Below are 40550 nucleotides of genomic sequence, written 5' to 3' on the forward strand. Positions count from 1 at the left end.
CCGACACCCGACACCGACGCGGCGGCGGTACCGGTGTTGGACACCGTGACCGTCTGCGCGCTGCTCGCGGTGTTCAGCGCCTGCGTGGCGAAGCTCAGCGAGGACGGCGCCACCGACAGCGTCGCCGCCGGCGTCGTGCCGCCGCCGGCGGCGAAGGCCAGGCTGTTGAGGTTCCAGCCGCCCGTGTCCTGGTTGACGGTCAGGACCTGCTGGCCGGCCGGCAGCGTGACGTGCGCGGTGACCGTGGTCCAGGCCTGGAAGTCGCCGGTGGCCGGGAGGGCGACGGCCCCGCTGAGGTTCGTGCCCGACGCGTTGGAGATGTGCAGCGCGCCGCTCACCGCGCTGGGCGCCGCCACCCGCAGGCTCACCGTGTACGGTCCGGCCGAGGCCGCGTTGACGGTGTACCGAAACCACTGCCCGCCCGTGGTCCAGCCGAGGTCGTAGCCGCCGCCGGTGTCCGAGGTCGCCTCCAGGTCGACGCCGTCGGCGCGGTAGCCGTTGCCGCTTCCGTTGACCGAGGTCACGTTGTAGGCGAGACCCTGGCCGCCGGTGTCGTAGTTCTCGGCCTGGACGGTGCCGGGAACCGCGGCCGGCGTTCCGCCGAAGGGCGCCTCGACCGGGCCGGTGCCCCCCTGCCAGCTGTTGTTGCTCAACGTCGCGGTGAAGCCACTGGAGTTGTTGGCGAAGGCGGTGGCGCCGGCCTTCAGTCCGGAGACGGTGTTGCCGGTGATGGTGGCCGACCCGGTCGGCGCCGGGTAGAACGGCGGTGCGATCACGATGCCGTTGCGGCCGGGGTTGGTGATGGTGTTGTTCTGCAGCAGCGTGTTGGTCGAGGTGGAGAAGCCGACCGCGTCGTAGAGGGAGTTGGCGACGGTGTTGCCGGTCACCGTGACGTGGTCGACGACGCCGGTGTTCTGGCCGTCGCCGCCGTTGCCGATGTGCAGCGCGGGCTGGCCCTGGCTGTAGGCGTTGCCGCCGGACCGGACGACGGTGTTGCCGGTCACCGTCGCGGACAGCAGGTCGCTGCCGTTGACGCCGAAGCGGCCGGCGCCCAGGCCGATGTACCGGGCGGTGTCGCTGATGTAGTTGTCACTGACCAGGTGGCCGCTGCCGCCGTAGATGCCGATGCCCTTGCCGCCCCAGGGGGCGATCGTGGTGTTGTTGGTCATCGTGATGTCGGTCATCGGGTTGTAGTAGGTCGTGCTGCTGCCGTTGGTGTTGTAGTTGACCGAGTTGATCGCCATCGCGTCGTCACCGGTGCCGCGCACGAAGTTGTTGGTGGCGGTCAGGTTGTTCCCGCTGGTCGCGTTGAGCGACACGTTGTTCAGGTTGATCCCGTCGGCCCAGATCGAGGTCAGCCGGCTGTTCTGCACCTTGCCGCCGGTGCCCGAGGCCCAGAAGCCGGACATGGTGTGCTGGGTCCAGATGCCGGTGGCCAGCCAGTTGGTGCCGGTGGTGTCCATGGCGCCGCCGTCGCCGCCGATGGTGCTGCGGCTGACCGCGTTCGCGTCGATGTGGAAGTTCTCCACCGTGCAGGACGTCACGGAGAACAGGGCGGCCAGCGGGGTGTTGTTGGGCACCGGCACATCGCGGTAGATCGTGGTGTACCACATCCCGGCGCCGGCGATGGTGATGCCCTGGGCCTGCAGGCCGGTGGTGCCCTTCACATAGAAGGTGCCCTGCGGGATCCAGAGGATCTTGCCCTGGGACTGCGCCTGGTTGATGCAGTTCTGGATGGCGGGGCCGCTGTCCACCGACTGGCTGTCGGCGGACCCGTTGGTCGGGTTGTTGTCCGCGACCGCGCCGCAGCTGGTGATGGAGATCGAGTTGGCGGGCTGGGCGATCGGCGCCGGCGGGTTCTCCACGTCGATGGAGTCGACGTCGTAGAACGACGCGCTGTTCGCGGCGTCCTTCTGCAGCGAGAAGGTGCTGCCGGCCGGGATGGGCGTGCCGGTGACGAAGGTGCGCGACTCGTCGAAGAACACGCGCGGGGAGCCGTCCGCCGGGTTCTGGTTGTCGCTGGTGTTGTAGTTGTTGTTGCCCTCGTACACCCAGGTCTGCTTGGAGTTGAGGTTCAGCGCCTGCCGGAAGGTGCCGTTGACGTACAGGTTCAGCGTGCCGGTGATGCCGCCGCCCGAGGCGGAGTCGGGAATGCTGGCGCGGACGTTGATGAAGCTAATCGGCTGCCCCGTGGTGTTCGTCCACTGCACCGACTGGCCGGTGGCGGCGAGGTGGACGTACGCGTGCCCGGACGCCTCGAGTGCGGCGCTGGAGTACTGCGTCGTCGGTGCCGCGGTCAGTGACACCGTGCCGGCGCCCCCGCCCAGGGTCCCGGCCTCGGCTTCGTAGGTGGTGAACGGGGTGGTGGCACCGACCGTCGCGGCGGTGGCGGCCGGCGCCGCGGCGATGCTGCGAGGGGCGGCGCCGCGGGAAGCGCTGTGGGAGGCGCCGGCAGGGGAGGCGGCGCTGGCCGGCGTGAAGGAGATCCACACCGCCCCGAGCAGGGCGACGAGGGCTACAGCCAGGCGCGGAACGAGTCCCGCGCCGCGCGCGGGTCCGGGGGTGTCACGCATCGGATGCTCCTTCAGAACCTCGGGTAACGGGCGCCCCGACCGTACAGAGCACGCCCTGACCCCGCAAGGTTCCGATCAGGTAAAGAAAAAGTTACACAGATCGTTGGAAGACACCGCGCGCAACGAGCTGGATTTTCGCGCCTCCACGCCCGCGCCCGCCGGGACCGGCAGTGCCCGGAGCCCGGTCGCCGTGGGCGCGGCGGCAGATGGTGCGAACCGTCTGACATGAAGACATCGGGGGCGTAGTGTGCTGCGCCCGGGTCACTGCGGGGCGTTCCGACGGGGGCAACAGGGGGAAGACGACGTGGCGTTGGCGCGATGGCGCATGGCCGGCCTCTACGGCGCGGTCCTTGTCCTGGGCAGTCCGTGGGCGCAGCACGGACTCCAGGCCCGGCACGGCCCCCACGCGCTGTACGAGTGGGCCCGCGGGGGGCTGTCGACCTGCACCTGGTTCGTGTCGGCCTCGCAGACCGCCGGGCTCGGCACACGGTGGATGTGGTCGGCCGATGCCTCCCTGGTACTGATGCTCGCCGCCGGCGCGCTGCTGGTGCCGCGGGCGCTGCGTCGGGCGCCGGCCGGGCCGCTGCGCTGGGCTGTCGCCATCGGCATCTGGGTGCCGGTCTCGCTGGCCGGCCAGCTCGCCTTCTGGCTGTTCCTCGGCCGCGACGCGCGCCTGTTCGGGCCGCGCGATTTCCTGCTGGTGACCCTGCTCGACGACGGCGCCGTCTTCGGCGTGCTGGCCGGGCTCGTCACGGGCCTGCTCTGGATCGGCGCCGACCGCCCGGCCCGCCCCGCCGTCACCGCCCGCGCCCGACACCTGGAACGGAGCCGCGCCATGACCCTCCCGCCGGATTCCTCGCCGACCGCGCTCGGGCGCGAGCCCGGGGACGTCACCCGCTATCTGTGCGCCGCCGCCTACACCGATCCGGCATTCGCGCGTACGGTGGCCAACGGCCTGCTGGCCGACGCCTTCGGCGCGGTGGCCCCCTCCCCCGGCGTGGACCTGGGTCCGGTGGTCCGCCACTGCCTGGCCGCACGGCGGTTGCACCGGCGGCGCGATGTGCGGCTGTCGGCCGCCCTGCTCGCGATCCTGCTGATCGCGCCGCTGTGGCCAGTCCTGACCGCGGGGATCCTCGGCGTGCTCGGCGCCGCCGCGCGCCCGCCCGCGGGCGCCCTGGCCGACCGCGGCCGCGACCGGTCGAAGGAGCCGGCCGCGTGGCTGAAGGCGGGGGTCGCGTACGGCGTGGCGCTGATCGCCGGCGGCTGGCTGGCCGTCGGGCTGTCGTCGCACGGGCCGGGCGTGGTGCGGTGGCTGCTCGGCACCTACCTCGGCGGTTTTCCGGCGCTGCTGGTGCTCTGCGTCGGGCTGCCGGCGGTGGGCGGGCTCGTGGCACGCCATCTGCTGGACGTGGAGGAGCGGTTGCGGGGTCTGCGCCGGTCGGTGTTCGTCCCGTCGGCGGCGCCGCTGCCGGATCCGGTGCCGGCCTGGCTGGCGGACCGGCTGCGGGTGATCGACGAGGCTCAGAGCGGGAATGTGACCGTATACAGCGGGTGGGAGCCGGCGCTGGGCTTCGCGGCCCGCCAGTCCGGCTGGTCACTGGCGCTGCCGGTGGTGCCGGCCGGGCCGCCGCCCGGTGTGACCGGCCCTCCGGGCGAGGTGACCGCGTTCGACGCCTGGGATCTGCTGGAGAGCCTGCGCGGGCATCTGCGGGAGCTGTCACGGCGGGGCGGCGCGCCCGGCGCCGGCGACGGCGCCCTGCTGGCCGGGCTGGCCGTGGAGGACCGGGTCTTCGTGCACGGCGCCACCATCGCCGGCGACGACCGCTTCCTGCCGGACACCGACCTGGCGCCCTCGCTCCTGCTCGACCGGGAGGAGATGCGGCGGGTCGTGCTGGAGCCGAAGGGCACCGCGCGGCACAGCCTGGTGGCCCATCTGCCGCTGTGGGGCGGGGACGTGGTGCCCGCCGTGCTGCTGCGCGTCGCGGTCTCCGAGCGGACGGTGCACGTCGAGTGCGCGGTGCACACCCTGGCGCCGGTGCGCGGCGGCTACCACCGGGTCGACAGCGTTCCCGACCGGATGACCGGGCAGCGGCGGGCGGAGCTGCTGCTGAGCGCGGTGGGCCGGGCCGGGCGGGTGCTGCGGGCGGCGCCGTACGCCTCGGTGGAGAACCTGCGGTTCGGCAGCCGCAGGTGGAGGCGGGAGATGCGGGAGCTGCGGGCGATCTCCGAGGACCCGGACTTCGACTACGGGGCCCGGCTCAGCGTCCGGGAGCGGGCGATGAACCCGACGTATCTCAACTACTTCCAGGTGCTCGACGCCCAGCGGGTGACCGCGGCGGTCACCCGGCACACGCTCACCGTGATCCGGGAGTTCCTCGACGCGCACGGCGTGGACACCGCCGACTTCCAGCGCCAGCAGCAGACGATCCTCAACCACGGCGTCCTCCAGCAGGGCGGGCTCAGCGTCGTGGGCAACCAGGCGGTCGGCCAGGAGGCGAGCGCCACCTTGTTCGCCCAGAGCCCGGCCCCGCCGACCCCCACCGCTTAGGAGGCGGCCATGTCCGACGAGATCCCGGGCCGGTCACCGGTCAACCACGGCTTCCAAGTCCTGGGCGGCCAGGTCCGGATCGGCAACCAGGCGGTCGGCCCCGGGGCGCGGGCGGTGGCCGGCAGCGTGACGACGGGGGCGGGGGCTCCCGCGGCGGCCACCGCCGCCGATCTGCTGCTGGTGATCGAGCGGCTGCTGGACGAGCACCGCGAGCAGTTGCCGGACCAGTCCGCCACACGGGCCGAACTGGGACGCCTGCGTGAGGAGTTGGCGGATCCACAGCCGGAGCCGGGGGCGGTCGGCCGGGCGCTGGCCCGTCTGACGGCCTTCGTGCAACCGGTGACCCCGCTCGTGGCCGCCGTCGGCGGCCTCGCCGAATCGCTGCGGGACCTGCTCGGCCACGGCTGACGACGGCGGCCCCGCCACGGGCGCCGATGAGCGCCGGATGATTGAGATTGTTCGCAACAGCGGTTGATCGAGCAACTGCGAGCATCTAGGGTCGGCACGTGAACACGCCGGCCGCCGCCGCGGCGCCGGGCCGATCGACCGTGAGGGGAGAGCCGCTCCATGGCGGAACTACGGGTCGGAGTCGTCGGCATCGGTCAGCGCGCGCCGTTGGTGCGCCACGCCAACCGGCCGGGTGTCGCCCGGGTCGTGTCCTGCGCCGACCCCGATCCGCGGGCCCGGGCCACCGCGCGGGAGTTGTTCGGCCCGCAGGTCGCGGTGCACGACGCGTGGACGCGGATGCTGGACGACCGCCTCGACGCGGTGTTCGTGCTCACCCCCGACCACGTGCACACCGCGCCCGTACGGTTCTTCCTGGCCGCCGGTGTCGCGGTGTTCGTGGAGAAACCGCTCGCCATCGGGGTCGACGACTGCGACGAGATGCTGGCGGACGCCGCCCGCACCGGCACCCGGCTCTACGTCGGCCACAATCTGCGGCACCTGCCCGTCCTGCGCCGGATGCGGGCGCTGATCGACGCGGGCGCCATCGGGCGGGTGCGCTCGGTGTGGTGCCGGCACTTCGTCGGACACGGCGGCGACTACTACTTCAAGGACTGGCACGCCGAACGCGCCAACACCACCGGCCTGCTGCTCCAGAAGGGCGCGCACGACCTCGACGCCGTGCACTGGCTCGCGGCCGGCTACTCCCGCACGGTGGTCGCGCTCGGCGGGCTGACCGTCTACGGGGACAACCCGCACCGCCGCGATCCCCGGGATCCGGACGACGGGCGCCGGATGCCGGACTGGTTCGACCCCGGCGCCTGGCCGCCGTCGGCGCTGCGGGACCTGAATCCGGTCATCGACGTGGAGGACCTCAGCATGATGCTGACCCGTTTGGACAACGGGGTGTTCACCAGTTATCAGCAGTGCCACTACACACCCGATTACTGGCGCAATTACACCGTCATCGGCGACGAGGGCCGGCTGGAGAACTTCGGCGACGGCCTGGACGAGGAGGAGGCCACGGTCAGGGTGTGGAATCTGCGCCGGTCCGGCTATCGGCCGGACGCCGACCTCACCGTCACGGTCGCGGCGCCCCCAGGCCGCCCGCCGGACCTGGAGGGCCCGGAGGACCCGGAGGACCCGGAGGACCCGGAAGGTGGCCACGGCGGCGCCGACGGAGCCCTGGTCGCCGAGTTCCTGCGCTTCGCCGCCGAGGGCGGTCCGACCGAGACCTCACCGATCGCCGCCCGGGAAGCCGTCGCGGCGGGGGTGGCCGCCACCGTCTCGCTGCGCTCGGGCGGCACCCCGGTGCGGGTACGGCCACCCGATCCGGCGACCGCCCGGTATTTCGCCCGCCACCAGACCCGCTGACCGGGTCCGCCATTTCCCGCACGTCGCCCTGAAATAACCGCTGTTGGTGAATTCGGGCGCAGCACGAACTGTGAATGAGGGGGCCTTGACATGGCGAACCCTGATCGCTTTACTTCCCGCAACGCCGAGACACGAACCCGGCGCAGAGGTACGCCCAGCCGGTGGACGGCCCCCAAGCCGCAAGCCCGGACTAAGTCGCCAGGATGGCTGTCAGCTTCCGAGGCGGGGACGTATCCCCCCAGCATCCGGAGATCGATGATGCGCACCGGTCACTTCCGAATCCCCCGACGCCAGTGGGTCGCCGCGATCGCGGCCACCGCCACCGCTGTGGTCCTGCCCCTGCTCAGCTCCGCCTCGGCCGGCGCCACCGCCGCCGCGGTGACCCTCCCGCCGGCGCACGCCGGCTTCGATTACCAGATCGGCGGCGGGTACACCCCGCCGGCCGGCGTGTCGGTGGTCAGCCGCGACCACGACGACTCACCGGCGGCCGGGCTCTACAACATCTGCTACGTCAACGCCTTCCAGACCCAGGAGGGCGCGGAGAGCGACTGGGACGCGGACCTGCTGCTGCACAACGCCAAGGGCAAGGTCGTCAAGGACCCCGACTGGGACGAGGCGATCCTCGACATCCGCACCGCGAGCAACCGCCAGCGCATCGCCGACAAGGTGGACGGCTGGATCGACCAGTGCGCCGCCAAGGGCTTCCAGGCGGTCGAACCCGACAACTTCGACACCTACACCCGCTTCCCCTCCTACCTGACCCAGGCCGAGGCGGAGTCGTACATCCAGCTGCTCTCGGCGCACGCGCACAGCAAGAACCTGGCGATCGCGCAGAAGAACACCGCCGAGCTGTCCGGTGACCACGCCGTCAACGGGCTGGACTTCGCCATCGCGGAGGAGTGCGCCGACTACAGCGAGTGCGGCGACTACACCAGCGCCTACGGCAACCACGTCATCGTCATCGAGTACACCGCCAAGGGCCTGAGCAAGGCGTGCAGCGGCTACGGCAGCACGCTCAGCATCGTGCAGCGCGACGAGGACGTCGTGCCCAAGGGCACCAGCGGATACGTACGCAAGACCTGCTGAGCCGGCGGGGCGGCCCGGCCGGCCCTCCCCCGCCGTGCCGGGCCGCCCCCACCCGAGAACCCCATCCGGTAGTTCGACCCGGTAGCTCCACCCGGTAGCTCCACCACCCCGCCCGAGCGCCCCGTCCCGGGCCCTGCCCACCGCTCAACCGGAATCCAACCATCCGGTTTGTGCCCCGCAACCGCTCCCCTGGAGGTCCGATGGCTCTCGGCCGTTCCCTTCCCGCCGGGCCGCCGTCGCCTCCCGCCCGGCCGTCCCGCCGCCGTGTGCTGCGCCAGGGCTCGGGCGCGGCGCTCGGCCTCGCCGCCGGAGGCGCGCTGACCGCCTGCGGCGCGGGCGCCGGTGACGGGGTCGGCGCCGACGGACGCGTCACGATCGAGCTGTGGCACGGCCAGACCGATGTCGGCCGTGCCGCCATCGAGGGGCTGGTCAAGGCGTTCAACAGCAGCCATCCCACGATCCGGGTCAATCCCGGCGGGGGTGTGCTGTCGGACTCCATGCTGCAGAAGGTGACCGCGGCGCTCGCCTCCGGCTCGTACCCGGACATCGCCTACATCTTCGGCTCCGACCTGGCCGGCATCGCCCGCAGCCCGCGCGTGGTCGATCTGACCGGCATGACGCGCACCCTGCCCACGCCGTGGTCCGACTACTGGGCGCCCGCCCGAGACGCGGTCACCATCAACGGCCGGGTCCGCGCCGCGCCCGCGCTGCTCGACTCGCTGGCCGTGGTCTGCAACAAGAAGCTGTTCCGCGCCGCCGGACTTCCGCTGCCGCAAGCGGGCTGGACCTGGGCGGAGTTCCAGGACACCGCGGCCAAACTCACCGACGCCGGACGGGGGGTGTTCGGCACCGGCTGGCCCGGGGTCGGCGACGAGGACACCGTATGGCGGCTGTGGCCGATGATATGGGACCTCGGCGGCGACGTGGTCGCGCCGAACGGCAAGGGCATCGGCTTCGCGGACACCGGGGTACGGGCCCTGGAGACCGTCCAGGGGCTCGCCGAGGCCAAGAGCGTCTACATCGACCCGAAGCCCGGCACCGAGCAGATGTACCAGGTCTTCAACTCCGGCCGGATGGGCATGGTCGTCACCGGCCCCTGGGGGCTGCCGGACATCATCACCGCGAAGATCGACTACGTGGTGGTGCCGCTGCCCAGTTACAGCCGCAAGCCCATCACCATCTCCGGACCCGACACCTGGACGGTGTTCGACAACGGCGACGCGCGGGTGAAGGCGGCGCGGACCTTTGTGAGCTGGCTGATGCAGCCCGCGCAGGACGTGCGCTGGGACGTGCAGGCCGGCAGCCTGCCGCTGAGCCGCAGCACCGAGAAGCTGCCCGCCTGGCGCGCCCAGGAGGCCGACACCGTCGGGATGCCGGTGTTCACCAAGTCCCTGGAGACCGCCCGGGTCCGGCCCGCGCACCCCGCCTACGCGCAGATCTCGGAGTCGCTGGGCCAGGCGATCGTGTCGGTGCTGCTCGGCCGGAGCACCCCCGCCAAAGCCCTGCGCCGCTGTGCCGACGAGGCCAACGCCGCCCTGCTCATCCCGCGTTGAGGAGCCTCCCATGCCACCGCTGCCCGCCCCGCTCACCCTCTCCGACACCGACAGGGTGCGGCTGCGCGCCCGGCGCCGCGGCCGCCGCCGCGAGTCCGCCACGGCCTGGGCGTTCATCTCACCGTCGGTGCTGGTCATCCTCGGGCTCAGTGCCGTGCCGGTGGTCTGGTCGCTGCTGCTGTCCTTCCGGGCCGACGACCTGGTCACCCCCAGCCGCTGGGTCGGCCTGGACAACTACCGTGCGCTCAGCCACGATCCGCACTTCAGCCAGGCCGTGGGCAACACCTTGGTCTACACGGCGCTGTACGTGCCGCTGAGCATGGTGCTCGGGCTCGCGCTCGCGCTCGCGCTGAACCGGCGGATCCGGTTCGTCGGCCTCTACCGCACCTTGATCTTCGTGCCGTTCGTGATCTCCGAGACCGCCCAGGGCGTGCTCTTCTCCTTCATCCTCGACCCGCAGTTCGGCGCGGCCAACTCCGTGCTGCACGCCCTGCACCTGTCCTCGCAGGGCTTCCTCACCGATCCCGGGCAGGCGCTGTACGTCCTGGTGGCCATCTCGCTGTGGAGCAGCACCGGTTTCTGCGTGGTGATCTACCTGGCGGCCCTGCAGGACGTACCGCAGACCCTGATCGAGGCGGCCCGGCTGGACGGCGCCGGCCGGCTGCACCTGCTGCGGCACGTGGTGCTGCCGACGCTGACGCCGGTCAGCGTGTTCCTGCTGCTGTGGCAGACCATCAACGCCCTGCAGGTCTTCGACCTGGTGTACGTCACCACCAAGGGCGGCCCGATCGGTTCCACCACCGTGGTCGTGTACTTCATCTGGCAGGCGGCGTTCCAGAACTTCACCGCCGGGTACGGCGCGGCGGCCGCGTACGTCCTGGCCGTCGCCCTGCTCGTCATCGCCGTCGTGACCCGCCTGGCGCGGCGCCGCGAGAACACCCGCCTCGAAGGAGCCGCACGATGACGGCGACATCCCCGTCCCCCCTGTCCACCGGCGCCCCGCGGCAGGCCGGCCCGTCCGCGACACCGGCGCGGGCGCCCTTCGCGGGCCGCCGCCTGCGGCTGCCGTTCAGCGCCTGGCACCTGCTGCTGGCCCCGCTCGCCCTGCTGTTCGCCCTGCCGCTGATCTGGCTGCTGCTCAGCTCGGTGATGAGCGACGCGGAGATCAACCGCTTCCCGCCGGCGCTGTGGCCTTCGGGCATCCATCTGGACGGCTACCGGTACGTGCTGGGCAACGCCATGTTCCCGCGCTGGTTCGCCAATTCGCTGATCGTCTCGGCGGTCGCGGTGGCGTCCAACCTGGTGCTCGGCTCGCTGGGCGGCTACGCCTTCGCGCGGATGCGGTTCGCCGGGTCCCGCACGCTGATGACGCTGATGCTGGCGACGATGGTCGTCCCGTTCCAGCTGACGATGATCCCGACCTTCCTGGTGATGAAGAAACTGGGGCTGATCGACACCCTCGGCGCGCTGATCGTCCCGTCGCTGGTCACACCGTTCGCGGTGTTCCTGCTGCGGCAGTTCTTCCTGTCGCTGCCGCGGGAGCTGGAGGAGGCCGCCTGGATCGACGGGTGCTCACGGCTGCGGGTGCTCTACTCGATCGTGCTGCCGCTGTCCCGCCCGGCGCTGAGCACCGTCGCGGTCCTCACCTTCCTGGCCACCTGGAACGATCTGACCTGGCCGCTGATCGCCATCAACCACGACGTGCACTACACGCTGCAATTGGGCCTGACCACCTTCCAGGGCCAGCACCACACCAAGTGGTCGGCGGTGATGGCGGGCAACGCCATCACCATCGCGCCCGTGCTGCTCGCCTTCCTGGCCGCGCAGAAGTCCTTCATCCAATCCATCACCTCCAGCGGTCTCAAGGGCTGAGCCGCCCCCGCCCGCCACGACCACCCCATCGCACGCCACCACCACGGGACACCGGATGCCGCACGACTTCGACCTGCTCGTCATCGGGGACGCCAACCCCGATGTCGTCCTCGGACCGATCGACGCCCCGCTCGCCTTCGGGCAGCACGAACAACTCGTCGACACCGCCCTGCTCACCCTGGGCGGCTCCGCCGCGATCATGGCCTGCGGCGCCGCCCGGCTCGGCCTGCGCACCGCCTTCGCCGGCCGGGTCGGCGACGACGAGGCCGGCCGCTTCGTCCGCGCCGCGCTGGACGCGCGGGGGGTGGACACCGCCGCGCTGCGGCTCGACCCGGAACTGCCGACGCCGCTGACCACGGTGCTCAACCGCCGCGACGACCGGGCCATCCTGACCGCCGCCGGCACGCTGAGCGCCACCTGCGCCGACGACGTACCGGCGGAGCTGCTCACCGGATGCCGGCACGTGCACGCGGCCTCGTACTTCCTGATGCCGAAGCTCGCCGAGGCGCTGCCCGGACTGTTCGCCGCCGCGCGGGCCGCCGGCGCCACCACCTCCCTCGACACCAACGACGACCCGAGCGGGCGGTGGGCGCCCCCGGGCTTCGACGCCCTGCTCGCCGTCACCGACATCCTGCTGCCCAACGCGGCCGAGGCAGCCGCGCTGGCCGGCCCCGAGGCGGCGGCGCCGCAGCAGGCCGCCGCCGAACTCGCCGGGCGCGGACCGCTGGTCGTGGTCAAGAACGGCGCCGAGGGCGCGCTGGCCCACGACGGCCGCACCCTGACCCGTACCGGCGGCACCCCCGCCGAGCCGCTCGACACGGTCGGGGCCGGCGACAGCTTCGACGCCGGCTTCGTCACCGCCCTGCTGGCGGGCCTGCCTCTCGCGCAGGCCCTCGATCTCGCGGCCGCCTGCGGCGCCCTGTCCACCCGGGCGCTGGGCGGCACCCCCGCCCAGCCCACCTGGACCGAGGCGCTGGCAGCCGTATCCCGCAACGGAAAGAACCACTGATGACCACCACGAAGATCGCGTTCATCGGCGCCGGGAGCGTCGTCTTCACCCAGGGGCTGCTGGCGGACCTGTTCGCCTTCCCCGAGCTGAAGGACGCGCACATCGCGCTGCACGACATCGACCCGGAGCGGCTGGCCACCGCCGAGGGCGCCGCCCGCCGGATCGCCGAGGAGCGCGGCGCGGCGCCGCGTGTCACCGCCCACGCCGAGCGGCGCGCCGCCCTGGCCGGCGCCGACTTCGTGATCAACATCATCCAGGTCGGCATGCGCGAGTCCACCCGCACCGACTTCGAGGTGCCGGCCCGCTACGGTCTGCGCCAGACCATCGCCGACACCATCGGCGTCGGCGGCATCTTCCGGGCGCTGCGCACCTTCCCGGTGCTCAAAGCCCTGGGCGCGGACATCGCGGAGGTGTGCCCGGACGCCTGGCTGCTGAACTACACCAACCCGATGGCGATGAACGTCCAGTACCTGACCCAGGCCACCGGGCTGACCCGGGTGGTGGGCCTGTGCCACTCGGTGTACTGGACGATGCGCGATCTGTCCGAGCTGCTGCGGGTGCCGTACGAGGAGATCGACTACCGGGCCGCGGGCGTCAACCACCAGGCGTGGGTGCTGCGTTTCGAGCACGACGGCACCGACCTGTACCCGCGGCTCGACGCGCTGATCGCGGACGACCCGCAGCTGCGCCGCCGGGTGCGGGTGGACATGTACCGGCGGCTGGGCTACTACCCGACCGAGACCAGCGAGCACTCCTCGGAGTACGTCCCCTGGTACCTGCACCACGACAGCGAGATCGAGCGGCTGCGGCTGCCGGTGGGCGCCTACCTCGACATCGTGGACGAGAACGTCGCCAGCTACGAGCGGACCCGGGACGCGCTGGCGGCCGGCGAGCGGCTGCCGGTCGAGGGGACGATGGAGTACGCGCCGCAGGTCATCCACAGCATGACCACCGGCACCCCGCGCACGATCTACGGCAATGTGCCCAACCACGGCCTGATCGAGAACCTGCCCGCCACCGGCACGGTCGAAGTCCCTTGCCTGGTGGACTCGTTGGGGGTGCAGCCGACCCGGGTGGGCGCGCTGCCGTCCCAGTGTGCCGCGCTCAACCGCAACTACCTCAGCATGAACGACCTGGTGGTCCGCGCCGCCCTCGACGACGACCCGCGGTCGATCCGGCAGGCCGCCATGGCCGACCCGGCGACGGCGGCGACGCTGCCGGTCGAGCGGATCTGGGACCTGTGCGACGACATGGTCCGCGCGCACGCCGATCTGCTCCAGCCCGGTCTGCGGGCCACGCTGGGCCACTGACGCACCGGCCGGCCGGACGCGGGGCGGTGGAGCCGCGCGTCCGGCGGGGCGGCGTCACTGCCCGAGGAACTCGTTGGTCTCGGCGCCGAACTCCGCCGGGTACTGGAAGAGGAAGCCGTGGCCGGCGTCGGGGTAGATGCTGATCCTGGCGTTGGGAAGGTGCCTGCCGAGCAGATACGTGTTCTCGGTCGGGATCATGCGGTCGTTGTCCCCGTTGGCCACCAGCGTCGGGAAGGGGATGTGGGCCAGCCGGCCGAGCTGTGCCGGGTCCGGGATCCCCCAGGTGGCGATCGCGGTGATCTGCGCGTCGCGGGTGGCCAGATCGGTGGCCTCGTCCCGGTCCTTGTCGCGGGAGAAGATCCGCTGGACGAACTCCATACCCTTGGCCCGGCTGCTCTCGGTGCGTTCGAAGAACAAGGTGAGCAGGTTCTCGGGGCCGCTCTCCTCGTAGTTGGCCGCCGCCAGCATCTCGCCCCGCCAGCCGTGGAAGCCCCGGCCGCCCTTGGGGGCGGTGCCGCTCAGCACGATGCGGCGGATCTGGTGCGGGCGGATCAGCGCGACCTCCTGGGCGACGAATCCGCCGAGGGAGAAGCCGAACAGGTCGTAGCGCGCCAGGCGCAGGGCGTCGAGGAAGGCGACAGCGTCCACCGCCATCGGCTCGACGGTGCTGGGGACGGTGCCGGTGGAGCCGGCCACCCCGGTGTTGTCGAGCAGGATCACCTCGCGCTGCTCGGCGATGGTGTCGATCAGGACGGGGTCCCAGTTGTCGAGGTTTCCGCGGTAGTGCTGCAGGAAGACCAGCGGCAGCGCCGACGTGCCGGTGTTCCCGAAGCGCCGGTAGGTGTACCGGATGCCGTTGCGGGCCTCGATGGTTTCGTTGGGCGCGGTCAGCATGGTGGTCCCGGGCATGGGCAGACCTCCGGTCCGGCGGACCCGCACGGGGCCCGTGGCGCTGCCTTCGCCGGACGGACAGCCGAGCGCGTCGTCTCGTCCGGGGCCACCTGCCGTGGCCGCAGCCTCCTGACCATCCCACCATCCCGGCCGGTATCCGGCATGTGCGCGGCGGCCCGGGCGCCGGCCCCGGTTGTCCCGGCCGGGAGCCGGCGGTACGGTGCTCTGGGATATTCAGGACATATTTCCCCTTCGCACCGGGCGATCCCGCTGTCTCGCGGCATCCGCGGGTGCCGCTCCCGAGGTGATATCCGTGGCCGAAGAATCGCGTGCGTCGGTGGCGCCGTCCCGGCGGGACCAGGAGGCCCTGGCGGCCCGGGTGGCCGGACCGGTGCTGCTGCCCGGCGACGACGGCTGGGCCGAGGAGGCGTGGACGCTCAACGCGGCGGTCGACCACCGCCCGGCCGTGATCGTCGGCGCCACCGGCCCGGCGGACGTACAGGCCGCGGTGCGCTTCGCCCGCGCCCATGAGCTGGCCGTGGGCGTGGTCGCCACCGGGCACGGGCCCGCGGTGACCATCAGCGGCGGGCTGCTGATCACCACCCGGCGGATGTCCGGGGTGGCGATCGACCCGGTCGCCCGGACCGCCCGGGTCGAGGCCGGGGTGAGCATGCGGCAGCTCGTCGACGAGGCGGCGGCCTTCGGACTGGCGCCGCTGGCCGGTTCCGCGCCCTCCCTCGGCGTGGTCGGCTACACCCTCGGCGGCGGGCTCAGCGTGACGATGGGACGGGCCTTCGGCTGGGCGGCCGACCATGTGCGCCGGATCGACGTGGTGACCGCCGACGGCGAACTGCGGCAGGCGTCCGAGGCCACCGAGCCCGACCTCTTCTGGGCCCTGCGCGGGGGGAAGGGCAACTTCGGTGTGGTCACCGCGCTGGAGTGCGCCCTCTTCCCGGTCACCCGGCTGTACGCGGGCAACCTGTTCTTCTCCGGCCGGGACACCGCGTCGGTCATGCACGCCTACCAGCGCTTCACCGCCGGCGCACCGCAGGACCTCATGTCCTCGATCGCCCTGCTCCGGATGCCGGACGTCCCGTCGGTCCCCGAACTCCTGCGGGGGCGGCTGACCGTCGACATCCGGATCTCCTACCTCGGTTCGGCCGACGACGGGCGGAAGCTGATCGCCCCCCTGCGCGCGGCGGCGCCGGCCGAACTGGACACGGTCACCGAGCGGCCGTTCACCGACTTCGGGCAGATCGCCCCCGGCCCGGCCGAACCGGTGCCGTCCGTCGAGCAGTTCGCGCTGCTGCGGGAGCTGACCCCGCAGACCGTGGACGCCTTCGTGGCGGCCGCGGGCCCGGACAGCGCCACCGCCGTCAACGTCATCGACATCCGCCACCTCGGCGGCGCGCTCACCAAGCAGCGCACCGGCGGGAACAACGCGGTCGATCCGCTCGACGCCCAGTTCCTTCTCATCACCTCCACCATCGTCGCCAAGGGGCAGGGCGAGGAGCGCAAGGACGCCGGTCTGGAACTGCTCGACCCGCTGGCCCCCTGGCTGCGCGAGGCCAAGCACGCCAACTTCCTGGCCGCGTCGGACGCGACCGCGCAGCGGACGCGGAAGGCTTTCCGGGCGCCGACCTACGAACGCCTGCGGTCGGTCAAGAGCCGGTTCGACCCGCACAACGCCTTCCGCTTCAACCACAACATCCCGCCCGGTCAGGGCTGAGCGACCGCCGGACAGCGCCCGAAGCGGGCCGCCCGCGGTGGCCCCGCATGCGGTGGGCCAGGTGCGGTGCCACGATGAAAAAACCGCGCGAGCCCCCAAGGACGCCTGGTCCGACGGCGGGTGGCGCGCCCCATCAGGAAGGGCGGGTCCACCGATGAGCGTGGCACAAGACGTTGCGGTCCGCAGCGCCCAACGGGTGCTGGAAACGCTGGACTCCCAGGGCGTGCGCCACATCTTCGGCGTGCCGGGAGCCAAGATCGACGCGGTCTACGACGCACTGGCCGACGGCGGCCCGCGGCTGGTGGTCCGCCGGCACGAGCAGAACGCCGCGTTCATGGCCGCCGCCGTCGGCCGGCTGACCGGGACGCCCGGGGTCGTCCTGGTCACCTCCGGGCAGACCCTCACCAAGTTCACCGGCGAGGTCGGCGATCCGGACCATGTCGCCGAGACGGTGATGAACGCCCTGCGCGCCGCTGTCACCGAACCGCGCGGTTCGGCGGCGGTGGTGCTGCCGACCGACGTCCTCGCGGCGAAGACGTCCGCGACCCTCACCCATCCGCTGCCGGTCGGCCGGCTCGGCCCGGCGCCCGCCGACGGGATCCGCCGGGCCGCCGAACTCGTCCGCGGCGCGCGGCGGCCGGTGCTGCTGGAGGGGGCGCGCGCCGCCGACCCCGACAGCTGCGCCGCGCTGCGCGACCTGATCGCCGGCACCGGGCTTACCGGACCGCCACCGAGACGATTTCGTCGCGGCCCTGCGGCAGGCGCTCGCCGAGGAGGGCGTGTCGGTTGTCGATGTGCCGGTCGACTACCGCCGCAACACCGATCTGGCCGCCCAACTGCCCGAGGATCCCTTTGAGTAGCGGGTCCGCCGGACGAGGAGGAGACATGGGCGCAGCCGAGAGCGCGCATCAGCGCTTCGACCGGTGGGCGAGGACGATGCTGGCCCATCACTCCGCCGGCGCCGCCGGCCGGGACGGCTCGCGGGCCCGGGAGGTCTACCAGACCTCCACCATGGGAGCGCTGCTCGACGGCGTCTACGACGGCGACGTCACCGTCGCCGAACTGCTGACGCACGGCGACTTCGGCCTGGGCACCTTCAACCGGCTCGACGGCGAGATGGTCGTCCTCGACGGGATCTGCCACCATGTGCGCGCCGACGGCAGCGCGAGCGTCGCGGCGCCCACCGACCGGACCCCGTTCGCGGCCGTCACCCGCTTCTCGGCCGACGTGACCATACCCGTGCCGTCCGGCGCCGGCCGGGACGAGGCCGCCGCGCTGATCGACCGGGCCGTCCCCAGCGCGAACCTCCTGTACGGCGTGCGCGTCACCGGGACGTTCAGCCGGGTCCGCACCCGCACGGTGGCCGAGCAGACCCCGCCCTATCCGCCGCTGACGCAGGCCACCGCCGGGCAGGCGGAAACCGACTTCAGCGACGTGCGGGGCACGCTGGCCGGCTTTCGCACCCCCGACTTCGAGCAGGGCATCTCGGTGGCCGGATACCACCTGCACTTCCTGGACAGCGCGCACCAGCACGGCGGCCACGCACTGGACTGGCGGCTGGACCGGGGCGAGATCGCGGTCAGCACCGCCTCCGAGCTGCACCTGAGCCTGCCGCGGTCCGGCCCCTTCCTCGACTCCGACCTGTCGCCGGTCGACAGCCGGGCCCAGATCCGCAAGGCCGAGGGCGGTTGACCGGGCCGGAGCGGTGAGCGCCCGCCGGCCCGGCGAGGGGGCCGCGGCGGCGTCAACCCGGGAAAGGACCGGACGCCGTCTGCCCGCCGCCGTACGGTGAGTGCATGGGAACGCATCATCACAGCGACGATCCCTGGCGTGTGAGAGTGGACGACGGCGACGGCAAACCGTGCGGCGCCGGCGTGCTGCTGGACGAGCGGCACGTACTCACCTGCGCGCATGTCGTCAGGTACGCGGGCGCGTCGCCCGGCGGGACCGCCGCGCACGTGCGGATCAAGAGTGTGGCCTGCACCCCGGAGTGGACCGGCACCGCGCGGGTCGCGCCGGAGTCGTGGGTGCACCGCAGCGGTACGCGGCGCGGGGACGTGGCCCTGCTCCGGCTGGACGAGCCGACCGGCTGCCGGGCGCACGCGAGTTTGTGGCGGGCGCCGATCTCGGGCGGCAAGGTGCGCGTCTACGGCTTCCCGGCCGCCGAGCCCTACGGCATCGGGACCGACGCGGAACTGGCCGGCTCCGGCGGCCGGGAGGGCGAGTGGGGGCTGCTCAACCGGATCCGCACCGGGAGCCCGTGGATCGAGGCGGGCTACTCGGGGGCCGGTGTGGTGGCGCTCGGCGGCGAGTTCGCCGGCCGCGTCATCGGCATCGTGGTCGCGGACTACGTCAACGCCGGGGCGCGGGCGGCGTGGATGCTGCCGACCGAGACCGTGCTGGCGTATCTGCCGCAGGTCGAGCGGTATGTGGCGGGCGGGCTGGCCAACCATCTGGGAGCGTCCGACGACATACCGCCCGACGACGTCCTCAGCGACGCGCTGCGGCTCGCCCTCACCCAGGAGCTGACGCGGCTGCTGGACGGCCCGTGGGCGGGCACCGTCGTGCTGCACTGCGACGTGAAGCCGTCGAACATCATCCGCTTCAAGGAGGAGAGCGCCGTCGGCCCGCGCGACCGGGTGCGGCTGATCGACTTCGGCTCGGTGCGGACCGTGCACGACCTCGGTCCGGTCGCCGAGTACACCGAGGCGTACGCGCCCCCCAAGCACCGCGCGCCGCGGCCCGACCCGGAACACGCCCGTCCCACCGCCGGATTCGACCTGTTCTGCCTCGGCATGACACTGACCGAGCTGTGCCGGGAGCATCTGCGCGACCGCACCGCGCCGGGCGTCGATTCGCTGCATCTGCTGCTGGAGCGGGCCACGGACACCGCCGATCCGGAGCGCAGATTCGTCTCGGCCCGCCAGTTCGCCGAGCAGCTCAGCGGGGTGATCCGGCAGGTCGTGACGGCCACCCCGGGGCGGGGGCCGGTGCAGCGGGCCTCGGCGCTGTTCGGCTCGATGACCGACCCGCTGCACGGCGGGCTCGGCGCGGTACGGCCCGTCGGCCACTGGATCACCGCCGGTCCGGGCGCGGACCGCGTCCTGACGCTGTCCGCGCCCTTCTCCTCGCCGGCGCCCCGGGACGCCGCGGCCGGCGCTGCCCGCGCCGCTGTCCGATCCCGATCACCCGCAGGCCGGCGGCCCGGCGACCGGGGCGCTCGCCGAGTGCCGGGCCGCGCTGCGGCGCGGTGACGCGGACACCGCGCGGGAGGCGCTGGCCGCGGTCGACCTGCCGCAGGGGCACTGGCTGCGGTCCTGGTACCGCGGTCTGATCGAGCTGACGTGCCAGGACGGCGTGCGCGCCACCGAGGAGTTCACGCACACCCGGCGGGCGCTGCCGGGCGAGTTGATCCCGCGGCTCGCGCTCGGCCTGTGCGCCGAGCTGCGCGGCGACCTCGCGGTCGCCCAGTTGCACTACGGCACGGTCTTCGACACCGCGCCGGCGCTCGGCGCCGCGGGCTTCGGCCTGGCCAGGGTGCATCTGCTGGCGGGACGGCGGGCGGCGGCGGTGGCCACCGCCGAGCGGCTGGCGCCCGAGCCGCGCTTCGAGCGCGAGGCGGCCATAGCGGCGGTCCGGCTGCTGGTCGCGGTCGTACCGCCGCCGGGACCGGGGGCGCCGGCTCCCGCCGACCTCGCGCGGGCCCGGGGGTCGATGTCCCGGCTGGAGGTGGACGCCGCCGCGGGCGCGGGGCTGCGGGCGGAGATCGAGTACGCCGAGTTCGTCGTCGCGGGCGATCGGCTGAAGCTGTCGGAGGTGGTCCGCGAGGTGGCCGGCCATGCCACCACCGAGCGCGATCACACCGCGCTGGTCGATCTGGCGAACCGGCTGCGGCCCGGCATCGACTGGCGGCAGCTGCGACCGGGCAGGCGCGCGTCGCGCGCGGGCGGCGCCGGGAATCCGGGCAATCGCCCTACGGCACGCCCCCGGGAGCGATAAACTCATCATCCCACTGAACGACGCGGTCAGGTGGTGCGATTGGTGAGCGGGTCTGCGGTCGGACTGAGTTTCACCGTCGAGGTCGACGCACCCGGGGATCTCGCCTTCGAGGACACCCGCGCCGACGCCCTGCTCACCATCGGCGCGCGTTCCACCGCGGCAGCCGGGGCCGTCCCGCAGACCCGGTTCGCCGAGGTCCTCATCATGGACCGGTCGCTGTCCATGGCCGGCCGGGGCAAACTCGCCGAGGCCAAACGGGCCGTGTGCGCGGCGATCGACACCCTGGTCGACGGGACGTATCTCGCGGTCGTCGCCGGCAACCACCGGGCCGAGGTCGTCTACCCGCTCGGCGGGGGCATGGCCCGGGTCGACGAGGACGTCAAGGCGGCGGCCAAGCGCCGGGTCGCCGACCAGCTCCCGGAGGGCGGCACGGCCATCGGCGGCTGGCTGACCCAGGCCGAACGGCTCTTCGCCCCGGTGGCCTCCGGTGGCACCGTGTGCCACGCGGTGCTCTACACCGACGGCAAGGACGAGCACGAGTCCGAAGCGGAGCTCAGCGCCGCGCTGGCGGCCTGCGCCGACCGCTTCGTGTGCGACGCGCGCGGACTCGGCGAGGACTGGAACTACACCGAGCTGCTGCGGATCACCGAGGCGCTGCACGGCAGGCCCGAGGCAGTGGTCGCCATCGCCGACCTCACCGAGGACTTCATCCGGCTCATGCGGCAGGCGCACGGGCTCGTGGTGCCCCGGGCCTACCTGAGCCTGCGCCTCAACGACCGTTTCCGGGTGGGCTTCGTCCGGCAGATCCGTCCGGTCGAGGCCGATCTGACCCTTCAGCAGCAGCGCCGCGGCGGCGAGCTCCACATCCCGCTCGGCGCCTGGGCGCCGGAGATCCGCCAGTACCTGCTGTCGCTGAGCTTCGAGGCCGCGGCGGTGCCCGTCGACGAGGAGCTGCGCGCCGCCCGGATCGGGATGCGCGCCGAGACGCCCGGCGGCGACCGCGAGGCGTGCGGGCCGGAGCAGGCGATGGTGATCCGCAGACGCGGCACCCCCGGCCTGGCGACGGTTCGGCCGGAGAGCCTCACCCGGGTGGAGAACGAGCGGGAGCTGGGCATGGCGATGCGCGCCTGCGCCGACGCCGGGCAGCGGGGCGATCCGGCCGTCGCGAACCGGGAGTTACGCATCGCCCTGGAGCTGGCGGAACGCCTGGACGACGCGCCGAGACTCCGGCTGCTGCGGCAGGTGTCGGAGCTCGACCGGGACGGGATGCCCCGGCTGCGCCCCGACGTGACACGGGGCGAGATGCAGCGGCTCGGACTGGACTCGGTCAAGACCGGTACCGCGCCGGCCGACATGGTCGACGCCGTGCCGCCCGCCGACCGGGCCCGCGTCTGCCGCCACTGCGGCGCGACGACCTCCGCCCGCGTCCTCAAGCACTGCGAGCGTTGCGGCCGCCCGTTCGGGGACGAGGTGGCGGACAGCCCGTGAACGCCTTCGTGACGGCCGCGCGCCCGCCGCGGCGGAGCCCGGCCAGCCCGTACACTCGGCTGCGCGCGACCCACCCGGTCCGGGTGCTGCGCTGGCTGCGGACGGGCGTGCTGATCGGTGTCGTCGCCACCGCGCTGCTGTACCTGCTGGTGGCGACCGAGGCGCGGCGCGAGATATCCGCCGCCCGCCGGACTTCGGTGGCGGTGGGCGACATCGGGAACGCCGTGGACATGGCGCTGATTGCGGGACCGGCCCTCGACTCGGCGTTCGCGCACGAGGACGTGCCCCTGACCGGCGCGGGAACGACGTTCACCGGTGCCATGGCGCAGGTGGGCACCGACATCACCTCGGCGGCCCAGGGCAATGCGGCGGGCGTCCCCGGAGCGACCCAGATCCAGTTCGTGCAGGACCAGTTGGCGACCTGCAACCAGCTCGCCGCGGCCGCGGTCCTCGACTTCTCCACGTCCAGAGCCGAGGCGGACACCGACGCCCTCAAGGCGCTGAACGACCCGGACGAGACCGACCCCGACACCCACGCGGCGATCGCGAACACCGGTGGCCTGCTCGCGGCGCTGCGGGACCTGGAGGGTCTCGAACAGGGCGGGCTGAACCGGCAGCGTGCCTCGCACTGGCTGGACCCCGGTTCCTTCTGGTGGCTGCTCACCGGGCCGGTGATCGTGACGGCGCTGCTGGCCCTCGCCAGTGCCTGGGTGGTGGCGTCGCACTTCCGGCGGATCGTCAGTCCGCTGCTCGCGGCCGCGCTGCTCGTCGCCGCGACGGTCGCGGTCACCGCCGGCGCGCTGAGCACGCACGACGAGAGCCGGCTGTCCGCCAACCCGCTGGCGAGCCATCCGGTGACCCTGGCGGCCGCGCCGTCCCTGCTCTGCGCCGCGGGGGTGCTGGCGTATCTCGCCTACCGCCCCCGGCTCAACGAGTACCGGTTCCAGCGGTGATGCGGGCCCTGCTGGCGCGGCTCGCGCGCTGCGTCCCGGTGCTGGGGCTGCTCGCGGCCTGTGCCGCCTGCTCCGGTGGTCCGGCCGGCGGCGGCAGTGTCACCATCATGGTTCCCTGGAGCGGCGCGGAGTTCCAGGCGTTCTACTCCGTCGTCAAGCGGTTCGAGGCGCGCACCGGTATCCAGGTGAATGTCGAGGTCACCCGGGCGACGACCCAGCAGCTCGACGCCGCACTGGCCGCGGGCCTGCCGCCCGACCTGGCCGTACTGCCCAGCGTGGGCGCGGTCGAGCTCTACGCCGACCGGAAGGCGACGGACGGCCGGCTGCGGCCGCTGGACATCGACCCGGGACGCTTCGTGGCACCGTTCAGCGGCCTCATGACGGTGGATCGGCAGGTGTTCGCCGTCCCGGTCAAGGCCGACGTGAAAAGCCTGATCTGGTACGACCCCGAGGTCACCCGCGATCCCCCCACCACCTTGGCGGCGCAGCGCGCGTTCTCTCCGCCGGCCGGCGCGCCCTGGTGCCTGGGACTGGCGTCCGGTCCGACCTCCGGCTGGCCCGGCGCCGACTGGATAGCGGACATCCTGCTGGCCGGACCGGACGGCGTCGGCACCTACGAGAAGTGGGTCGCCGGCACGCAGAAGTGGGACTCGGCGCCGGTCGAGGCGGCGTGGCGCACGTGGGGCGGGCTCGTCCGCGACAGCGCCGCCAGGGCTCCGGTCACCGAGTTCAGCGCCGCCGCGAAAGGAATGACGCAGCAGCATCCCAGCTGCGCGCTCGATCACGGCGCCCTGTCCGCGATGGGCTTCGGCGCGGACCTGGTCCAGGAGAAGGACTACGACTTCGCGGGCAGCCCCGGCCGTGCGCCGCTGGAGGTGTCCGGCGACTTCGTCGGGATGTTCGCCGCGCACAATCCGCGTGCCACCGAGCTGATCGAGTACCTGTCGGGCCAGGACGCCCAGACCGCCTGGGTCGGGCAGACCGCCGGCCACGCGTTCTCCGCCAGCCGCGAGGTGCCGATCTCCGCCTACCCGAAGGGAATCGAGGCGCGGATCGCCGCCATGCTCCGTCCGGAGAGCGGCCACACCCTGTGCTTCAGCGCCGCCGACCTGATGCCGCCGGACCTGTCGGCGGCCTTCTACCGGGCCGTGCTCAACTACACCGCGAACCGGGGGGATCCGTCGGGCCTGCTGCGCCAGCTCGACAAGGTCCGCGGCGATCTCGACCAGCCGCAGGCGCCGAACGGCCCGGCCTGCTCCACCCCGCCGCGGGCCCTCGCCGATGTCCCGCCGGCCGATGCCCCATGAAAGGACCCCATGTCCGACGCGGTCGCCTTCTCCCTGACCGACGGGACCGTCGTCCTGGTGACCCCGCCGGCCCGGGCGGGCACCGGCGCCGTGGGCCTCGGCGACCGCCTGGAGACCGCGCAGCGGACCCTGCGCGAAGCGCTGGCGCCGGTGACCGCCGCCGCGTCCGAGGCGATGGACGGGTTCCGGGAGCTGGCCCACCGGCCGGACGAGGTGGAGATCAGCTTCGGTGTCGTCCTGGACGGCAAACTGGGCGGTGTCATCGCGAGCGCCAACGCCAGCGCCCACCTGGACGTGACGCTGCGCTGGCACGCCCCGGACGCGGAAGGGCGCCCGGCGGAGCCGGGCGCCCTCGGGTGAACCGGACGCGATCAGTGCACGGTCAGCTGCACGCTGCCGGTCACGCCGCCACTGGTCACGGACACCGTCACGGTGCCCGCGCGGTGTGCGGTCAGCCGACCGCTGACCGCGTCGACCGAGGCGACCTTGCTGTCGCCGGAGGACCAGACATGTGACGCCGGGTCGGCGATCGGCACGGTGAGGGCCGGCAGGTTGTCACCGGCGATCTGCGTACCGGTGGCCGTCAGCGCGACCCGGTCGCCCGGGGCGAGCGGTGCCGAAGGGGCGGTCACCGCGATCGAGGCCAGTGCCGGCTCCACCGAGAACTGGATGTCCCCGCCGGCGCCGACGTGGACCAGGCCGAAGTGGTAGAAGCCGCCCTGGTTCGCAGGGGCGTAGGCGGGCATGCCCAGGTCCGCGAAGGTGAGCTGCGGGATGCCGCCGGCGGCGGCGCTCACGGCGTTGCCCTCGGGGTCGAGGATCTGCTCGGAGAAGCCGCGTGCGTGCCCGTAGAGCATGATCACGTGCTGGTCCGGGTGCGACTCCTGGTACTTCTGCACCAGGCGCAGATACATCTGCGCCTCCCACCGGTCGGTGAACTGGCTGTTGGCCGCCGCGTGCGGGTCGTAGGCCGGCATGTGCGTGACGACCAGCACGTCCTTGGCGTGGGTGGCCGTCAGCTGCTGGACCAGCCACGGGTACTGCGCGGCGGCCGGCGTCTGGAACGGGTCCGAGGACTGCAGGCTGCCGTGCGAGTTGTCGGTGACGATCACCTGGGCGGGGCCGTCGGAGTAGGCGTAGTGGGTGTCGCCGAAGGTCTGGCTGTAGTTGCCGTTCTCGGCGTCGGCGCCCTGGGTGATCTCGTGGTTGCCGACGATGTCGTGCTCCGGGATGCCGAGCGCGTCCATTTTCGACTTGGCGTACTGGAGGTCGGGGAGCTTGCCGTCGTCGGACATGTCACCGAGGAACTGGGCGGCGTCGGGGCGTGCCTGGGGGCTCAGTGACGGCAGCCGGCCGGCGATCGAGCTCAGCACGTTGCTGCTGACCGAACCGGGGTCGTCGGCGAGCAGGTGCGCGTCGTCCCCGGTGAGCAGGGTGCTGCCCTTCTTGCTGAAGGCGCTGGAGTCCTCCTCGAAGGTCAGCCAGGACGGGTTCTTCGGGATCGCCTGGTAGGCGGGCGCGGTCACCGGCCGGGGCGAGTACAGCGCCTGCAGACCGCTGACGTTCAGCGAACCGCCCGTCGTCGTGTTGGGGTTGATGCCCAGGAAGTCGACGAAGGAGATGGTCAGCGGGAACTGCAGTCCGGCCGGCAGCTGGGCGACCGCGAGGTGCCAGTCGTTCCAGGTGACGTAGGTCGGGTAGAGGGTGGTCTTGGTGCCGTCCACCCCGATGTAGGCCTCGGCCAGTTCGATGCCCGAGCCGTTGCCCTTGATCCACACCCCGATACCGGTGGGGGTCTGCCCGTCGTCGCTGGTCGTGGTCTTCAGCGTGGTCTTGGACGACAGGACCAGCTGCTTGACGCCCGAGCCGGCCGGCATCGTGTAGTCGAGCTTCAGCGACCCGGTCTCGGTGGAGGCCGGCGGGACGACGCCGGGGTCGGCGCTGAGCGTGGCCGGCTGGCCGGTGGTGTTGTTGCTGAGGCGCCAGACATCGGTGCTGGTCATCGGGTCGATCGTCTTGCTGACACTGCCGACCGCGATGCTGGCGGTGGCGGTGGCGCCGCCGACCGAGGCGGTGACCTCCGCCAGACCGCCGTTGGTCGCGTCGGCCGTGAACAGGCCGTGGGCGTCGACGGTGCCCAGCGTGGCCGGGGTGACCTTCCAGTCCGCGGCCTCGGCCGGGATCTGGGCCGCCGCGCCGCCCTTGACGGTGCCGGACAGGGTGAGTTGCTGGGTGGCGCCGTTGCCGAGGTCGGGGGCGTCGGGCGAGACCGCCAAGGTGGCGAGCCGGTCGACCACGGTCAGCTTCTGCGAGGTGGTCGCGCGGCCGTCGGTCGCGACGATCCGGCCGGTGCCGGTGCGCAGCGCGGTGAGCCGGCCGTCCGCGACGGAGGCGAGCGAGGAGGGCTCGACCGTGACGCGGACCGATCCGGCGGCGGGGTTGCCCAGCCGGTCGGTCGCGTAAGCCGGGACAGGGACGGTGCCGCCGGCGACGGTGGTGACGGCCTTGCCGCCGTTGACGACCGCCTTGGTGGCCGGGCCGGCCGTTTTGGCGGTGGAGTAGAAGAAGATGCCGTTGCCGACCGGGCGTTCGGTGTTGCCGGGCAGGTCCGACGGCGTGTTGGCGACGGTGACCTGGCCGGCGCCCGGGACGCGGGTGGCCATCGTGGTGGAGCCGCCGCCGTCGAAGAGCATGGCGGTGTAGGCGCCGTGGGCGACCATGTAGCCGGCCGCCTGCTGCGGGGTGACGCCGAAGGCGGTGGTGGTGCCGCCGTGCCCGTCGATGGCCACGACGGTCGCGTGCTTGCCGTCCTTGCTGATGCCGACGGCCGTCTCGGGGTTGGCGCCGCTGGGGGGCGTGCCGGTCGGGTCGTTGTAGACCTTGCCGTCCTTGACGAGCGTGGTGACGCCGCTGACCAGCTGCTCGAGGTCGTTGTCCGGGGACAGCGCGGTGGCCAGGCGCACCGTGTCGCCCACATGCAGGGTGCCGGTCAGCCACTGGCCGCCCGCGCCGCCGCCGAGCAGGCCGAGCTGGCCGTCGGTCAGCCGGTCCACGGAGGTGACACCGGTCCGCACGCTGTCGACGGTGAAGGAGCCGGCCGCGGTGCTGTGGCCCAGGGCCAGGGTGGCGCCGGTCAGACCCGGCGTGGCGCCGAGGTCGGGGGTCACCTCGGTGACGCCGCCGGCCGCCACGTCGTCAACGGTGTTGACCGAGGTGAGCGGGCGGGTCGCCGTGCCGTCGGTGACGGTGCCGGTGAAGGTCTGCGGGCCCATCACCATGGTGCCGTCCGGCCGGATGCCGAGCTGGGAGGCGAAGCCGGGCTTGGGGGACTTCAGCAGCCGCCCGTCGGTGACGACGCCGCCGAGCGGGCGTCCGCTGGCGTTGATCTCGAAGTAGTCGCCGTTGACCCCGGCCACCGCGTGCGTGCGGTTGGCCATCGAGGAGACGGTCTCGTCGGCCGGGTTGGTGAGGGTGTCCCCGGCCTCCACCACGCCGACCCGCAGATTGGGGTCGGTGAGGTCGGCGGTGAGCACCTGGGTGTGCTGGCGGCCGCCGACGGTGTCGTAGGTCTCGGAGTACTGCTGCAGGCCCCGGGTGATGGTGGCGCTCGGCGTTCTGCTGAAGTCGACGACCTGCGGCCAGTTGTCCGGTGTCGGGGGCAGCCAGGCCCGCCGGGCCGCCGCGGACGTGACGGTGCCGTGCGCGCCCCCGCTCGGCTGATCGGCCGACGCCAGCGCGCCTCCGGTGACGCCGCCGGCCAGCAGCAGCGCCAGCGAGGTCGTCACGGCGGTACGTCGCGCACCGGCACGGACAAGCCATTTACCACGAAAAGTCATTGCTTTGATTCCTATGGGCTGTGCACCGGCACATCGTCGGCACTCGTCCCCACCTGACACCAGCCGGATGAAGCAGGGGTTGAGACAAGAAGGATGCGGCGGCGCCCGGTGGTCATGTGCGGTTCATCCCGGGCGCCGCCCCGCGCGGCCCGGCGGCCGGACGCGGTGCGCGCGGGCCTACTCCCGTGCGCCGCCGTGCCAGGTGCGCCACAGCGCCGCGTACCCGCCGCCGGCCGCCACCAGGGCGTCGTGGGTGCCGAGTTCGGTGACGACGCCGGCGGCCATCACCGCGATCCGGTCGGCGTCGTGAGCGGTGTGGAGGCGGTGGGCGATGGCTATCACGGTCCGGCCGCGCAGGGCCGCGGCCAGGGCGCGTTCGGTGGTGCGGGCGGTCGCCGGGTCGAGCAGCGCCGTCGCCTCGTCCAGGATTACGGTGTGCGGATCGGCCAGGATCACCCGGGCGAGGGCGAGTTGCTGCGCCTGCGAGCCGTCGGGGCGGTGTCCGCCGACCTCGCCGAGAGCGGTGTCGAGGCCGGCCGGCAGCCCGGCGGTCCAGCCGGCGCCGACGGCGGCCAGCGCGGCGTGCAGGTGGGCGTCGGTGGCGGTCGGCCGGGCGAGGAGAAGGTTGTTGCGCAGCGTGTCGTGGAAGACGTGGTGCTCCTGGGTGATGAGGGCGATCTGACGGCGCAGCCGCTCCGGCGGCAGGTCGGCGACCGGGACGCCGCCGACCGTGACCGTGCCGGTGCGCGGCCGGTCGATGCCGGCCAGCAGGCGGCCGAGGGTGGATTTGCCGGCGCCGGAGGGGCCCACCACGGCGAGTCGTTCGCCGGGCCGGATGCCGAGATCGACCCCGTGCAGCACATCGCCGGGTACGGTCTGCCCGGACGGCGTCTGCGTCGGCGGAGTCTGCCCGGGCGGCGTCCGCCCGGGCGGGGCGTCCGCCGGAAGCCCGTCGCCGGGCCGGCGGTAGGCGTAGCGCACCCCCGTGACCTCGATGCGGTCGCCGGCCGGCTCGGCCGTCGTCGGTGTCGCGTCCTCGGGGACGGCGGCCAGGCCCTCCACCCGTGCGTAGGAGGCGGTGCTGCTCTGCAACTGCTCGACCCACAGCAAGATGGTGTCCATCGGTCCGATCAGCTGGCGGAAGTACACGGTGGACGCGACGACGGCGCCCAGGCCGACCGCGCCGCGGTCGTACAGCGCGCCCCCGACGAGCAGCACGCCGACGACCGGCAGCGTGTAGGAGATGTCCACTGCCGGGAAGAGCACCGAACGCAGGCCCAGGGTCCGCAGCCGTGCGGCGCGGGCCCGGGCGATGGCGGCCTCCGCGATCGCCAGCCGCCGTTCCTCCAGCCGCAGCGCCTCGACGGTGCGGGCGCCGTCCACGGCGCCGGCCAGTACCTCGGCCAGGACGGAGTTGGTGGCGCCCTCGGCCAGGTAGCCGGGCCGGCCGCGGCGCAGGTACCAGCGCAGGGCGACCGCGACGGCGACCAGGCAGGACAGCCCGCACCCGCCCAGCAGCGGGTTCAGGACGAAGACCGCGCCGACGATGAACAGCGCCTGGACGGCGGCGATGAGGACTTCGGGTGCGGCCGATCGCAACGCGGTGGCCACCGCGTCCACGTCCGTCGTGCCGCGCGTGGCCAGATCACCGGCGGGGGCGTGTTCGACGACGACCGCGGGCAGCGTGAGCATGCGGTCGACGAATCGCTCCCGGATCCGTGCCGCGGCGCGCTCACCGAATCCGGCGGCGAGCCGCAGGGCCCAGCGGGACAGCACGATCTGGGCCAGGGTCGCGGCCACGATGACGAGGGCCAGCCGGTTTACGGTCGTGACGGCGCCCCGGCCGCCGGGCGGGGCCTTGACGGTGTTCACGATGGTGCCCAGCAGCCACGGCCCCACCAGCCCGGCGGCGGCCGCCAGCGCGTTGAGGGCCAGGACGGCGGTGAACGCCCCTTTGTCGGTGCGTACTTCGCCGATCGCGGCGCGGCGGACCCGGGCCGGGTCGGCGACGGGCAGCGGTGTGCTCACCGGGACGCCTCCTCCTCGGACGATTCCGGCCCCCCGACACCCTCGGGCCGCCCGCCGCCCCCGGCGGACTCCCCCGGGGCACCCGACCCAGCCCCCCGCGCGCGAGACCGACACCGGGCAGCCGGACAGCTCCGGCCGCACAACGCCCTCCGGCCGCCCGCCGCCCCCGGCGGCGCCCGGCTCGGGCTCCTGGGTCGCGCGCGAGACCAGCGCCCGGTAGCCGGCTTCGGTGCGCAGCAGTTCGTGGTGGCTGCCCGCCGCCGCCACCCGTCCGGCCATCAAGTGGACGACGGTGTCCGCCTGTTCCAGGACCAGGGGCGAGCTGGTCGTCACCACCGTGGTGAGGCCGGTGCGGGCCGTGCGCAGCCGGGCGGCCATCGCCGCTTCGGTGTGCGCGTCCACCGCGGAGGTCGGTTCGACGGCCAGCAGCACCTCCGGGCGGGCGTACAGGGCGCGGGCCAGCCGCAGGCGCTGGCGCTGCCCGCCGGAGAGGCTGCCGCCCTGCGCGGTGACGGCCGAGTCCAGCGCGTCCCGCAGCGCCTGGACGATGTCGGTGGCGACCGCACTGTGCACGGCGGCCCGCACGCCCCGGTCGGTGTCCCCCTTCCCGGTACTGTCCCCGCCGTCCCCGCTGTCTTTGTCCGGTGGGCGGCGCCCGGCGACGATCTCGCGGACGCTTCCGGCGAACAGATAGGCGTCGTTGTCGGCGACGAGGATGCGTTCCCGGAGCTGCTCCGGGGCGATCGTGTCCAGCCGGATGCCGCCCCAGCACGCGTCCGACGGCGTGAAGCAGCCCAGGCGCTCGACGACTTCGGCCGCGTCGGCGGCCCGTGCGCCGGTCAGCGCGGTCAGCCCACCGGGCCGCACCCGCACCCCGGAGGCAGGATCGTACAGCTCCGCCGGCCCGCTCGGAGGCTGCCGCGTCCCGGCGTGCCGGGCCTGCGGCCGCAGGGCGAGGAAGCCGGTCACCCGGCGTGCGGACACCAGGGCCCTGGCGATGTCGGAGCCGGCCTCGATGAGGGAGGCGACCGGAACGACGAGCATCGCGGTGTAGCCGTAAACAGCGATCAAGTCCCCGATGGCCAGGGTGCCTTCGGCCGCCATCCGGGCGGCGAGCCAGGTCACCAGGGCCAGGAACAGTGCCGGGCCGCCGGTGGCGAGGGCGCCGACCCAGCTGGTCACGGCGCCCACCCGGTAACCCTGCGCGCGCAGGGCCCCGGAGCGCTGCCGGTAGCGGCCGGCGTAGACCTCCTTGCCGCCCAGGCCGTTCAGGACGCGCAGGCCGGTGACCAGATCGACCAGGAGGGCGGTCAGCGCGCCCTGCTCCTCCCGGTAGTCCGCGCCGGCGCCGCGCAGTTGCCGTTGCAGGGGTCCGATGGCGGCGGCGAGCAGGGGGACACCGGCCAGGACCACGGCCGCCAGCAGCGGCGAGATCCCCAGCAGCAGCCCGGCCACCACGAGGTAGGCGACCACCGCTCCGACGCCCGGCCCGGTCGCGGTCATCGACCGGGCGATGACCTGCACGTCGCCGACGCCGATGGTGACGATCTCGCCGGCCGTGGCGCGGCCGTGCAGGGCGTTGCCGAGCGCGCTCGCCCGGGCCAGGGTCGCGCGGACGGTCCGGAAGGAGGCGTCGATGCGGATCCTGGTCATCGTCCGGTGCCGGGCGGCACCGACCGCCGCGTTCACCGCGCCCATCGCGAACACGGCGGCCGTCCAGGCCAGCAGGGCGGTGGTGTCGCGGGCCTTCAGTCCGTCGTCGACCGCACGGGACAACAGGTAGGGCGGCACGGCCAGTCCTGTCATCCACGTGATGCCCAGGACGGCCCCGGCGGCCACCCGGCGCCGCTGGCAGGCCACCAGCCACAGCAGGAAGCGGAGCGGAGTGCGGATGTCCTTCGCGGCGGGCGGGCGGAAGGTGTCGGCCATGACCGCACCCTACGCAGCCGCCGGGCGGCGCCCGGCAAACGGTCGGGGCCGGACGCGGCGGCGCATCGGGGCGGCCGCTCAGCGGCTCAGCGCCAGGACCTGTTCGAGGTGGACGCGTCCGCCGATCTCAATGGTGCCGTCGGCTCCGGGAGCGGTGAGGATCTGTGATCCGCGGCCCTGGGTGATGTTGAGGGCCCGGCCGAGCCGGTGGGTGAGCAGCAGCGCGGCGGCCCCGGTGGCCTCGTCCTCGTCGATGCCGTCGCCGCGCCCGGGGAAGGCGCGGGCGCGGACCCGGCCGGCTGCCTCGTCCTGCCAGCTCCAGGCGTACACCCACTCCCCCGGCTCCGGTACGTCGAGGGCGTCCACGGCGGCTGCCGAGCGGTACTGGCGCACGGTACGCGGCGGCGCCCAGGACGCTCGCGCGGTGATCCAGCTGAACTCGCCGTCGTTGCGGGCGAAGACGTCGCCCACCGGAAGTTCGAGGATCTCCAGGTCGAGCAGCCACGCGGCGCCGACCAGGGGGTGGCCGGCGAAGGGCAGCCGCAGCCCGGGGGTGAAGATGTCCACCACGCCCCGCTCCGGATCGTCCACGAACACCGTTTCGCTGTACCCGAGGTGCTTGGCGAGGGCTTGCCGCGCGGCTCGGTCCGGGACCCGGCTGCCGTCGCGCACCACGCCGAGGGTGTTGCCGTGGGCGCCGCCGGGAGCGCAGAAGACCCGCAGGACGTCGATGTCGATGGGCGCGTTGTTCACGGGGGCATTGAAACAGCCCCGGCCGCCGGCCGGACCGGGGTGGGAGCCGGACCGGGGTGGGAGCCGGACCGGGGTGGGAGCCGGACCGGGGTGGGAGCCGGACCGGGGTGGGGGCCGGGCGCCGGCGGGCGCCCGGCCGCGGTGTCCGGCGGTCAGATCTTGTTGAAGATCTTCGAGTAGGCGTAGCCGGTGGGCTTGTCGTACTGGTCGACCTCCCAGAAGGACAGCTCCGACACGCCGTTGGTGGCGGCGAAGCTCTCCAGGGTGGAGGCGTTGGCCTGGGTGAAGTTCTCGTCGTCGTCGTTGCGGCCGGCGATCGGGGTCAGGCCCATGCGGGCCCAGTTCTGCGCGGCCGTGCCGCCGTAGATGGTGGCGAGCTGCTTCTCGGTGGCCTTGGCGCCGGACTCGGCGTCGTTCAGCGCGTTCTCGCCGTCGCCGAAGTCCATGGTCATGATGTTGACCAGGTTCGTCTTGACGCCGGCCGTCTTGGCGTCCTTGAGCAGCGTGGTCACGTCCGACTCCAGGCCGTCGGGGTCGACGGCGACGGTGAAGTCGATCTGCACGGACGGCTCTGCCGCCTGCAGCGCGGCCAGCGCCTGGTCGCGGCGCTTGTTGGCCGTCCCGTTGGCGAGGGTGTCGCCCTCGATGTCGAAGTCGAGCCGGGTGACGCCGTAGGTGTCCACCACCTTCTTGTAGGCGGCGGTGAGGCTGGAGACCGTGGTGCAGGTCTGGGCGAGTTCGTTGCTGCCGGCGCCGCCGAAGGAGATGATCACATCGCCGCCGGCGGACTTCAGGGTGTTGATCTGCGAGGCGAACGCGCCGACGGAGTCGCCGCCGTCCTCCCACTGCAGGGTGCAGCCGGACTTCGAGGTCAAGAAGGCCAGTGTGTAGTACTTCAGGCCGCTGGCCTTCTGGTCGGCGGCCATGTCCGCGGCGCTGCTGCTGTCGATCTGCAGGTACGGAGCGGCGTACTGGGCGGGGAGGGACGCGCTTGCCGCGTGGGCGGGCGACGAGCCGATGATCAGGAGGAGGGCCGGCGTGATGGCCGCCGCGGCGACGAGGGCAGGACGGGCGTGCGAGCGGGTCATGGAAGCCTCGCTGGTGTGAGGGGGGAAGCGGGTTAGGAAGGTTTCCTAACGACCTGGGGCAGGATGCTGGCCCGTGCTGCCGTGCCCTGTCAAGAGGCGGCGGCCGACTTCACAGCTGCCCCACCCGTCACGGCAGCGTCGGCCAACTGGTCTTCCCCTTCGGCGCGTTGGCCGACGGGACGCTCGGTCGCGGCCCTGGCGGCCAGCGCGATCCCGGCAGCGGACCGACCGATCGCGGGCCTTCGCGGGCGTCGGCGGGCGTTGGCGGGCGTTCGCGGGCGAGCCCGGTCGGGCGCCGCCGGGCCCGCCGGCCTCGCACCGGGTGTCACCCGTACGGCGCGCCGACACGCGTCCGATCCCCGGGCGGGTCGGCATAGCGTTGATCGGCGCGGGCAGGGGGACGTTCCTCGTGGCACACTGCCGCCGGCGGATCGCAGAAGTGGGGCACACAGCAGTGAAGATCGACCTTTCCGGTAAAACGGCGCTGGTCACCGGGTCCTCGCAGGGCATCGGGCTGGCCATCGCCGAGGGGCTGGCCGCCTCCGGGGCCCGGCTCGTCCTCACCGGCCGCAGCGAGGACCGGCTCGCCGAGGCCGCCGGGCGCGTCCGCGCCGCCGGACCGGACGCCGACACCGTGACGGTGGCCGCCGACATCACCACCGACGAGGGGACCGCGCGGCTCCTGGCGGCAGCGCCCGAAGTGGACATCCTCGTCAACAACCTCGGTGTCTTCGCGGCGCGCCCGGCCCTGGAGATCTCCGACGAGGAATGGCGGAGCTACTTCGAGACCAACGTGCTGACCGCGGTCCGGCTGACCCGCCATTACCTGCCGGGTATGACCGACCGCGGCTGGGGGCGCGTGCAGTACATCGCCAGCGACTCGGCAGTGGTGATCCCCGTCGAGATGATCCACTACGGGATGACCAAGACCGCGCTGCTCGCGGTGAGCCGCGGCTTCGCCAAGGCGGCGGCCGGCACCGGGGTGACCGTCAACAGCGTGATCGCGGGCCCGACCCACACCGGCGGTGTCGAGGACTTCGTCCGCCAACTGGTGCCCGGCGACCTGCCCTGGGACGAGGCCCAGCGCACCTTCATGCGCGAGCACCGGCCGACGTCGCTGATCCAGCGGCTGATCGAGCCGGCCGAGATCGCCCACATGGTGGTCTATCTCAGCTCCCCGCAGGCCTCGGCCACCACCGGCGGGGCGGTGCGGGTCGACGGCGGATACGTGGACGCGATCCTCCCGTAACAGCGGTTCGCGCGGCCGGGGCGCGGGCGCCCGGCGACGTGATTCTCCTTACACAGCCGGACGCGGCACCTCGTCCTGCGGCCGCCGCGCGAGCCGGCCACCGACACACGCCCCTTACCCGGCCGCTCATTGACGCACCAGCTCAGGGGCGGTCCGCCGCGTCCCGGGCCCGGCCGTCCCGAGGCGTCATCGGCGGCGCGGCGGGACGATCACCCCGCCCGGCAGCGGCCCGGCGGCGCGGTGTGCGGGGGCGCGAAGAGGCGTGTAAGGAGCACACCGGGGGCAGGCAACTTATGCGGCCGTGGGCGCACTGCGAGCGGCAGCGCCGAGGAGGCAGTCATGATGTGGGCGAACCCTGCTGTGCTGCAGGAGCTGATCGAGCGTTACGAACGCCTGAGCGCGGTGGCCGGGGGCGGCGCCGCGTCGCCGCAGGTGAGCAATGAACTGCGGGACACCGTCTACACGTTGTGCGTGTCCACCGGCACCCGCGACATCGAAGCGGCGCTGGACGCGGCGCGCACCCGGATCGGTGTGATCTCCGGACCCGGCGCCGCCTGAGGTCCCCCGCGCTGCCGCGCCGGACCGCCGGACCGCCGCCGACAGCACGTGGGTGTCGGCGGCGGCCTGCGCGCGGGTCGGGGATTCAGGGGGTTTCGGCGCTCGCGGCACCGGCGGTCGCCGCTGCCGCCGCCGCTGCGGGAACAGCGGACGGGGACGGGGACGGGGTGCCGCCGGCCCTGGCTTTGGACAGCAGCCGGGCGAGGGTCCAGGTACCGGGGCCCACGACGGCGATCAGCAGGAAACTCCAGCAGAACAGGACGGAGAGTTCGCCCCCGTTCTGGATCGGCCACAGCGCGTTCTTCTGGTGGACCGTGAAGTAGGCGTAGGCCATGGAGCCGGAGCTGACCACGGCGGCCACCCGGGTGCCGATGTCGCCGATGCCGATGAACACCAGGACGCCGCCGGTGAGTTGGATCAGCCCGGCCCACCAGCCCGGCCAGGTGCCGGCCGACACCCTGCCGCCGCCGGTGCCGTCGAACAGGCCCAGGACGGTCACCGAGCCGTGGCAGACGAACAGCAGGCTGATGACCATGCGGTACAGGGACAGAACCGGGGAATTGGCGTCGTCGAGTCTTTTGCCGATGTCCAACACGGGATCTCCTACGAGTCGGGTGCAGAGCTGGGGCGGACGGACGGCCGGCCTGAAGGCGGTACCACGTCCTTCAGGTGACCGTCCGTGCCACGACTCGTACGCAGGGGTATTCCGCGCCGTTCACCGGGCGGATCAAGTTACCGGCCGCGCTCCGACGGCGCCCTCGGCGGACGGCCGCCCGAGACGGTGACGGCCCTGGTCACGCCAGTGACTGGAGGAGCGAACGATGCGGAGGACAACGCGCGTTGCCGGTGTGAATGTGCCGGGAGGAGTTGCCGGGGCAACTACCCCGGGGGGCCGGGAGCGACCGTGGCGGGCCCGCGACAACGCGCGGGCCCGCCAGGGTCGCTCAGACGGTTGCCCGCGTCCCCGCGGAGCGCACCTGGGCGTCCCCGGACGCCTGGACTCCGGTCTCGGTCAGCCCGACCGCCGTTTCGGTGCGGCTCTGGGCGACGCGCTTGCGCGCCACCGCGAGCGCCAGGCCGACGTGGCGGGTCCCGGTGGACACGCACAGGGTGTAGGCGGTATCGCGCAGTCTCGCCTGGAGCTGGGGGTCCGGCTGGCCGGCGAGTTCGCGCTGGCGGAGTTGCTCGTAACGGTCGACGAGCGTCTGCAAGGTGGACGGGTGGGCCCAGATCATCGCTGCCTCCAATGCGCGGCCGCTCGCCGGTTCGTATACGGCCCGGCCCGCGCCTGCCCGGCCGCCGCGCGTCCATGCACAAGGGTGTCCGGGATCACGTATCCGGGTCGTCGGTCCCGGCGGGAGCCGCGATGACGTCAGGACTCCATTGGCGCCCATCTTCATGTCCGCGGCCGTAACACGGCGCAGCATTCGGACAGATGGGGCCGGACCGGCGGATGACCACCGCCTGCGGGACGCCCGAATCGTGTGAGGACAGGCACATGGGTGCGAGCTGAGGCATGATGACCGCATGGCAAGCGACGGGGGAGAAACGGCCCCCTCCTCACCGCCGCGCGACGTGATCGCCGACCGGTACCGCATCACCAAGAGGCTGGGACGCGGCGGGATGGGCACCGTGTGGCAGGCCACCGACGAGTTACTGCGGCGCGAGGTCGCGGTCAAGGAACTCCACCTGCCCGACGAGGGCTTGTCGGCCCGCCAGATAGCGCTGCGGCGCGAGCGCGCGCTGCGGGAGGCGCGCACGGCGGCCCTCATCCGGCATCCGCACGTGGTGGTGGTGCACGACGTGGTGGAACACCGCGGCCACCCCTGGATCGTGATGGAGCTGATCGACGGCCGCTCGCTGGCGTACGTCCTGGCGCAGGACGGCCCGCTGCCGCCGCGCGAGGCCGCCAGGGTGGGCGCCGCGGTGGCGGGCGCGCTCCAAGCGGCGCACGAACGCGAGATCCAGCACCGGGACGTCAAGCCGGCGAACATCCTGATCGAGTACCGAACCGGCCGGGTGGTGCTGACCGACTTCGGTATCGCCCGGGTGCCGGGCGGTGGCACCATCAGCGAGACCGGCGGCTTCGTCGGGTCCCCCGAATACACCGCGCCCGAGCGGATGTCGGGCAAGGGCGCCGGCCCGGCGTCGGACCTGTGGTCGCTGGGCGCGCTGCTGTGTGCGGCGGTGCACGGCGAGTCGCCGTTCCACCGCGACTCGATCGGCGAGATCGTGCACGCGGTCGCGATCGACACCCTGACCCCGCCGGACGAGCTGGGGCCGCTGCTGCCGGTCGCGCTGTCGCTGCTGGACCGCGATCCCGACAGCCGGATGGGCGCCGTCGAGGCGCGGCGGCTGCTGGCGGCCTTCGCCGAGACCGGTGAGCGGCCGGTGCTGGAGGCGCAGAAACCGGAGCAGGCGCCGTGGCCGGAACCGGACTCCGAGCTGGAGCCCGAAGCGCAGCAGCCGGAATCCCTGGAGACGTCGGGGCCGGAGGAGGCGGACGACGAGGGGGACCCGGCAGCGGCCGGGGAAAGGGACCAGGAAGGGGCCGGGCAAGGGAACGGGCAGGGTGACGGGCAGGGTGACGGTGAACCGGCCCCGGTCGCGCTCCCGTTTCCCGCCCGGCCCGACATCATCGCCTCACCCGCCGCCAGGCCTTCCTCGCACCGGGCGCGGGGCCGCAGGCGCCGCGGCGGCATCCAGGTGGTCGCCGTCGGCGCGCTGGTCGTCCTCGCCGTGAGCGCGGGCGCGGCGGCGACGTACCTGGTGAGCCAGCGGGGTTCGGACAGCGACGCGGGAGCGGCACCGGCCACCAGCTCTCCCCCGCCGACCGGCGGCTTCGCGCCGCCGACGAACGGCTATCCACCGCCGGCGAACAGCTTCCCGCCCCCGACCGGTGGCTATCCGCCGCCGTTCGGCGGCAACGGCCCGCCGTCCCCGCCGCCGGACGACCAGGGGCCGCCACCGGGTTCGGCCGGTACGCCGCCGCTCCCGCCGGGCTTCCACCTCGTCACCGACCCGGCGGGTTTCTCGGTGACCCTGCCGCCGGCCTTCGCGCGCGATCCCGAGCCGCCGTACACCTACTACTGGTCGCCCGACCACGTCGTCCGTTTCGGCGAGCGCGAGCAGAAGCCGGATCCGCGCGGCCCCTACGACGCGCTGAACGACCGCAAGCGGGCCGGATCGGCGACCTACGCCGGCTACCGGGACGGGGTCGTCACCAGCACGCTGGAGCACGGACAGCCGGCCGCGCTGTGGGAGTTCACCTACGACCACGCCGGCGCGCGGCGCACCTTCGACCTGTGCTGGACCGAGAACGGGCGGATGTTCGACATCTCGCTGTCGGCGCCGGTGAGCCAGGTCGAGCGGGCCCGCAGCACCTTCGACATCGCGCGCGGCACTTTCCGCGCGAACTGACCGGGGGTCACCGGGCGCACCGGGGCGCGTTGTCAGTGGTCGGAGGTAGCTTGATGCCTAATGATCCGGGGAGGGAACATGGGTTTTTCCGGCGATTTCGTGCTGGCTCGCAGCGACCGGCCGCTGCTGGAACTGCCGCCGTTGGGTGCGGCCTCGTGCGGGGAGTGCGCGGACGGGTGCCTGCATCCGTGCGCGGAGCGGACGGGCGGCTGGCGGACGGCGCAGTCCGGGCACGGCTTCCTGACCGACCACCCGAAGGGCTTGCTGCGCGAACTGGTCGCGTCCACCGGTGCGCCCGCCCTGCTGGCGAGGGTGATGGACAGTGACATGTGCCAGGTCTGGGGCCTGACGCCGTCCGGCGCGCAGTGGACGGTGCTGCTCGATCCGGTCATGGCCGCGGACTACGACATACCGGTCCCCGGACCGGACGAGGTGCGCGCCACGGCCGGATCGATCGCCGGGTGGGCGGCCGAGGCCGGGTTCGCCGCCGAGCCCGGCGCCCTGCTGTCGGTGCTGACCAAGCGCGCCGACCCGTTCGTGGAGGACCTGTTCTTCGAGCTGATCGACGCCTGCGGCCTGCCGCCCGCCGACCCGGCGCCGGCCGCCGGCGACGGACCGGACACCCCGGCGCATCCCGGCCACCGTGCGGACGCGCGGTGTCCGCGCGGCGCCGAACTGGAGGCGGCGGTGCTGGATCTGGCTCGCGACCGGCATCTTGTGCTGGAGTGCGCCGGCGACGACCAGTGCTACGCCCAGGTCTGGCTGCGGCCGGACGGCACCTATCAGCTGGAGTACCGCGATCGCGATCCCACCGAGCACTACTGGACCCGGACGAGCTCGGCGCAGCGGGTGATCGAGGCGCTGACCGGCTGGGTGGCCGGCGATCTGGCCTGGCGGGAGTCGTTCCAGTGGTCGTCGCTGGCGTCGTGGTTCACCGAACCTACGGCGTGACGCGGACCGTTCGGACCGTCACATCCGCCGCGGCGAAGGCCTCGGTTGCGTCCCGGGGTGCCCCTTCCTCGGTGACAACGGTGTCGAGAGCGGCGCCCGGTGCGACGAAGGCCAGCGCGGGCCGGGAGAGCCGGCCAGCCCGGCCCCGGCTGTCTCGGCACGCCGGCCGGGCCGGCCGTCATCGGCGCCCTGCCCCGCCTGCCGCTGAACGCGGCCTTCCTGCTCCCGCTCCGCTGCTACGTGACCGCCGCCGGGACGGCCGGCCTGGTGGGCGCCCCTCGCCGCCGCGCACGGAGCGCCGGACGGCGAGACCGCCGCAGGCACCGCTGGCGGCGCCGGTACCGACGACACGGCGGCGCCAGCCGGCCTGCCGACCCCAGCCCCGCCTGAGCGGGACCACCCGCGCAACCGGCGGCCCGGGAGCCCCCGGGGATCCCGGTCTGCTCACTCGGTGACCGGTGCCGCCTTGGCCGCCGCCACCGTCGGGTAGACCTTCAGCACCTGGTCCATGCCCACGATGTGGATCAGACGTGCCAGCGCCGGCCGCGGCGCCGCGATCCGCAGATCGGTCTGCCGGCGGATCGCGAGCAGCACGCGCAGGA

General features: G+C 73.2%; 31 protein-coding genes and 1 pseudogene. 22 read left to right on the forward strand and 10 right to left on the reverse strand.

Annotated features, from left to right (window positions below):
• Positions 1–2573 (reverse strand): carbohydrate-binding protein (locus tag GA0115240_RS04260; protein ID WP_107407092.1); only part of this gene is annotated, 2573 nt, incomplete at its 3' end.
• A gap of 304 nt (positions 2574–2877) precedes the next feature.
• Here GA0115240_RS04260 and GA0115240_RS04265 point away from each other — a divergent pair.
• The 9 genes from GA0115240_RS04265 to GA0115240_RS04305 all read left to right on the forward strand — a co-directional run bounded on the left by GA0115240_RS04265 (position 2878) and on the right by GA0115240_RS04305 (position 13769).
• Positions 2878–5121: a hypothetical protein gene (locus GA0115240_RS04265; RefSeq protein WP_141708719.1), complete on the forward strand. Its 2244-nt coding sequence runs from the start codon at positions 2878–2880 to the stop codon at positions 5119–5121.
• 9 nt (positions 5122–5130) lie between these two features.
• Positions 5131–5529 carry a DUF5955 family protein gene (locus GA0115240_RS04270; protein ID WP_093735303.1) on the forward strand — a complete coding sequence of 133 codons (399 nt, stop codon included), beginning with the start codon at positions 5131–5133 and terminating at the stop codon, positions 5527–5529.
• A 159-nt stretch (positions 5530–5688) separates the two neighbouring features.
• Positions 5689–6939: a Gfo/Idh/MocA family protein gene (locus tag GA0115240_RS04275; RefSeq protein ID WP_093735304.1), complete on the forward strand. Its 1251-nt coding sequence runs from the start codon at positions 5689–5691 to the stop codon at positions 6937–6939.
• Between the two features lie 255 nt (positions 6940–7194).
• On the forward strand, positions 7195–8025 hold the full coding sequence (locus tag GA0115240_RS04280) for an endo alpha-1,4 polygalactosaminidase (protein ID WP_093735305.1): 831 nt from the start codon (positions 7195–7197) through the stop codon (positions 8023–8025).
• A gap of 200 nt (positions 8026–8225) precedes the next feature.
• Complete coding sequence (locus GA0115240_RS04285; protein ID WP_093735306.1) at positions 8226–9578, forward strand: ABC transporter substrate-binding protein; 1353 nt, start codon at positions 8226–8228, stop codon at positions 9576–9578.
• Between the two features lie 10 nt (positions 9579–9588).
• Positions 9589–10542 (forward strand): carbohydrate ABC transporter permease, encoded by a 954-nt coding sequence (locus GA0115240_RS04290; RefSeq protein WP_093735307.1) that lies wholly within the window; start codon positions 9589–9591, stop codon positions 10540–10542.
• Positions 10539–11450 (forward strand): carbohydrate ABC transporter permease, encoded by a 912-nt coding sequence (locus tag GA0115240_RS04295; RefSeq protein WP_093735308.1) that lies wholly within the window; start codon positions 10539–10541, stop codon positions 11448–11450. The genes GA0115240_RS04290 and GA0115240_RS04295 overlap by 4 nt, the downstream gene beginning before the upstream one ends.
• 55 nt (positions 11451–11505) lie before the next feature.
• Positions 11506–12459, forward strand: a complete 954-nt coding sequence (locus GA0115240_RS04300) for a carbohydrate kinase family protein (RefSeq protein ID WP_093735309.1) — start codon at positions 11506–11508, stop codon at positions 12457–12459.
• Positions 12459–13769: an alpha-glucosidase/alpha-galactosidase gene (locus GA0115240_RS04305; RefSeq protein WP_093735310.1), complete on the forward strand. Its 1311-nt coding sequence runs from the start codon at positions 12459–12461 to the stop codon at positions 13767–13769. Before GA0115240_RS04300 ends, GA0115240_RS04305 begins: the two co-directional genes overlap by 1 nt.
• A gap of 54 nt (positions 13770–13823) precedes the next feature.
• Here the strand turns inward: GA0115240_RS04305 and GA0115240_RS04310 are convergent, their stop codons facing one another.
• On the reverse strand, positions 13824–14678 hold the full coding sequence (locus GA0115240_RS04310) for an alpha/beta fold hydrolase (RefSeq protein ID WP_093735311.1): 855 nt from the start codon (positions 14676–14678) through the stop codon (positions 13824–13826).
• A 295-nt stretch (positions 14679–14973) separates the two neighbouring features.
• Here GA0115240_RS04310 and GA0115240_RS04315 point away from each other — a divergent pair, with 295 nt between their 5' ends.
• The 9 genes from GA0115240_RS04315 (at position 14974) to GA0115240_RS04355 (ending at position 24496) form a co-directional block, all read left to right on the forward strand.
• A complete protein-coding gene (locus tag GA0115240_RS04315; RefSeq protein WP_202451017.1) occupies positions 14974–16389 on the forward strand; it encodes an FAD-binding oxidoreductase in 1416 nt (471 codons plus the stop codon).
• Positions 16390–16549: 160 nt separating this feature from the next.
• Complete coding sequence (locus tag GA0115240_RS04320; protein WP_256069537.1) at positions 16550–17245, forward strand: thiamine pyrophosphate-binding protein; 696 nt, start codon at positions 16550–16552, stop codon at positions 17243–17245.
• A gap of 29 nt (positions 17246–17274) precedes the next feature.
• Complete coding sequence (gene budA, locus GA0115240_RS04325; protein WP_093735313.1) at positions 17275–18081, forward strand: acetolactate decarboxylase; 807 nt, start codon at positions 17275–17277, stop codon at positions 18079–18081.
• 104 nt (positions 18082–18185) lie between these two features.
• A complete protein-coding gene (locus tag GA0115240_RS04330; protein WP_093735314.1) occupies positions 18186–19643 on the forward strand; it encodes a trypsin-like peptidase domain-containing protein in 1458 nt (485 codons plus the stop codon).
• On the forward strand, positions 19630–20388 hold the full coding sequence (locus tag GA0115240_RS04335) for a tetratricopeptide repeat protein (protein WP_237554591.1): 759 nt from the start codon (positions 19630–19632) through the stop codon (positions 20386–20388). The genes GA0115240_RS04330 and GA0115240_RS04335 overlap by 14 nt, the downstream gene beginning before the upstream one ends.
• 42 nt (positions 20389–20430) lie before the next feature.
• The gene (locus GA0115240_RS04340) at positions 20431–21876 is read left to right on the forward strand and encodes a VWA domain-containing protein (protein ID WP_141708720.1); all 1446 of its coding nucleotides are present in this window, start codon (positions 20431–20433) and stop codon (positions 21874–21876) included.
• Complete coding sequence (locus tag GA0115240_RS04345) at positions 21873–22829, forward strand: hypothetical protein (RefSeq protein ID WP_093735317.1); 957 nt, start codon at positions 21873–21875, stop codon at positions 22827–22829. The genes GA0115240_RS04340 and GA0115240_RS04345 overlap by 4 nt, the downstream gene beginning before the upstream one ends.
• Positions 22829–24136 carry an ABC transporter substrate-binding protein gene (locus tag GA0115240_RS04350; RefSeq protein WP_093735318.1) on the forward strand — a complete coding sequence of 436 codons (1308 nt, stop codon included), beginning with the start codon at positions 22829–22831 and terminating at the stop codon, positions 24134–24136. The genes GA0115240_RS04345 and GA0115240_RS04350 overlap by 1 nt, the downstream gene beginning before the upstream one ends.
• A 9-nt stretch (positions 24137–24145) precedes the next feature.
• Complete coding sequence (locus tag GA0115240_RS04355; RefSeq protein ID WP_093735319.1) at positions 24146–24496, forward strand: CU044_2847 family protein; 351 nt, start codon at positions 24146–24148, stop codon at positions 24494–24496.
• A gap of 11 nt (positions 24497–24507) precedes the next feature.
• Here the strand turns inward: GA0115240_RS04355 and GA0115240_RS04360 are convergent, their stop codons facing one another.
• From GA0115240_RS04360 to GA0115240_RS04375, 5 genes and pseudogenes are all read right to left on the reverse strand, one after another.
• Positions 24508–27921: a phosphodiester glycosidase family protein gene (locus GA0115240_RS04360; protein ID WP_093735320.1), complete on the reverse strand. Its 3414-nt coding sequence runs from the start codon at positions 27919–27921 to the stop codon at positions 24508–24510.
• Between the two features lie 228 nt (positions 27922–28149).
• Positions 28150–30000: an ABC transporter ATP-binding protein gene (locus GA0115240_RS04365; RefSeq protein WP_256069538.1), complete on the reverse strand. Its 1851-nt coding sequence runs from the start codon at positions 29998–30000 to the stop codon at positions 28150–28152.
• A 417-nt stretch (positions 30001–30417) separates the two neighbouring features.
• Positions 30418–31929, reverse strand: a pseudogene (locus GA0115240_RS37850) (ABC transporter transmembrane domain-containing protein); the annotation flags it as partial.
• Between the two features lie 78 nt (positions 31930–32007).
• Positions 32008–32682, reverse strand: coding sequence for a PhzF family phenazine biosynthesis protein (locus tag GA0115240_RS04370; protein WP_093735321.1), 675 nt, complete (start codon positions 32680–32682; stop codon positions 32008–32010).
• A gap of 152 nt (positions 32683–32834) precedes the next feature.
• Positions 32835–33770, reverse strand: a complete 936-nt coding sequence (locus tag GA0115240_RS04375; RefSeq protein WP_093735322.1) for a glycosyl hydrolase family 18 protein — start codon at positions 33768–33770, stop codon at positions 32835–32837.
• Between the two features lie 454 nt (positions 33771–34224).
• On the opposite strand from GA0115240_RS04375, the gene GA0115240_RS04380 reads away from it, so the two are divergent.
• Both GA0115240_RS04380 and GA0115240_RS04385 read left to right on the forward strand, forming a co-directional pair.
• Positions 34225–35019 (forward strand): SDR family NAD(P)-dependent oxidoreductase, encoded by a 795-nt coding sequence (locus GA0115240_RS04380; RefSeq protein WP_093735323.1) that lies wholly within the window; start codon positions 34225–34227, stop codon positions 35017–35019.
• 339 nt (positions 35020–35358) lie between these two features.
• Positions 35359–35577: a DUF5133 domain-containing protein gene (locus tag GA0115240_RS04385; protein WP_093735324.1), complete on the forward strand. Its 219-nt coding sequence runs from the start codon at positions 35359–35361 to the stop codon at positions 35575–35577.
• A gap of 85 nt (positions 35578–35662) precedes the next feature.
• On the opposite strand, the gene GA0115240_RS04390 is transcribed toward GA0115240_RS04385, so the two are convergent.
• Complete coding sequence (locus tag GA0115240_RS04390; protein ID WP_370673271.1) at positions 35663–36172, reverse strand: DoxX family protein; 510 nt, start codon at positions 36170–36172, stop codon at positions 35663–35665.
• Positions 36173–36521: 349 nt separating this feature from the next.
• Entirely contained in the window at positions 36522–36812 is a 291-nt protein-coding gene (locus GA0115240_RS04395) for a DUF5133 domain-containing protein (RefSeq protein ID WP_093735325.1), read from the reverse strand.
• Positions 36813–37104: 292 nt separating this feature from the next.
• On the opposite strand from GA0115240_RS04395, the gene GA0115240_RS04400 reads away from it, so the two are divergent.
• Both GA0115240_RS04400 and GA0115240_RS04405 read left to right on the forward strand, forming a co-directional pair.
• Positions 37105–38997: a serine/threonine-protein kinase gene (locus tag GA0115240_RS04400; protein ID WP_093735326.1), complete on the forward strand. Its 1893-nt coding sequence runs from the start codon at positions 37105–37107 to the stop codon at positions 38995–38997.
• 78 nt (positions 38998–39075) lie between these two features.
• Entirely contained in the window at positions 39076–39948 is an 873-nt protein-coding gene (locus GA0115240_RS04405; protein ID WP_093735327.1) for a hypothetical protein, read from the forward strand.
• A 444-nt stretch (positions 39949–40392) separates the two neighbouring features.
• Here GA0115240_RS04405 and GA0115240_RS39125 read toward each other — a convergent pair whose 3' ends face one another.
• On the reverse strand, positions 40393–40542 hold the full coding sequence (locus tag GA0115240_RS39125) for an STAS domain-containing protein (RefSeq protein WP_370673272.1): 150 nt from the start codon (positions 40540–40542) through the stop codon (positions 40393–40395).
• Positions 40543–40550: the final 8 nt, after the last annotated feature.

Origin of the sequence: Streptomyces sp. DvalAA-14 (genome assembly GCF_900091855.1) — a bacterium.
In the GTDB taxonomy this organism is placed as follows: Bacteria; Actinomycetota; Actinomycetes; order Streptomycetales; family Streptomycetaceae; genus Actinacidiphila.

What these genes read in the sequence shown, in the direction of transcription:
- GA0115240_RS04270 (WP_093735303.1), top strand. Translation starts at nt 5,131, where the DNA reads ATGTCCGACGAGATCCCGGGCCGGTCACCGGTCAACCACGGCTTCCAA.
- GA0115240_RS04275 (WP_093735304.1), top strand. Translation starts at nt 5,689, where the DNA reads ATGGCGGAACTACGGGTCGGAGTCGTCGGCATCGGTCAGCGCGCGCCG.
- GA0115240_RS04280 (WP_093735305.1), top strand. Translation starts at nt 7,195, where the DNA reads ATGATGCGCACCGGTCACTTCCGAATCCCCCGACGCCAGTGGGTCGCC.
- GA0115240_RS04285 (WP_093735306.1), top strand. Translation starts at nt 8,226, where the DNA reads ATGGCTCTCGGCCGTTCCCTTCCCGCCGGGCCGCCGTCGCCTCCCGCC.
- GA0115240_RS04290 (WP_093735307.1), top strand. Translation starts at nt 9,589, where the DNA reads ATGCCACCGCTGCCCGCCCCGCTCACCCTCTCCGACACCGACAGGGTG.
- GA0115240_RS04295 (WP_093735308.1), top strand. Translation starts at nt 10,539, where the DNA reads ATGACGGCGACATCCCCGTCCCCCCTGTCCACCGGCGCCCCGCGGCAG.
- GA0115240_RS04300 (WP_093735309.1), top strand. Translation starts at nt 11,506, where the DNA reads ATGCCGCACGACTTCGACCTGCTCGTCATCGGGGACGCCAACCCCGAT.
- GA0115240_RS04305 (WP_093735310.1), top strand. Translation starts at nt 12,459, where the DNA reads ATGACCACCACGAAGATCGCGTTCATCGGCGCCGGGAGCGTCGTCTTC.
- GA0115240_RS04310 (WP_093735311.1), bottom strand. Translation starts at nt 14,678, where the DNA reads ATGCCCGGGACCACCATGCTGACCGCGCCCAACGAAACCATCGAGGCC.
- budA (WP_093735313.1), top strand. Translation starts at nt 17,275, where the DNA reads ATGGGCGCAGCCGAGAGCGCGCATCAGCGCTTCGACCGGTGGGCGAGG.
- GA0115240_RS04330 (WP_093735314.1), top strand. Translation starts at nt 18,186, where the DNA reads ATGGGAACGCATCATCACAGCGACGATCCCTGGCGTGTGAGAGTGGAC.
- GA0115240_RS04350 (WP_093735318.1), top strand. Translation starts at nt 22,829, where the DNA reads ATGCGGGCCCTGCTGGCGCGGCTCGCGCGCTGCGTCCCGGTGCTGGGG.
- GA0115240_RS04355 (WP_093735319.1), top strand. Translation starts at nt 24,146, where the DNA reads ATGTCCGACGCGGTCGCCTTCTCCCTGACCGACGGGACCGTCGTCCTG.
- GA0115240_RS04375 (WP_093735322.1), bottom strand. Translation starts at nt 33,770, where the DNA reads ATGACCCGCTCGCACGCCCGTCCTGCCCTCGTCGCCGCGGCGGCCATC.
- GA0115240_RS04385 (WP_093735324.1), top strand. Translation starts at nt 35,359, where the DNA reads ATGATGTGGGCGAACCCTGCTGTGCTGCAGGAGCTGATCGAGCGTTAC.
- GA0115240_RS04395 (WP_093735325.1), bottom strand. Translation starts at nt 36,812, where the DNA reads ATGATCTGGGCCCACCCGTCCACCTTGCAGACGCTCGTCGACCGTTAC.
- GA0115240_RS04400 (WP_093735326.1), top strand. Translation starts at nt 37,105, where the DNA reads ATGGCAAGCGACGGGGGAGAAACGGCCCCCTCCTCACCGCCGCGCGAC.
- GA0115240_RS04405 (WP_093735327.1), top strand. Translation starts at nt 39,076, where the DNA reads ATGGGTTTTTCCGGCGATTTCGTGCTGGCTCGCAGCGACCGGCCGCTG.